This window comes from Achromobacter veterisilvae, assembly GCF_900496975.1.
GTDB classification, from domain to species: domain Bacteria; phylum Pseudomonadota; class Gammaproteobacteria; order Burkholderiales; family Burkholderiaceae_B; genus Achromobacter; species Achromobacter veterisilvae.
On record NZ_UFQC01000006.1, the window covers coordinates 57,672 to 114,052 of the forward strand.

Annotated in this window: 50 protein-coding genes (2 of these 50 cut by a window edge); 32 read left to right on the forward strand and 18 right to left on the reverse strand. The window is 68.3% G+C overall.

Annotated elements, in window-relative coordinates; all coding sequences use genetic code 11:
* Positions 1 to 341: the 5' portion of a TetR/AcrR family transcriptional regulator gene (locus AVE30378_RS06885; protein ID WP_129240035.1), read on the reverse strand. Its footprint begins 307 nt before the window's first position; only the first 341 of its 648 coding nucleotides appear in the window; its start codon is at positions 339 to 341; the stop codon falls past the left edge of the window.
* A 199-nt stretch (positions 342 to 540) separates the two neighbouring features.
* On the opposite strand from AVE30378_RS06885, the gene AVE30378_RS06890 reads away from it, so the two are divergent.
* From AVE30378_RS06890 to AVE30378_RS06945, 12 genes are all read left to right on the forward strand, one after another.
* The gene (locus tag AVE30378_RS06890) at positions 541 to 2,016 is read left to right on the forward strand and encodes an efflux transporter outer membrane subunit (protein WP_129240036.1); all 1,476 of its coding nucleotides are present in this window, start codon (positions 541 to 543) and stop codon (positions 2,014 to 2,016) included.
* A 22-nt stretch (positions 2,017 to 2,038) separates the two neighbouring features.
* Complete coding sequence (locus AVE30378_RS06895; RefSeq protein WP_129240037.1) at positions 2,039 to 3,106, forward strand: HlyD family secretion protein; 1,068 nt, start codon at positions 2,039 to 2,041, stop codon at positions 3,104 to 3,106.
* On the forward strand, positions 3,106 to 5,844 hold the full coding sequence (rbbA, locus tag AVE30378_RS06900) for a ribosome-associated ATPase/putative transporter RbbA (RefSeq protein ID WP_129240038.1): 2,739 nt from the start codon (positions 3,106 to 3,108) through the stop codon (positions 5,842 to 5,844). Before AVE30378_RS06895 ends, rbbA begins: the two co-directional genes overlap by 1 nt.
* Before the next feature lies 1 nt (position 5,845).
* The gene (locus AVE30378_RS06905) at positions 5,846 to 6,970 is read left to right on the forward strand and encodes an ABC transporter permease (RefSeq protein WP_129240039.1); all 1,125 of its coding nucleotides are present in this window, start codon (positions 5,846 to 5,848) and stop codon (positions 6,968 to 6,970) included.
* Positions 6,971 to 7,016: 46 nt separating this feature from the next.
* The gene (locus AVE30378_RS06910; protein ID WP_338879873.1) at positions 7,017 to 7,484 is read left to right on the forward strand and encodes a hypothetical protein; all 468 of its coding nucleotides are present in this window, start codon (positions 7,017 to 7,019) and stop codon (positions 7,482 to 7,484) included.
* 331 nt (positions 7,485 to 7,815) lie between these two features.
* Positions 7,816 to 9,252 carry a cytochrome ubiquinol oxidase subunit I gene (locus AVE30378_RS06915; protein ID WP_129240041.1) on the forward strand — a complete coding sequence of 479 codons (1,437 nt, stop codon included), beginning with the start codon at positions 7,816 to 7,818 and terminating at the stop codon, positions 9,250 to 9,252.
* A 4-nt stretch (positions 9,253 to 9,256) separates the two neighbouring features.
* Entirely contained in the window at positions 9,257 to 10,264 is a 1,008-nt protein-coding gene (cydB, locus tag AVE30378_RS06920) for a cytochrome d ubiquinol oxidase subunit II (protein WP_129240042.1), read from the forward strand.
* A complete protein-coding gene (locus AVE30378_RS06925) occupies positions 10,264 to 10,407 on the forward strand; it encodes a DUF2474 family protein (protein WP_129240043.1) in 144 nt (47 codons plus the stop codon). Before cydB ends, AVE30378_RS06925 begins: the two co-directional genes overlap by 1 nt.
* Positions 10,408 to 10,432: 25 nt before the next feature.
* A complete protein-coding gene (locus AVE30378_RS06930) occupies positions 10,433 to 11,839 on the forward strand; it encodes an aminotransferase-like domain-containing protein (protein WP_129240044.1) in 1,407 nt (468 codons plus the stop codon).
* Positions 11,840 to 11,918: 79 nt separating this feature from the next.
* Positions 11,919 to 12,431, forward strand: coding sequence for a sigma-70 family RNA polymerase sigma factor (locus tag AVE30378_RS06935; RefSeq protein WP_129240045.1), 513 nt, complete (start codon positions 11,919 to 11,921; stop codon positions 12,429 to 12,431).
* Positions 12,428 to 13,387 (forward strand): DUF4880 domain-containing protein, encoded by a 960-nt coding sequence (locus tag AVE30378_RS06940; protein ID WP_129240046.1) that lies wholly within the window; start codon positions 12,428 to 12,430, stop codon positions 13,385 to 13,387. Before AVE30378_RS06935 ends, AVE30378_RS06940 begins: the two co-directional genes overlap by 4 nt.
* A 103-nt stretch (positions 13,388 to 13,490) precedes the next feature.
* Positions 13,491 to 15,941, forward strand: a complete 2,451-nt coding sequence (locus AVE30378_RS06945; RefSeq protein WP_129240047.1) for a TonB-dependent siderophore receptor — start codon at positions 13,491 to 13,493, stop codon at positions 15,939 to 15,941.
* A 27-nt stretch (positions 15,942 to 15,968) separates the two neighbouring features.
* On the opposite strand, the gene AVE30378_RS06950 is transcribed toward AVE30378_RS06945, so the two are convergent.
* The 8 genes from AVE30378_RS06950 to AVE30378_RS06985 form a co-directional block, all read right to left on the reverse strand.
* Positions 15,969 to 16,547 (reverse strand): WG repeat-containing protein, encoded by a 579-nt coding sequence (locus AVE30378_RS06950; RefSeq protein ID WP_129240048.1) that lies wholly within the window; start codon positions 16,545 to 16,547, stop codon positions 15,969 to 15,971.
* Between the two features lie 81 nt (positions 16,548 to 16,628).
* Complete coding sequence (locus AVE30378_RS06955; protein WP_129240049.1) at positions 16,629 to 17,609, reverse strand: Bug family tripartite tricarboxylate transporter substrate binding protein; 981 nt, start codon at positions 17,607 to 17,609, stop codon at positions 16,629 to 16,631.
* Entirely contained in the window at positions 17,606 to 18,823 is a 1,218-nt protein-coding gene (gene tcuB, locus AVE30378_RS06960) for a tricarballylate utilization 4Fe-4S protein TcuB (RefSeq protein ID WP_129240050.1), read from the reverse strand. Before tcuB ends, AVE30378_RS06955 begins: the two co-directional genes overlap by 4 nt.
* The gene (tcuA, locus tag AVE30378_RS06965) at positions 18,810 to 20,225 is read right to left on the reverse strand and encodes an FAD-dependent tricarballylate dehydrogenase TcuA (protein WP_129240051.1); all 1,416 of its coding nucleotides are present in this window, start codon (positions 20,223 to 20,225) and stop codon (positions 18,810 to 18,812) included. Before tcuA ends, tcuB begins: the two co-directional genes overlap by 14 nt.
* 77 nt (positions 20,226 to 20,302) lie before the next feature.
* On the reverse strand, positions 20,303 to 21,229 hold the full coding sequence (locus AVE30378_RS06970; protein ID WP_129240052.1) for a LysR family transcriptional regulator: 927 nt from the start codon (positions 21,227 to 21,229) through the stop codon (positions 20,303 to 20,305).
* A gap of 48 nt (positions 21,230 to 21,277) precedes the next feature.
* A complete protein-coding gene (locus AVE30378_RS06975; RefSeq protein ID WP_129240053.1) occupies positions 21,278 to 22,180 on the reverse strand; it encodes a c-type cytochrome in 903 nt (300 codons plus the stop codon).
* Positions 22,173 to 23,522 (reverse strand): c-type cytochrome, encoded by a 1,350-nt coding sequence (locus AVE30378_RS06980; RefSeq protein ID WP_129240054.1) that lies wholly within the window; start codon positions 23,520 to 23,522, stop codon positions 22,173 to 22,175. The genes AVE30378_RS06975 and AVE30378_RS06980 overlap by 8 nt, the downstream gene beginning before the upstream one ends.
* A gap of 197 nt (positions 23,523 to 23,719) precedes the next feature.
* Complete coding sequence (locus AVE30378_RS06985; protein ID WP_129240055.1) at positions 23,720 to 24,418, reverse strand: glutathione binding-like protein; 699 nt, start codon at positions 24,416 to 24,418, stop codon at positions 23,720 to 23,722.
* 211 nt (positions 24,419 to 24,629) lie between these two features.
* Between AVE30378_RS06985 and AVE30378_RS06990 the strand changes: the two genes are divergently transcribed.
* On the forward strand, positions 24,630 to 25,244 hold the full coding sequence (locus AVE30378_RS06990; RefSeq protein ID WP_129240056.1) for a TetR/AcrR family transcriptional regulator: 615 nt from the start codon (positions 24,630 to 24,632) through the stop codon (positions 25,242 to 25,244).
* Positions 25,245 to 25,251: 7 nt separating this feature from the next.
* Here the strand turns inward: AVE30378_RS06990 and AVE30378_RS06995 are convergent, their stop codons facing one another.
* Entirely contained in the window at positions 25,252 to 26,556 is a 1,305-nt protein-coding gene (locus tag AVE30378_RS06995; protein WP_129240057.1) for an MFS transporter, read from the reverse strand.
* Between the two features lie 185 nt (positions 26,557 to 26,741).
* Here AVE30378_RS06995 and AVE30378_RS07000 point away from each other — a divergent pair, with 185 nt between their 5' ends.
* From AVE30378_RS07000 to AVE30378_RS07040, 9 genes are all read left to right on the forward strand, one after another.
* Complete coding sequence (locus tag AVE30378_RS07000) at positions 26,742 to 27,806, forward strand: phosphotransferase family protein (protein WP_208742359.1); 1,065 nt, start codon at positions 26,742 to 26,744, stop codon at positions 27,804 to 27,806.
* Positions 27,807 to 27,883: 77 nt separating this feature from the next.
* Positions 27,884 to 29,110 (forward strand): acyl-CoA dehydrogenase family protein, encoded by a 1,227-nt coding sequence (locus AVE30378_RS07005; RefSeq protein WP_129240058.1) that lies wholly within the window; start codon positions 27,884 to 27,886, stop codon positions 29,108 to 29,110.
* 3 nt (positions 29,111 to 29,113) lie between these two features.
* Positions 29,114 to 29,914: an enoyl-CoA hydratase/isomerase family protein gene (locus AVE30378_RS07010; RefSeq protein WP_129240059.1), complete on the forward strand. Its 801-nt coding sequence runs from the start codon at positions 29,114 to 29,116 to the stop codon at positions 29,912 to 29,914.
* A gap of 26 nt (positions 29,915 to 29,940) precedes the next feature.
* Complete coding sequence (locus AVE30378_RS07015; RefSeq protein ID WP_129240060.1) at positions 29,941 to 31,584, forward strand: fatty acyl-CoA synthetase; 1,644 nt, start codon at positions 29,941 to 29,943, stop codon at positions 31,582 to 31,584.
* Positions 31,585 to 31,632: 48 nt separating this feature from the next.
* Positions 31,633 to 32,646, forward strand: coding sequence for an NAD(P)H-dependent flavin oxidoreductase (locus AVE30378_RS07020; protein ID WP_244234986.1), 1,014 nt, complete (start codon positions 31,633 to 31,635; stop codon positions 32,644 to 32,646).
* Between the two features lie 16 nt (positions 32,647 to 32,662).
* Positions 32,663 to 33,802 carry a thiolase family protein gene (locus AVE30378_RS07025; RefSeq protein ID WP_129240061.1) on the forward strand — a complete coding sequence of 380 codons (1,140 nt, stop codon included), beginning with the start codon at positions 32,663 to 32,665 and terminating at the stop codon, positions 33,800 to 33,802.
* On the forward strand, positions 33,799 to 36,096 hold the full coding sequence (locus AVE30378_RS07030; RefSeq protein ID WP_129240062.1) for a 3-hydroxyacyl-CoA dehydrogenase/enoyl-CoA hydratase family protein: 2,298 nt from the start codon (positions 33,799 to 33,801) through the stop codon (positions 36,094 to 36,096). Before AVE30378_RS07025 ends, AVE30378_RS07030 begins: the two co-directional genes overlap by 4 nt.
* A 10-nt stretch (positions 36,097 to 36,106) precedes the next feature.
* On the forward strand, positions 36,107 to 37,084 hold the full coding sequence (locus tag AVE30378_RS07035; protein ID WP_129240063.1) for an NADPH:quinone oxidoreductase family protein: 978 nt from the start codon (positions 36,107 to 36,109) through the stop codon (positions 37,082 to 37,084).
* A gap of 309 nt (positions 37,085 to 37,393) precedes the next feature.
* Positions 37,394 to 37,558 (forward strand): hypothetical protein, encoded by a 165-nt coding sequence (locus AVE30378_RS07040; protein WP_129240064.1) that lies wholly within the window; start codon positions 37,394 to 37,396, stop codon positions 37,556 to 37,558.
* On the opposite strand, the gene AVE30378_RS07045 is transcribed toward AVE30378_RS07040, so the two are convergent.
* Both AVE30378_RS07045 and AVE30378_RS07050 read right to left on the reverse strand, forming a co-directional pair.
* Complete coding sequence (locus tag AVE30378_RS07045) at positions 37,555 to 38,082, reverse strand: thioredoxin family protein (protein WP_129240065.1); 528 nt, start codon at positions 38,080 to 38,082, stop codon at positions 37,555 to 37,557. The genes AVE30378_RS07040 and AVE30378_RS07045 overlap by 4 nt on opposite strands.
* Before the next feature lie 30 nt (positions 38,083 to 38,112).
* Complete coding sequence (locus AVE30378_RS07050; RefSeq protein ID WP_129240066.1) at positions 38,113 to 38,802, reverse strand: cytochrome c biogenesis CcdA family protein; 690 nt, start codon at positions 38,800 to 38,802, stop codon at positions 38,113 to 38,115.
* A gap of 173 nt (positions 38,803 to 38,975) precedes the next feature.
* Here AVE30378_RS07050 and AVE30378_RS33005 point away from each other — a divergent pair, with 173 nt between their 5' ends.
* From AVE30378_RS33005 to AVE30378_RS07060, 3 genes are read left to right on the forward strand one after another with little or no spacing between them, the layout of a single operon-like run.
* Positions 38,976 to 39,104 carry a hypothetical protein gene (locus AVE30378_RS33005; protein ID WP_279636183.1) on the forward strand — a complete coding sequence of 43 codons (129 nt, stop codon included), beginning with the start codon at positions 38,976 to 38,978 and terminating at the stop codon, positions 39,102 to 39,104.
* Between the two features lie 36 nt (positions 39,105 to 39,140).
* Complete coding sequence (locus tag AVE30378_RS07055) at positions 39,141 to 39,881, forward strand: response regulator (protein WP_129240067.1); 741 nt, start codon at positions 39,141 to 39,143, stop codon at positions 39,879 to 39,881.
* The gene (locus AVE30378_RS07060) at positions 39,878 to 41,191 is read left to right on the forward strand and encodes a sensor histidine kinase (RefSeq protein ID WP_129240068.1); all 1,314 of its coding nucleotides are present in this window, start codon (positions 39,878 to 39,880) and stop codon (positions 41,189 to 41,191) included. Before AVE30378_RS07055 ends, AVE30378_RS07060 begins: the two co-directional genes overlap by 4 nt.
* Before the next feature lie 22 nt (positions 41,192 to 41,213).
* Here AVE30378_RS07060 and AVE30378_RS07065 read toward each other — a convergent pair whose 3' ends face one another.
* Complete coding sequence (locus AVE30378_RS07065) at positions 41,214 to 41,966, reverse strand: 5'-methylthioadenosine/adenosylhomocysteine nucleosidase (protein WP_129240069.1); 753 nt, start codon at positions 41,964 to 41,966, stop codon at positions 41,214 to 41,216.
* 245 nt (positions 41,967 to 42,211) lie between these two features.
* On the opposite strand from AVE30378_RS07065, the gene AVE30378_RS07070 reads away from it, so the two are divergent.
* Together AVE30378_RS07070 and AVE30378_RS07075 are read left to right on the forward strand one after the other, a co-directional pair.
* Positions 42,212 to 42,637 (forward strand): organic hydroperoxide resistance protein, encoded by a 426-nt coding sequence (locus tag AVE30378_RS07070; RefSeq protein WP_129240070.1) that lies wholly within the window; start codon positions 42,212 to 42,214, stop codon positions 42,635 to 42,637.
* Positions 42,638 to 42,731: 94 nt separating this feature from the next.
* Positions 42,732 to 43,301, forward strand: a complete 570-nt coding sequence (locus tag AVE30378_RS07075) for an RraA family protein (protein ID WP_165360111.1) — start codon at positions 42,732 to 42,734, stop codon at positions 43,299 to 43,301.
* A gap of 1 nt (position 43,302) precedes the next feature.
* Here the strand turns inward: AVE30378_RS07075 and AVE30378_RS07080 are convergent, their stop codons facing one another.
* From AVE30378_RS07080 to AVE30378_RS07095, 4 genes are all read right to left on the reverse strand, one after another.
* Positions 43,303 to 45,276: an aconitase family protein gene (locus tag AVE30378_RS07080; RefSeq protein WP_129240072.1), complete on the reverse strand. Its 1,974-nt coding sequence runs from the start codon at positions 45,274 to 45,276 to the stop codon at positions 43,303 to 43,305.
* Positions 45,277 to 45,287: 11 nt separating this feature from the next.
* Positions 45,288 to 46,265, reverse strand: coding sequence for a Bug family tripartite tricarboxylate transporter substrate binding protein (locus AVE30378_RS07085; RefSeq protein WP_129240073.1), 978 nt, complete (start codon positions 46,263 to 46,265; stop codon positions 45,288 to 45,290).
* Positions 46,266 to 46,397: 132 nt separating this feature from the next.
* Positions 46,398 to 47,300, reverse strand: coding sequence for a LysR substrate-binding domain-containing protein (locus AVE30378_RS07090; protein ID WP_129240074.1), 903 nt, complete (start codon positions 47,298 to 47,300; stop codon positions 46,398 to 46,400).
* A gap of 64 nt (positions 47,301 to 47,364) precedes the next feature.
* Entirely contained in the window at positions 47,365 to 50,907 is a 3,543-nt protein-coding gene (locus AVE30378_RS07095) for an indolepyruvate ferredoxin oxidoreductase family protein (RefSeq protein WP_129240075.1), read from the reverse strand.
* A gap of 101 nt (positions 50,908 to 51,008) precedes the next feature.
* Here AVE30378_RS07095 and AVE30378_RS07100 point away from each other — a divergent pair, with 101 nt between their 5' ends.
* The gene (locus tag AVE30378_RS07100; RefSeq protein WP_129240076.1) at positions 51,009 to 51,917 is read left to right on the forward strand and encodes a LysR family transcriptional regulator; all 909 of its coding nucleotides are present in this window, start codon (positions 51,009 to 51,011) and stop codon (positions 51,915 to 51,917) included.
* Between the two features lie 8 nt (positions 51,918 to 51,925).
* On the opposite strand, the gene AVE30378_RS07105 is transcribed toward AVE30378_RS07100, so the two are convergent.
* Positions 51,926 to 52,834, reverse strand: a complete 909-nt coding sequence (locus tag AVE30378_RS07105) for a LysR family transcriptional regulator (protein ID WP_129240077.1) — start codon at positions 52,832 to 52,834, stop codon at positions 51,926 to 51,928.
* Positions 52,835 to 52,958: 124 nt separating this feature from the next.
* Between AVE30378_RS07105 and AVE30378_RS07110 the strand changes: the two genes are divergently transcribed.
* The 4 genes from AVE30378_RS07110 to AVE30378_RS07125 form a co-directional block, all read left to right on the forward strand.
* Positions 52,959 to 53,552 carry an amino acid synthesis family protein gene (locus tag AVE30378_RS07110; RefSeq protein WP_129240078.1) on the forward strand — a complete coding sequence of 198 codons (594 nt, stop codon included), beginning with the start codon at positions 52,959 to 52,961 and terminating at the stop codon, positions 53,550 to 53,552.
* On the forward strand, positions 53,549 to 54,337 hold the full coding sequence (locus AVE30378_RS07115; protein ID WP_129240079.1) for an alpha/beta fold hydrolase: 789 nt from the start codon (positions 53,549 to 53,551) through the stop codon (positions 54,335 to 54,337). Before AVE30378_RS07110 ends, AVE30378_RS07115 begins: the two co-directional genes overlap by 4 nt.
* 44 nt (positions 54,338 to 54,381) lie before the next feature.
* On the forward strand, positions 54,382 to 55,356 hold the full coding sequence (locus AVE30378_RS07120) for a Bug family tripartite tricarboxylate transporter substrate binding protein (protein WP_244234987.1): 975 nt from the start codon (positions 54,382 to 54,384) through the stop codon (positions 55,354 to 55,356).
* 114 nt (positions 55,357 to 55,470) lie between these two features.
* Positions 55,471 to 56,381, forward strand: partial view of a sigma-54-dependent Fis family transcriptional regulator gene (locus AVE30378_RS07125; protein WP_129240080.1) — the 5' end (the start) only. 955 nt of this gene lie beyond the right edge of the window; only the first 911 of its 1,866 coding nucleotides appear in the window; it begins with the start codon at positions 55,471 to 55,473; the stop codon falls past the right edge of the window.

The window sequence follows — 56,381 nt, forward strand, 5'->3', positions numbered from 1 at the left end:
GCCAGCAGCAGGCGCAGGGTGCTGACCATGGCGGGGTTGCCCAGGCTGACGTAGAGATGATTGACGATGCGCTCGGCCAGATGGCGTGGCGTCGCGGCGCCGTCCACCACGGCGTCGACGTCCAGCCGCGAGGGGCTCAGGTGCCGCGCCAGCAGGGCTTCGAAGACGGCCTCCTTGCTGTCGAAATGCGCGTATAGCCCCCCCTTGGACAGCCCCGCGCGCAGCGCGATGTCATCCATCCTGGCGCCGGCGTAGCCGGCCTGCGAGAATTCCTGCAGCGCGGCGTCGAGAATCTGCCCGACCCGCACGGCCTGCGGAAGACGACGGCGCTGCGTGTTCATCCTGCTGCTCCCTCCATGCATACAATGCATTAAAAACCGACCGGTCAGTCGCTAACTTGATCCAGGTCAAGGAATGCGCAGGCGCGGTTAGGCACAATACGGACATGACCTTGGTGCCGGGTGGTCCGTCCCGAAGGCGGCGCCACAAGCCTGCCTACCCGGGGCGGCCCCCGGCGCCCTCGCGCTGGAGAAACCTCGCATGACACGTCGCCCGTTTCCGGCCTCGATCGCCGCGCGTCTCGCGCCCGCCGCCCTGCTGGTGCTGCTGGCCGGCGGCTGCGTCTCGCTGGCGCCCGACTACCACCGCCCCGCCCTGCCCGTGCCCGCCACCTACGCGGCCGGCGATTCCGGCGCCGCGGCGGCCACGGCGGCGGCCGACATCGGCTGGCAAACCTACTTCCCCGACCCCGTGCTTCAAGGGCTGATCGCCACCGCCCTGGACAACAACCGCGACCTGCGCAATGCGCTGCTGCGCGTCGAAGAGGCGCGCGCGCTGTACGGCATCCAGCGCGCGGACCAGTTCCCCACCATCGGCGCGCAGGCCGACGGGTCCCGCTCCCGCGTGCCAGGCGACCTGAACCTCACCGGGCAACCGCAGGTGACCAGCCAATACCAGGTGGGACTTGGAATGGCCAGTTGGGAACTCGATTTCTGGGGCCGGGTGCGCAACCTGAAGGATGCCGCGCTGCAGAACTACCTGGCATCCGACGCGGCCGCCCGGGCCGCCACGCTGAGTCTCGTCGCCGAAGTGGCGGACAGCTACCTCTCGCTGCGCGAACTGGACGAACGCCTGGCGCTGACCCGCGAAACCATCGCCTCGCGCGAAGAGTCGCTGCGCATCTTCCGCCGCCGCTACGAAGTGGGCGCCATCTCGAAGCTGGACCTCACCCAGGTCGAAACGCTGTGGCAGCAGGCCAAGGCGCTGGGCGCCGACCTGGAACAGGCCCGCGCCGAACAGGCCCATGCGCTGGAACTGCTGCTGGGCGCGCCGCTGGACCTGCCCGGGATGCCTCCCCGCCTGGACGACGGCACGGTCATGCTCGATCTGCCGCCCGGACTGCCGTCGGAGCTGCTGGTCAACCGCCCCGACATCGTCGCCGCCGAACACCGCCTGCGGGCCTCGAATGCCAATATCGGCGCGGCCCGCGCCGCCTTCCTGCCCAGCATCACCCTGACCGGCGCGTTCGGCACCGCCAGCGCCGAACTGGACGGCCTGTTCGCGGGCGGCAGCCGCGCCTGGAATTTCGCGCCCAGCATCAGCCTGCCGCTCTTCGACGCCGGCCGCCGCAGCGCTACCGTGGACCTGGCCGAAGCGCGGCGCGACCAGGCCGTGGCCAGTTACGAACAGACCATACAGACGGCGTTCAAGGACGTGTCCGACGCCCTGTCCGCCCGCCGCTGGCTGGCGGAGCAAGTGGACGTGCTGCGCGCCACCGTGGCGGCGCAAAGCGAGCGCGCCCGCCTGGCGCAACTGCGCTATGACCACGGCGCGTCGCCGTACCTGGAAGTGCTGGACGCCCAGCGCGACCTGCTCGCGGCCCAGCAGAAGCTCGCGCAGACGCGCCGCGCCCTGCTGTCCAGCCGGGTCAGGCTGTACGCCGCGCTGGGCGGCGGCACGCAAGCCCCCGCCCCGGCCCAGGCCGCCGCGGTCCCGCAAGACGCCAGCCCCCGATAACTGAGAACCAAGGATCCTTCCGATGCGCCTGCCCACCCGAAAACTGGTCCCCGTCCTGGTTGTCCTGGCCGTCGCCGCTGCCGGTTATTACGGCTGGCGGATGCTTTCCGACAGCGGCCCGGGCGCCGGCTTCGTCAGCGGCAACGGCCGCATCGAAGCCACCGAGATCGACGTGGCGGCCAAGCTGGCGGGCCGCGTGCAGGAAGTGTTGGCCTCCGAAGGCGATTTCGTCACCGCGGGCCAGCCGCTGGCGCGCATGCAGATCGACACGCTGCAGGCCCAGCGCGAAGAGGCCCGCGCCCAGCACCAGCAGGCCGTCAACGCCGCGGCCAGCGCCCGCGCGCAGGTCGTCCAGCGCGAAAGCGACAAGCTGGCGGCCGAGGCCGTGGTGGTGCAGCGGGAAAGCGAACTGGACGCCGCCCGGCGCCGCCTCGCGCGCTCCGAGGCCCTGTCCAAGGAAGGCGCGTCCTCGATCCAGGAACTGGACGACGACCGCGCCCGCATGCGCAGCGCGCAGGCCGCCGTGCATGCCTCCCGCGCGCAGGTGAACGCGGCCCAGGCGGCCATCGACGCCGCGCGCGCCGCGCAGGTCGGCGCGGAATCCGCCGTCACGGCGGCGCAGGCCACCATCGCGCGCATCGAGGCCGACATCGCCGACAGCGAATTGCGCGCCCCGCGCGACGGCCGGGTGCAGTATCGGGTGGCGCAGCCGGGCGAAGTCCTGGGCGCCGGCGGCAAGGTGCTGAACATGGTGGACCTGGCCGACGTCTACATGACGTTCTTCCTGCCCGAGCAGGCGGCGGGCCGCGTGGCCATGGGCCAGGACGTGCGCATCATCCTGGACGCCGCGCCCCAGTACGTCATCCCCGCCAAGGTGTCCTTCGTGGCGAGCACCGCGCAGTTCACGCCCAAGACCGTGGAAACGGCCAGCGAACGGCAGAAGCTGATGTTCCGGGTCAAGGCCCAGATCAGCCCCGACCTGCTGCAGCGGCATCTTCAGCAGGTCAAGACCGGCCTGCCGGGCGTGGCCTGGCTCAAGCTGGACGCCGACGCCCAATGGCCCGCCAACCTTGAAGCCAAGGTGCCCTGATGGCGCCCGAGCAGACCGCCCCCGTCGTCACGCTGTCCGGCGTCAGCCTGCGCTACGGCAAGACGGTCGCGCTGGACGGCATCACGCTCGACATCCCCGCGGGCCGCATGGTGGGGCTGATCGGCCCCGACGGCGTGGGCAAGTCCAGCCTGCTGGCGCTGGCGGCCGGCGCCCGCAAGATACAGGAAGGCAAGGTCGAAGTGCTGGGCGGCGACATGGCCGGCAGCCGCCACCGCGATGCCGTGTGCCCGCGCATCGCCTACATGCCGCAGGGCCTGGGCAAGAACCTGTATCCCACCCTGTCGGTCGAAGAGAACCTGCAATTCTTCGGGCGCCTGTTCGGCCACGACGAGGCCGAGCGCCGCCGCCGCATCGACAGCCTGACCCGCAGCACGGGCATGTCGGCCTTCCTGTCGCGGCCCGCCGGCAAGCTGTCCGGCGGCATGAAGCAGAAGCTGGGGCTGTGCTGCGCGCTGATCCACGACCCCGACCTGCTGATCCTGGACGAACCCACCACCGGCGTGGATCCGCTGGCGCGCGCGCAGTTCTGGGACCTGATCAACCAGATCCGCAGCGAACGCAGCGGCATGAGCGTCATCGTCGCCACGGCCTATATGGACGAAGCGCAGCGCTTCGACTGGCTGATCGCCATGGACGAAGGCCGGGTGCTGGCCACCGGCACGCCCGCCGAACTGGAACGGCGCACCGGCGCGGATTCCCTGGAAGCCGCCTTCATCGCGCTGCTGCCCGAGGCGAAACGGCGCGGCCACAAACCCGTGGAAATCGTGCCGCTGGCGGTCGGCGACGATGCCGAGATCGCCATCGAAGCGCGCGACCTCACCATGAAGTTCGGCGATTTCGTCGCGGTGGACCACGTCAATTTCCGCATCCGGAAAGGCGAAATATTCGGGTTCCTGGGCTCCAACGGCTGCGGCAAGTCCACCACCATGAAAATGCTGACGGGCCTCTTGCCCGCCAGCGAGGGGCAGGCCTGGCTGTTCGGCGCGGAAGTCGACCCCAGGAACATCGATACCCGCCGCCGGGTGGGCTATATGTCGCAGGCGTTTTCGCTGTACGGCGAACTGACGGTCAGGCAGAACCTGGTGCTGCACGCTCGCCTGTTCCACGTGCCCGAGGCCGATATCCCGGCCCGCGTGGACGAGATGGTGGCGCGCTTCGACCTGGGCGAGGTGCTGGACGCCTTGCCCGAGAACCTGCCGATGGGGGTGCGCCAGCGCCTGTCGCTGGCGGTGGCCATGGTGCACCGGCCCGAACTGCTGATCCTGGACGAACCCACCTCGGGCGTGGACCCCGTCGCGCGCGATGGATTCTGGCGCCTGCTCATCGCGCTGGCGCGGCAGGACCAGGTCACTATCTTCATCTCCACGCATTTCATGAACGAGGCGCAGCGCTGCGACCGCATGTCGCTGATGCACGCCGGCAAGGTGCTGGTCAGCGCCTCGCCCGACGAGATCACCCGGATGCGCGGCGCGAAGACGCTGGAAGAGGCCTTCATCGCCTATCTGATCGATGCCGGCGCGGGCACCCAGGCGGAAGCGGCCACGCCCGAAGACACCGCCGCGCCCGAATCCGCCCCCGAGCCCGAGCGCCGCGGATTCAGCCTGCAGCGCATGCTGAGCTATATGTGGCGCGAATCGCTGGAACTGCGCCGCGACCCCGTGCGCGCGACGCTGGCCCTGGCCGGGTCGCTCCTGCTGATGTTCGTGATGGGGTTCGGCATCAGCCTGGACGTGGAGGACCTGCGCTATGCGGTCATGGACCGCGACCAGACCGGGCTGAGCCAGAACTACAGCCTGAACCTGGCCGGCTCGCGCTACTTCATCGAACATCCGCCCATCTCGGATTACGCCGACATGGACGCGCGCATGCGCAGCGGCGAGCTGTCGCTGGCCATCGAGATTCCGCAAGGATTCGCCCGCGACGTGCAGCGCGGCGCCAGCGCGCAGATCGGCGTCTGGATCGACGGCGCGATGCCGCAGCGAGCCGAAACCATCCGCGGCTACGTCATGGGCATGCACCAGGGCTGGCTGATGCAGCAGGCGCGCGAGCGGCTGGGCGCCAGCGCCGCGCTGCCCGTGGACATCGAAACGCGCTTCCGCTACAACCCGGACGTGCGCAGCCTGCCCGCCATGGTGCCCGCCGTGATTCCCCTGCTGCTGCTGATGATGCCCGCGATGCTGACCGCGCTGGCGGTGGTGCGCGAAAAGGAACTGGGTTCCATCATCAACCTCTACGTCACCCCGGTGACGCGGCTGGAATTCCTGCTGGGCAAACAGGCGCCCTACGTGGCGCTGGCCATGCTGAACTTCCTGCTGATGACCTTGCTGGCCGTGACGCTGTTCGGCGTCCCCATCACCGGGAGCTTTCCTACGCTGTTGCTGGCCGCGCTGATCTACAACGTGGTCGCCACCGCCATCGGCCTGCTGGCCTCCACCTTCACCCGCAGCCAGATCGCGGCGCTGTTCTTCACCATGATCGGAACGCTGGTGCCCGCGGTGCAGTTCGCGGGGCTGCTCAACCCCGTCTCTTCGCTGGAAGGCGCCGGCCGGCTGATCGGCCAGGTCTACCCCGCCACGCACATGCTCACCATCAGCCGCGGCGTGTTCAGCAAGGCCCTGGACTTCTCGAACCTGCAAAGCTCGTTCTGGCCCTTGCTGGCGGCGATTCCCATCGTCCTCGGCGCCTCGGCGCTCCTGCTGAAGAAACAGGAGACCTGACATGAGGCACCTGGCCAATATCTACCGCCTGGGCGTGAAGGAGCTGTGGAGCCTGGCGCGCGACCCGATGATGCTGATCCTGATCTTCGTGTCGTTCACGCTGATGATCTATACGGCGGCCACCGCGGTGCCCGAAACCCTGCACAACGCCCCCATCGCCGTGGTGGACGAAGACGTCTCGCCCCTGTCCGGGCGCATCGTCTCGGCCTTCTATCCGCCGCACTTCACGCCGCCGGATCTGATCACGTCGGCCGAGGCCGACGCCGGCATGGACGCGGGGCGCTACACCTTCTCGGTCGGCATCCCGCCCAATTTCCAGCGCGACGTGCTGGCGGGCAGGCCGGCGGAGATCCAGTTGAACGTGGACGCGACGCGGATGAGCCAGGCGTTCACCGGCAGCAGCTACATCCAGCAGATCATCACCGACGAGGTCAACGAATTCGTCAAGCGCTACCGAGCGCCCACCGAGCTGCCGGTCGAACTGGCCGTGCGCATGCGCTTCAACCCCAACCTGACGCAGGCCTGGTTCGGCGCGCTGATGGAGATCATCAACAACGTCACGATGCTGTCCATCATCCTGACGGGCGCCGCGCTGATCCGCGAACGCGAGCACGGCACGATCGAGCACCTGCTGGTGATGCCGGTGACGCCGACCGAGATCATGGTCGCCAAGGTCTGGTCGATGGGGCTGGTGGTCCTGGCGTCCGCCGGGCTATCGTTGACTTTCGTGGTGCGCGGCCTGCTGCAAGTCCCGATCGAAGGATCGGTGGCGCTGTTCCTGGCCGGCGCGGCGCTGCACCTGTTCGCGACGACGTCCATGGGCATTTTCATGGCCACCCTCGCGCGCAGCATGCCCCAGTTCGGCATGCTGCTGGTGCTCGTGCTGCTGCCGCTGCAGATGCTGTCGGGCGGCACCACCCCGCGTGAAAGCATGCCGCAGTTCGTGCAGGACATCATGCTGGCCGCCCCCACCACCCATTTCGTGGAGCTCGGCCAGGCCATTCTCTACCGCGGCGCGGGCATCGGCGTCGTATGGCAGCCGTTCCTGGCGCTGGCGCTGATCGGCGCGGTCCTGTTCGCGTTCTCGCTGGCGCGCTTTCGCAAGACCCTCAGCCAGATGGCGTGAGGCCGTGTATTCGTTGCCCCTTACCACTCTTTTAAAAGGACGGATGATGAAGAAAACAACTGCCTCCACGCCCCTGGGCCTCGCCGGCGCCAACGCCGCCTATTGCCAGCGCATGGCCGAACTTGCGCAGGAAAGCCAGCAACGCTGGGCCGAGCTGGGCCGCCGCCTGGCCGACGAGAACGCCGCGCGATACCTGTCCACGCTGGCGCCGCTGAAACAGTCCGGAAACTGGCAGGACATCGCCCCCGCGCTGGGCGAAGCCACCCGCAAGCAGTGGCAAAGCCAGCTCGAAGCCAGCCAGGCCATCACCCACGCGCTGCTGGAAGAACAGGCCGCGCTGGCCGCGGGCATCAGCGAAGCCATGACCGGCTGGCTGAAGCAGGCCGCCGCCGGCGGCGGCGGCCTGGATGCCACTCCCATGGCGCAGATCTGGACGACCCTGTCCAACCAGATGGCGTCCGCCTGCTCCGCGATGCGAGAGGCCAGCCAGTCCGGCACCCGCCGCGAGGGCTGAGCCCATGGGTCCGCCGCGGATCAAGCCCGCGGCGGACCCAGTTCCTCCAGCAGCGCAGACCTGTTCCTCACCGCCCTGGCGGCGCCCCCTCGGCCGCTCCAGCCAAACCGCCGGAGCAGGCGGCGCAGCCTGTCCTTCTGCGCTGCTTTTTTTGTAACGCGGCGGCGCCCGCGCAAGCTGGAACGCTGCCGGCTTCCCTATGAAGCATGCGGAAAATGCGGATTCCCTCCCAAAACTGATCCGCTTTTTTATTAGCTCTCTGAATCTGTACTGATAACAGCGGAAGTCCTACCGTCATGGCGTAGGACAAACATCCGTCAGGAATACCGCCATGGATAGCGACGCGCTATTGCTAGCCCGAATACAGTTCGGCTTCACGATTTCGTTTCACATCATCTTCCCCGCCATCACCATCGGACTGGCCAGCTATCTCGCGGTGCTGGAAGGCCTGTGGCTGCGCACGCGGGACACCGTCTACCGCGATCTCTACCATTTCTGGACCAAGATCTTCGCCGTCAACTTCGGCATGGGCGTCGTGTCCGGCCTGGTGATGGCCTACCAGTTCGGCACCAACTGGAGCTTCTTCTCCGATTTCGCGGGCAGCGTGACCGGCCCCTTGCTGGCCTACGAAGTGCTCACCGCCTTTTTCCTGGAAGCCGGATTCCTGGGCGTGATGCTGTTCGGCTGGTCGCGCGTGGGGCCCGGCCTGCATTTCTTCTCGACCGTGATGGTGGCGCTGGGCACGCTGGTGTCGGCCACCTGGATCCTGGCCTCCAATAGCTGGATGCAGACGCCCGCCGGCTACGAAATCCTGGACGGGCGCGTGGTGCCCACCGACTGGCTTGCCGTCATCTTCAACCCCTCGTTCCCCTACCGGCTGGCGCACATGGGCATCGCGGCCTTCCTGGCCACCGCCCTCATGGTGGGCGCGTCCGGGGCCTGGCACCTGCTGCGCGGCGACCGCAGCCCCGCCGTGAAGAAGATGTTCGCGATGGCGATGGGCATGCTGCTGCTGGTGGCGCCGCTGCAAGCCGTGGTGGGCGACTTCCATGGCCTGAACACGCTCAAGCACCAGCCCGCCAAGATCGCGGCCATCGAGGGCCATTGGGAAAACGAACCCGGCGCCGGCGTGCCGCTGACGCTGTTCGGCATCCCCGACATGGCGCGCGAGGAAACGCGCTACGCGCTGAACGTGCCGCGCCTGGGCAGCCTGATCCTCACGCATAGCTGGGACGGCCAGTTCCCCGGCCTCAAGTCGTATCCGCCCGAAGACCGGCCCAACGCGGCGGCCGTGTTCTGGTCGTTCCGGGTCATGGCCGGGCTGGGCATGCTGATGATCGCGCTGGCCGCCTGGGCGCTGTGGGCGCGCTGGCGCGGCCGCCTGTTCGAGTCGCGCCGGCTGCACCGCTACGCGCTATGGATGGGGCCGTCCGGGCTGATCGCCATCCTGGCCGGCTGGTACGTCACGGAGATCGGCCGCCAGCCCTGGGTGGTGTACGGCGTGATGCGCACCGCCGACGCGGCCACGCCGCACGGGCTGGGCGAACTGACCTTGACCCTGGCGCTGTTCGTGGCGGTGTACCTGCTGGTGTTCGGCGCCGGCGTGTCGTACATGCTGCGGCTGATCCGCATGGGCCCGAGCCCCGCCCCCGGCCACTCGCCGCTGTCGGGCGGCCCCGGAGAGCCGCGCCAGCCGTCCCGGCCGCTGTCGGCCGCCTCCACCCTGGCGGGCCTCGAGCCCGCGCAACGCAAGCATTCGGGAGTCTGACGCCATGGGCATCGACCTTGCACTGGCATGGGCCGTCATCATCCTCTTCGGCGTGATGATGTACGTAATCATGGATGGCTTCGATCTGGGCATCGGCATCCTCTTCCCGCTGATCGCCGACCCCGACGAGCGCGACGTCATGGTCAACACGGTAGCCCCCGTGTGGGACGGCAACGAGACCTGGCTGGTGCTGGGCGGGGCCGGCCTGATGGCGGCGTTTCCGCTGGCCTATTCGGTGATCCTGAGCGCGCTGCACCTGCCGCTCGTCTTCATGCTGCTGGGCCTGATCTTCCGCGGCGTGGCCTTCGAATTCCGCTTCAAGGCGGACGAGCGCCACCGGCCCCTGTGGGACCGCGCCTTCGTGCTGGGCTCCGTGTGCGCCACCTTCTTCCAGGGCGTCACGCTGGGCGCGTACATCGAAGGCATCCCGGTCGTGGACCGCGCCTACCACGGCGGCCCCTGGGACTGGGTCAGCCCCTTCGCCCTGTTCACCGGCGCCGGGCTGGTGGCGGCCTACGCCCTGCTGGGCTGCACCTGGCTCATCATGAAGACCGAAGGACGCCTGCACCGCCACATGTGCGCCCTCGCCCGCCCGCTCACGCTGGCGCTGCTGGCGGTGATCGCGGCGCTCAGCATCTGGACCCCGCTTGCGCAGCCGCAGATCGCGCAGCGCTGGTTCAGCCTGCCGAACATGTTCTGGTTCCTGCCCGTGCCCGTGTTGGTGGCGGCCGCCGGATTCGAGCTGGTCCGCCGCGTGCGGGGCATGCCCGGCGCCGGCCCCTTCGTGCTGTCGCTGGCCCTGGTATTCCTGGGCTACAGCGGCCTGGGAATCAGCATCTGGCCCGCCATCATTCCGCCCGACGTGTCCATCTGGGCGGCGTCCGCGCCGCCGCAGAGCCAGGGCTTCGCGCTGGTGGGCGCGCTGGCGATCATTCCGGTCATTCTCATGTACACCGCATGGTCTTACTACGTGTTCCGTGGCAAGGTACGCACCGGAGAGGAGTTTCACTGATGGACGGCCCGCATTCCCCGCTGCCCTCGTGGCGCGGCCGCCTGCTCTGGCTGGCGATAATCTGGGCATGCAGCGTCGCCGCGCTGGGCGCGGCCGCCTATGCGCTGCGCCTGGTCATGAGAACCATCGGCATGTCGACCTGAACCCGCCCACGCGTACGGACCCGCCATGAAGCGCTATGAACGGCTGACAGAAGAAATCACCGCCTCGATCCGCTCGGGACTACTGCGGGCGGGCGACCGCCTGCCTTCGGTACGGCAGACCAGCGCCAGCCGCGGCGTGAGCCCGTCGACGGTGTTCAAGGCCTATTACCTGCTGGAGGCCCGCGGGCTGATCCGCGCCCGCGACCGTTCCGGCTACTACGTGCTGCGCGCGCCGCAAGCCGAGCTGCCCGAACCGGACGGCCTGTCCAGCGCCAGCGCCGGCCGCCATCCGGTGGACGTCAGCGACAACGTGCTGCAGGTGCTCAACGCCACCTTGCGGCGCGATATGCTGCCGTTCGGCTCCGCGTTCCCCAGCCCCTCGCTGCTGCCCTACGGCCGGCTGGCGAAGTTCATGGCGGCCACGGTCCAGCGCCTGGACCCCTGGGGCTCCATCGACGACCTGAGCCCGGGCGACGCCGCGCTGCGCCGGGCCATCGCGCTGCGCTACCTGGCCGACGGCCTGTCCGTGCCGGTCGACGACATCATCATCACCAACGGCGCGCTGGACGCGCTGAACCTCAGCCTGGCGGCCGTGACCCAGCCCGGCGACGCGGTGATCGTGGAATCCCCCACTTTCTACGCCGCGCTGCAATCGCTGGAGCGCAACCACCTGCACGCCATCGAAGTGGCCACGCACCCGCGCGAAGGCATCGACCTGCAGGCGCTGGAAGAAGCCATCCTGCGGCATCGGCCGCGCGCCTGCTGGCTCATGACCACCTTCCAGAATCCCCTGGGCAGCCTGATGCCGGACGACAAAAAGGAAGCGCTCGTGCGCCTCCTGGCGCGGCACGGCGTGGCGCTGATCGAGGACGACGTCTACGGCGAACTGTATTTCGGCGAGAACCGGCCGCGGCCCGCCAAGGCCTTCGACCGCGACGGCATCGTGATGCACTGTTCGTCGTTCTCCAAGACCCTGGCGCCGGGCTATCGCGTGGGCTGGGTGGCCGCGGGCCGCTACACGCGCCAGATCATGCGCAACAAGCTCACCACCAGCCTGGCCACCGCCGCGCCCACGCAGGCCGCCATCGCCGCCTACCTGGAGAAAGGCGGCTTCGACCGCCACCTGCGGCAATTCCGTCAGGCGCTGGCCTTGCAGCAAGGCGAACTGCTGCAGGCCATCGCCCGCTACTTTCCGAAGGGCACGCGGGCCACGCGGCCGGCGGGCGGCTATTTCGTGTGGGTGGAACTGCCGGCGCACATCGACACCCTGAAAGTGCACCGCGCCGCGCTGGGGCACGGCATCAGCATCGCGCCAGGCCCGCTCTTCTCGTCCTCGGGCGCGTTCGGCAACTTCCTGCGGCTGAACGGCGGACATCCCTGGAGCCCGGAAATGGAACAAGGCATGGCGACGCTGGGCAAACTGCTGGCCTAGCCATTCGTTGTCTTGGCCGGCGATTCACGCTATAAATGAGTGTTATTCTTATTAATACCTCATCGCCGCGCCGCCATCCATGGATTCCCCCGCGTACAAGAATGTCCACCAGCTTTACGCGGAACACCACGACTGGCTGCTGGGCTGGCTGAACCGGCGCGTCAACAACCGCGCCGACGCCGCGGACCTGACGCAGGACACGTTCTGCCGCATCCTCACCTCCCCCGGCGCCGCCCCCATCTCCGAGCCGCGGGCGTACCTGTTGACGCTGGCGCGCCGGCTCACCATCGACCTGTGGCGCGCGCGCGACGTCGAGGCGCGCTATCTGCAAGCGCTGTCGCTGGAGCAGGAGCCGGTCGCCGCGTCGCCTGAAACGCTGATCATGCTGAAGCAGGCGGTCATGGAGATCGACAGCCTGCTGAACGGCTTGCCCGTGCCGGTCAAGCACGCCTTTCTGCTGAACCGGCTGGACGGCATGACCCATCCAGCCATTGCGCAAAACCTGGGCCTGTCGCTGGCGACCGTGGAACGGCACATCAAGCGCGCCTTTCTGCACTGCATCGCATCGCGCCGCGCGGCGGACGCCGCATGAGCGCCGCCAGCGACGCGCTGACGGAACGCGCGGTCGACTGGATCGTGCTGCTGACGTCCGGCCAGGCCTCCGACCAGGACCGCCAGCGCTTTGAGCACTGGCTGGCCAGCCATCCTGACCACGCCCTCGCCTGGGCCGAGGTCGACGGCCTGATGCAACAGCCGCTATCGCGCCTGCGCAGCGCTGCCGGTGCCGCGCCAGGCGCGGCGCACGCCGCCCGCGCCACCCTGTTGCGAAGCAGCAAACTCGACCGCCGCCGCCTGCTGAAGCTGGCCATGGCGATGTCCGGCGTCACCATCGGCGGACTGATCGCCGACCGCTACATCCCGCTTGCCGGACTGTCCGCGACCTACTCCACCCGCACGGGCGAACGCCAGACCTATGCGCTGGAAGACGGCTCCATGCTGACCTTGAACGCGCGCTCGGCCGCCGACGTGCGCTATGACGGCGCCCGCCGCACCGTCGTGCTGCGCCAGGGCGGACTGTATGCCGAGGCCCGGCCCGACAGCCGGCCTTTCGTGGTGCGCACCCGATACGGCGCCGTCGTCGGCGGCGAATCGCATCTGGCCGTGGACCAGTTCGACACCTACGCCGTGGCCAGCGCCATCGAGGGCGCCCTGACCCTGCAACCGCAACGCGGCCGGCCGCTGGCCCTGCCGCAAGCCGGCACGGCCGCGTTCGATTTCGACCGCGCATGGCAACGGGACGACACCGCCCAGGCCAGTTGGCGCGACGGCATCCTCAACGTGCGCGACGCCCGGCTGGCCGAAGTGGTGGAGCAACTGCGCGCCTACCAGCCCGGCGTGATCCGCGTATCGCCGCAAGCCGGCGCGCTGCGCGTGTTCGGCGTATTCCCGTTGGACGATCCTGCCCGAGCCTTGCTGGCCCTGGGCGAAACGCTGCCGATCCAGGTCAGGCGCTATGGCCCCTGGCTGACGCTGGTGGATGCGGCATAAGGACGCGGCAAAAAAAATGCGCGGGCGATGAGGGGATTCAAGGACGGTCGCCGTCATGACTAATGACGCAACCGAAATCCCTTTTTGCCGGACCCCTTGAATCATGACTTTCCTCTTGAACCGTGGCGCGGCGCTCGTCGCCGGCGCCCTCGGCGCCTGCGCGCTGACGCAGCCCGCGATCGCACAGGATGCGGCCGCAGTCCCCGCCCAGCGGGCCGCCCAGTCCTACGACCTGCCCGCCGCGCCTTTGGCCGACACCCTGAGCCGGATCTCGCGGCACAGCGGCCGCACCATCTCGGCCAGCGCGGAACTCGTGTCGGGCAAGCAAGCGGCGCCGGTACGCGGCGCGCTCAGCGCCGAAGCCGCGGCGCGGCAGGCCCTGACGGGCACGGGACTGGAGCTGGTCGTGACGCCCGGCGGCGTGCTCAGCGTGCGGCCGCAGCCCGCCGCCGGCGCGGTGACCTCGCTGGAACCCGTGCTGGTGACGGCCAGCAACGCCATTCCCCCCAGCGAAGGCACCGGTTCCTATACCGTGCCGGAATCCAGCTCGGCCACACGCATGCGCCTGTCGCTGCGGGAAACGCCCCAGTCGGTCAGCGTCATCACCCGGCAGCAGATGGACGACCAGGGCATCACCACCGTCGCCGGCGCGCTGGAGCAGACACCGGGGATCGCAGTCTCGCGCGCCAACTCGGAAGGCTACAGTTTCTATTCGCGCGGGTTCCAACTGCAGAATTTCCAGTTCGACGGCCTGCCCAGTCTGTCGAGCGACGGCGGCAACGTGCGCGACAACTACAGCATCACCAGTTCGGTCATCTATGACCGGGTGGAAATCCTGAAAGGCGCGACAGGCCTGGTCAATGGGGCCGGATACCCCTCGGGCGTCATCAACCTGATCCGCAAGCGCCCCACCCGCGAATTCCAGGGCAGCATCACCGCCGGCGCGGGCTCGTGGGACCAGTATCGCGGCGAACTCGATCTGGGCGGCTCGCTGGCCGAGAACGGCAGAATACGCGGAAGAATGGTGGCGGCGGTCAACGACGCCAACAGCTTCATCGACTACACCAAAACGCGCGAAGACGTGCTCTATGGCATTGTCGAGGCCGACATCACCGCCCGCACAACGGCATCGTTCGGCATCGAATACCAGAAGAACAAAAACCACGCCTCGTCCAACATCCATCTACCGGCGTTCTACACCGACGGCACGCAAGCCAGCTTCCCGCGTTCGACCAATCCCGCCGATAAATGGACCTGGCGCACGCAGGAAACCACACGCTATTTCGCGGACGTCACGCACGACTTCGGCAATGACTGGCGATTGAAACTGGCGGCCGGCCACCGCGGCTATCTGTCGCGCGAACTCATCGCGGGCATGGGCAGCTCATTCATCGACGTGGACACGCACGGCATCAGCCACAGCCTGGGCCAGGCCAGCCTGTTCGACACGGATTCGCGCGAGAACAGCATCGACGTGCAGGTGTCGGGCATGTTCTCGCTGCTGGGCCGCAAGCACGATCTGGTCTTCGGCTACAACGCCGCCCGCACACATTCGACCTCGTCACGGGATGATGGCCTGACCGACCTGCGGATACCCGACGCCTTCAACTGGGACAACAATGCGTTCAAGCCCTCGGTCTACACGCATGTGCTGGATTTCGACGTCGAGGTGTCCCAGAAAATCCTGTATGGCGCCACGGTGTTGCGCCCCACCGACCGCTTCGCGGTCATTCTGGGCGGCCGGCTAACCGACTACGGATGGACGCAGAAATCCGTCTTCAGCAGCGGATCGCGCGCCAGCTATGACACCGACGTGGACAACAAATTCATTCCCTATGCGGGCGTCACGTTTGACGTGGACGCCAACCATACGGTCTACGCCAGCTATACCGACGTATTCAAGCCCCAGGCCTTCAATTTCGACGCCAGCAACCGCCAACTGGATCCGCTGACGGGTAAAAGCTACGAGATCGGCGGCAAGGGCGAATACCTGGACGGCAAGCTGAACACCAGCATCGCCTTTTTCCAGCTCAAGCAGAACAATGTGGCCGAGCTGGATCCCAGCGGGGCAACACTGCCCAACGGCAGCGTGGCTTACGTGGCGGTGCCCGGCGTGACCACGCGGGGGATCGAACTGGAGATTTCGGGCGAACTGCTGCCCAATTGGCAGCTCCACGCCGGCTATACCTACAGCCGGTCGCGAAACCGCGCCGACGAACGGGTCAGCACCACCCAGCCCGAGCAGATGTTCAAACTGGCCACCACGTACCGCCTGCCCGGCGATTGGCATCGCTTGACGGTGGGCGGCAGTATGCTCTGGCAGAGCGGCACCTACTTCGCGCAAAGCGTCGACGGCGCAAGCCGCCGGTTCAGCCAGGACGGCTACGGCGTGCTGGGCCTGATGGCCGCCTATGACTTCAACAAGGACCTGCGGCTGACGGTGAACCTGAACAACGTGCTGGACAAGACCTACTACGCCGGCATGGGCAATTACAACTCCGTCTACTATGGCGCGCCGCGCAATGTGCTGGCGCAGTTGCGGTACAAGTTCTAGCAGGCGGCGGCCGGTATCGCGCCCCGGTCAGCGGCGCTGCCTGGCCGCGTCCGCCTCGCGGCGCAGCGAAGCGGCGTCGCCCCGCAAGGGCAGCACCAGCCTGCCCTGCCGGTCGATGGCGCCCCAGTCGCCGCCCACCACCATGGTGTGTTCGCCATCGGCGGTAGGTTGTATCCCGCATCGGGAACAGACCACGGCGATACCGTCGATGAAGGGTTCCGCCCACTGGTAGGGCGTCGCGAGCGCCACGTTGAGCTGCTTGTCGTAGTAGGCCATCGTGCCGTCGGCCAGCCTGCCCCGGGCCAGGCCGGCCTCGAATTCGTCCGGGCCGTTGTCATAGGTGAGCACGGACGCGGAAGCGCCGTCGGCGCGCACCCAATGCCAGCCGCCGTCTGTCGCCACGGCAGACAGGCCGTCCTCGTAGAACGCCATTTTGCGCAGCACATCGGGATTGAACGCCAGCCCGCCGGCCTCGCGCCTGGCGCAATGCGGCGCGCGCTCCAGCATCCCGCCCGCGCCTTTCTGGTTGTAGAAGCAAGGCAGATCGAAACCCGCCGGGCCGGTCACGGCAAGCAACAGCGCGGAGAAAAGTGTCGTCAGCGGCATGAGGACGATCCTAGCATGCGCTATTCGCGGGCCCGGCGCCTGGCAAATGGCAAGCAGCCCCGCCGGGCCGCTTTTTTTTCCTCAGTTCGCCGTGGCGCCCGAGTCCTTGACGGCCTTGGCCCAGGCCGCGATCTCGCTCTGGATGAAGGCGCCGAACGCGGCGGTGTTCAGGCTGGAGGCCTGCGCGCCCTCTTCCATCAACCGCTGCTTGACGGCCGGCGCCGCCAGCGCGCCGCTCAGGGCCTCGTTCAACCTGGCCACGACGGCCTCCGGCGTGCCCGCGGGCGCGACGATGCCGTGCCAAGACACCGCCTGGAAGCCTGGCAGGCCGGATTCCGCCATGGTCGGGATCTCGGGCATCGCGGGCGAGCGCTGCGGCGACGTCACCGCCAGCGCGCGCAGCGTGCCGGCCTTCACGTGCGGCAGCACGCCGGGAATCGTGGTGAACATGAAGTCGATCTGGCCGCCGATGAGGTCCGTGATGGCGGGGCTGCCGCCCTTGTACGGCACGTGCGTGAATTCCAGTTTGGCGGCGCTCTTGAACATCTCGCCGGCCAGGTGGCCGGGCGTGCCCGCGCCCGCCGAACCCATGTTGGTCCGGTCGCCCTGCGATCGGATGTACGCGATCAGCTCCTGCACGTTCGCGGCCTGCACCGGCTTGCCCACCACCAGCACGTTGGGCACCGTGGCCAGCAGCGTGACGGGGGTGAAGTCCTTCACCGCGTCGTACGAAATGCGCGAGTACAAGGACGGGTTGATGCCGTGCGTGCTGGCGGTGGCCAGCAGCAGCGTGTAGCCGTCGGGCGCGGACGTGGCCACCTGCTTGGCCGCGATGGTGCCGTTGGCGCCGCCCTTGTTGTCGATGACGATGGTCTGGCCCAGGGTCTTGGCGGCCTCGGCCGCCACCGTGCGCGCCAGGATGTCCGACGTGCCGCCGGCCGAATGCGGCACGACCAGCGTAATGGGCTTCGCGGGAAAGGACTGCGCCTGGGCCGCCGGCAGCGCCGGCAGCAGACAGGCGGCCAGTGCGGCGCCGCCTCGGGGCGGCGTCCGGCCGGTCAATCCGAGCCCAATTGCAGCTTGTTGGGCTGGCGTTTCTCTATCGACCACTTCAATAGCGCGGCGGACCGGTAGATGCCGTGGGCGAACTTTCCATAGGGCAAGGTCAGGAACAGCGCCATGACCACGCCCAGGTGGATCGCCAGCAGCAGCGCCATCGCGCCGCCGTCGCGGCCGGCCAGCAGGGCCAGGCCCGTGGCGCTGGTCAGGAACAGCAGCACGATGAAACCGCGGTCCATCGGCTTCTGCGCGGCGTCGCCCTGCAGCGGATGGCGCCTGAGGTTCAGCCACAGCAGGCCGGCCGGCCCGATCAGCAGCCCGATGCCGCCCGCGGTGCCCAGCAGGACCGGCGCGCTCAGGAACGGATACGGCGCCTGCTGCCCCAGCAGGTAGTGGTACAGCGTCGCCACGCTGGTGGCCGCGAAACACAGCATGAAGCCGTAGAACGTGAAGTGGTGGAAGCGCCGGCGCCAGAGCGTGAACGCGTCGTCCGCGTTGTTGCAGCCCTTGCCGTGGCCGCCGTCCAGGTAGCGCAGGCGCAGGGCGTCGTGCGCAGCTTCGGCGACCGCCGCGCCGGACGCCGCCCCCGGGCTGACGTTGCGCCAGAAGCGCGTCACGCCGACGCCCAGCGCCAGCACGGCGAAACCGAACACCGCCCCGAACATCAGCGCCAGCGTGTTGTGCGGGAACACCGCGTAGAAATTGCCCGCCATCGGCGCATGGAACAGCCCGCCGGCCATCAGCACCGCCAGGACCAGGAACAGCGCCAGGCCCGCGGCCGTGGCCAGGGACAGGGCCAGGCCGTTGCGCTTGTACAGCGTGCCCAGGGCGGCCGGCCAGGCGTAGTCGGTGTAGGTCTGCACGCGGACGCGGGCCATGGCCTGCGGCACGTTCACCGCGAACTCGTGCGGCGGCGCGTACTGACAGGCATGCAGACAGGCGCCGCAGTTGTGGCACAGGTTGGCCAGGTAGTTGATGTCGGCCTTGCCGAATTCCAGCCGGCGGGTCATGGCGGGAAACACCGCGCAGAATCCTTCGCAGTACCGGCAGGCATTGCAGATCTGCATGACGCGCGCGACTTCCGCTTCGCCGTCCGTCAGCGCGGCGGACTGCGGCTTGGCGTTTCTGCCGTGCCAGTGAATGGTCTGCTCGGCCATGGCCGGCGCCGATTCCGAAAACGACTGCGCCTCGCGGGCCAGGGCTTCAAGCTGCTTCATGGAGTGCTCCGGCGGAGTGCTGGCGGCGCGCGGCGGCGGCGGCCCGGGTGCCGGCGATGCGGCCGAAGGCCGTGCCGATGGACATGCCCACGCCGGCGGTGTAGCCCTTGCCCAGCACGTTGCCCGCCATCATTTCGCCGGCGACGAACAGGTTGTCGCTCGGCATATCGTTGAAACGGACCGCGGCGGTGTCGTCCACCTTCAGGCCCAGATAGGTGAACGTGATGCCGGGACGCAAGGCGTAGCCGTAGAAGGGCGCGGTGTCTATCGGGCGAGCCCAGTGCGTCTTGGCCGGCGTCACGCCTTCGGTGTGGCAGTCATCCAGCGCGGTGTGGTCGAACGTGCCGACCCGACAGGACGCGTTGTAGCCGCCGATGGTGCGTTCGAAGGCGGCGGGGTCCAGGCCCAGCTTCTGCGCCAGTTCGGGCAGCGTGTCGGCCTGCACGCCCGGGAACACCGGCGGCATGAACCGGCCGACCGCCTTGGCGTCGATGATGGAATAGGCGATCTGGCCCGGCTGCATGGCGGTCAGGCGCCCCCAGATGGCGTAGCGCTTGGGCCAGAAATCCTCGCCCTCGTCGTAGAAGCGCTCGGCGTCCCGGTTGACCACCACGCCCAGCGACACGCAGTCGATGCGCGTGCAGATGCCGCCGTCGTAGAGCGGAGCGCGGGCGTCGATGGCCACGCAATGGGACTGGGAGGGATCGCCGATGCCGTCCGCGCCGGCGTCCAGCATGAACTTCAGCAGGACGCCCATGTTGTACCGGGTGCCCCGGATCAGGAAATTGTCGGCCGGCCATTCGCCGCGCTCGTTCTGGCCCCAGGCCTCTCGCAGCCATTCGCGGTTGGATTCGAAGCCGCCAGCGGCCAGCACACAGGCCCGCGCCTCGATGCGTTCGCCGCCGATGCGCGCCGCCACGAAGCGGCTGCCGTCCAGTTCCAGCGAGTCGACCGGAGCGTTGTAGCGGACCCGCACGCCCAGCGCTTCGGCGCTGCGGTAGTAGGCGTTCACCAGCGCCTTGCCCCCGCCCATGAAAAAGGCGTTGGTGCGGGCCACGTGCAGCGCGCCGGACAGCGGCGGCTGGAAGTTCACGCCATGGCGGCGCATCCAGTCGCGGCAGGTGGAGGATTCGCGGATGACCAGGCGCGCCAGGTGCTCGTTGGTCAGCCCGCCCGTCACCTTCAGCAGGTCCTGCCAGTATTCCTCTTCGGGGTAGGCGTCGACCAGCACGTCCTGCGGCGCATCGTGCATGCAGCGCAGATTGCGCGTGTGCTGCGAATTGCCGCCGCGCCATTCGCGCGGCGCCGCTTCCAGCAGCAGCACGCTGGCGCCCGCTTCGCGCGCCATCAGGGCCGCGCACAGCGCCGCGTTGCCCCCTCCTATCACCAAGACGTCGACCATGCCATTGTTCCCAATTCAAGGAACGGACTGTATCGGGCGGGGCGCCGTCCCGATATCAGCCAGGCGTCAACAGGTCTTCATGAATCGTGAAGGGTCACGACCGCCCACTTGCCCTCGCGCACCAGCGCGCGCGAGACGTCGGCCAGCACCAGGCGGGCCGCCAGCGCGGCGGGCGACAGTTCGTCCTCGGACAGGCTGGCCAGCAGATTGGGACGGAACAGGTGCGCGTCGTCGATGCGCGCCATGTGCAACTGGCCGGGCGCGATGCGCGCCATGGCCGAACTGGGCTGGATGGTGGCGACCTGGCCCGATTGCACCACGTCCATCAGCACCGGCAGGCCGTCCACCTCCACCGCCACCACGGGCGCCCGGCCCGACTGCAGGAAAGCGTTGTTCACCAGCGCGCGCAGCCCGTGCCGCCCGCTGGGCAGCACCAGGGGCAGATGCGCGATGGCGTCGATCCGCGTCGTGTCTCCGGCCGGCAGGCCCGGCATGTCCGGGCGGGCCAGCAGGAACAAGGGCTCGTCCAGCAGTGGCATCACGCTCCAGCGGCGCGCGGATTCCGCCTGGAACACGATCGCCAGGTCCAGTTGGCGGCCGTTGAGCATGTCGCTCAGGTGGCCGGACAGCGCCTCCACCAGGTGCAGGCGGATGTCCGGATAGCGCTCGTTCATGGCGCGCACGAACGGCGCGCCCAGGATCGCGGCCGTGGTGGACGGCAGGCCCACGCTGACGTGCCCGGCCAGGCGCGCCTGCTGCGCGGCCTGGACGGCGTCGTCGGCGTGGCGCAGCGCCAACTGCGCCTGCCGGAAGAAAGCCAGGCCCGCGTCGGTCGGCACCACGCCGCTGGCGCTGCGCTGCAGGAGCCGCGTCGAAAGCTCGCCCTCCAGCCGGCTGATCTGCTGGCTGAGCGCGGACGTCACCATGCCGATGGACTGCGCCGCGCGCCCGATGCTGCCGGCCTCGACGACGCGGACGAAATAGCGGAGCTGGCGGAGTTCCATGAGGGGCCCTGGCTTTCCTGAAGGAATGACAAGGCCGATTGTAGAGGCTCAGTAGCGCGCGTCCTTCGGCTTCTTGCCCTGCGGCCAGTCCTTGTCCTTGCCGGCGAAGTCCGGGCGCGGCATGTGGGTGAAGTACTCGGCCACGTCCACCGCGTCCTGGTCCGACAGCACGCCGCCCTCGCCCCAACTACCGTGCGTATTCACGCCCATCGGCATGCTGTTGCGGATGAAGGCCGCGGCCTTGTAGGTGCGCGCCAGGCCCGCGCCGATATTGAAGGACTCGTCGCCCCACAAGGGCGGAAACGCGATATCGCCCGAGCGGTCCTTCTTGCCTTCGCCATTGGCGCCGTGGCAGGACGCGCATTGCGCGGCATACAGGCTCTTGCCGCGCACCGGATCGGGCACCAGCTTGGCGTCGATGGGCCAGGCGTTCTCGATCTGTACGCGGGCGCCGTGCGGCACGTCCTGGGCCAGCCACTTCATATAGGCGATCATCGCCTTCATCTCGGCCGAATCCTTCTCCAGCGGCTTGCCGTTCATCGAACGCATGAAGCAGCCATTGATGCGGTCTTCCAGCGTCACCACGCGGTTGGCGCGCGGATTGAACTGCGGGAACGAGTTGACCGTATTGATGTACGGCGCGCCCATGGGCTTCTTGCCGCCCTGCACGTGACAGCTATTGCAATTCATGCTGGCGCCCGTGTTCTGCGGCAGCAGGCGGCGCGTCTCGGTCAGCAGGCGCTTGCCGTAGTCGATCTGGGCGGCGTTGGGCTCCTTGGCGATCAGGGTGTCCGACGGAATCGTGTAGTCGGGCAGGCGCTTGCCGTCCTTGTCCAGCACCTGAAACGTCTTGCCGGCCGCCGGCGCGCCCTGCGCCGCCAACACGGCCGCGCCGCCGCCGAGGGATGCCGCCACGGCCAGCACTGCCGCAATCTTGAATCTTTTATTCATGCTTGCCTCCCGCCACGATGTTCGGCTTCTTGCCTGCCAGGAATCCGCGGATATGCGCGACGTCCTCGCCGCCGATGGGCGGCGCCTGGTTGGTCCAGGCCGTCCTGATGAAATTGATGACGTCGGTGATGTCCTGGTCGCTCAGGTGCCTGAAGCCCGGCATCGCGAACGCCATGGCGTCCGTGTCGTTGGACGGCATCCTGCCGCCTTCCAGCGTGATCTGGATGATGGATTGCGGGTTCTTGGCAAACACCGCCGAATTGCCGGCCAGCGCCGGGAAAATGCGCGGCATGCCCTGCCCGTCGGCGCGATGGCACACGACGCACTGCTCCACATAGATGACGGCGCCGCGCGAGTCGTAGCGGCCGTCGCGCAAGGCGGCGGTGGTGCTGTCGGCCTTGGGCGGGAAGGCGGCGAGCTTGCCGCCCGCGGCGGGCAACTGCTTCAGGTAGGCGGCGATGCTGGCGATGTCGCCGTCCGTGAAGTGGCGGGTGCTGTGCTCGACCACGTCGGCCATTGCGCCGAACGCCGCCACCTTGTCGGTGCGGCCCGTCTTCAAGAACATCTCGATGTCTTGCGCGCTCCAGGACTGCAGGCCCTGGGCTTCGCCGCGCAGGCTCTTGGCCCGCCAGCCGTCAATGACAGCGCCGGACAGGAAGGCGTCGCCGTCGGCCAGGGACAGCGCCCGCTCCTGGTAGGCCAGGCCGCGCGGCGTATGGCAGGCGCCGCAGTGGCCGGGGCCCTCAACCAGGTACGCGCCGCGCACCAGCTTTTCGTCGGCGCCGGGGGAGGCCGCGAACTCGCGCTTGCCCGCGAACAGCAACTGCCACCACGCCATGGGCCAGCGCATGTTCAGCGGCCACGGAATGGTGGAGTCCGCGCTGGGCTGGCTCACCGGCTCGACCCGCGACATGAAGTAGGCGTACAGCGCCTGGATATCCGCGTCCGGCATGATGGCGTAAGAGGGATACGGCATGGCCGGATACAGCGCCGCGCCGTCCTTGCGGATGCCGTACTGGACCGCGTTCTTGAAATCCGCGTAGCTGTAGCCGCCGATGCCCGTCTGCTTGTCGGGCGTGATGTTCGACGAATAAATGGTGCCGACCGGCGTCTGCATCGCCAGCCCGCCCGCGAAGGGCTGGCCATTGGGCACGCTGTGACAGGCCACGCAGTCGCCCGTGCGCGCGATATAGGCGCCGGCTTCGGCCAGCCGCCTGTCGTTGACGTCGACGGACGCCGCCGCGTCGACCTTGCGGTTTGCGGTCAGTAGCTGCGCGCCGCCGATCGCCAGGCCCGCCGCCGCCAGCAGGCCGGCTGCCGCCTTGATCCCGAACCTCTTCATTACTGCCCTCCGTAGCACGCTGGGCAGCGTGCACGTCGGGGAGTTCGTACAGCCGGTCCAGCTTATGGAGGAAGCTTACGCCTTGAGGTAATAAGTTAATTACCACAAGGCATATAACTTGCGGGCTTGTTTGATTTCCCGCAAGCCTGGGGCCGGTCCGCAACGGGCGGGCCGCGGCCGCGCGGCCCGTTCGCGCCTCAAGCGGGTATCGTCAGGCCCTTCGCCACGGCCGGCCGGGCGATGAACGCGTCCAGCACGCGGGCGACGTTCTTGAACTGCGAAAACTCCACCAATTCGCCCGCGCCGTAGAAGCCCACCAGGTTGCGCACCCAGGGCAGGATGGCGATGTCGGCGATGGTGTATTGGTCGCCCATCACCCAGTCGCGCCCCGCCAGCCGCTGGTCCAGCACGCCCAGCAGGCGCTTGGACTCGGCCGCGTAGCGGTCGCGCGGACGCTTGTCCTCGTAGTCCTTGCCGGCGAATTTGTGGAAAAAGCCCAGTTGGCCGAACATCGGGCCGATGCCCCCCATCTGGAACATCACCCATTGCAGCGTCTCGTAGCGCCCGGCCGTGTCCGCCGGGATGAATTGCCCGGACTTGCCGGCCAGGTAGATCAGGATGGCGCCGGACTCGAACAGGCCCAGCGGCTTGCCGTCGGGTCCGTTGGGATCCAGGATGGCCGGGATCTTGTTGTTCGGGCTGAGCGACAGGAATTCCGGCGAGAACTGGTCCTTGGAATCGAAGCTGACGCGATGGGCCTCATAGGGCAGGCCCGTCTCTTCCAGCATGATGGATACCTTCACGCCGTTGGGCGTGGGCAGCGAATATAGCTGGATGCGGTCGGGATGCCGGGCGGGCCATTTCTTGGTGACGGCAAAGGAACTGAGGTCGGCCATGCGGGATTTCTCCAGAGGGAGCGGAGGGGAAAATGCTGCGGCTAATCCTAGCGCAAAACCCGATGCTTGGACGAGGCGGTTGTCGGCGCCGGAACATGCAGAGGCCGTTTGGGTGGCCGGCCGCGCCCGCAGCAGCGTTTACAATTGCCGATCGATATCGCGCCACGCGGCGTCAGCGCGCTGGCGCCGCAGCCAGAATCAAAGGACATACATGGCCTCTGTGGAACGAAAGGCCGCCAAGAGCCGAGGTGGCAAGAGCGTCATACTCGCATCGGCCATCAAGAATTTCGAAACGCTCGGCTACCACGGCACCTCTATGCGCGACATCGCCGACGGCGCGGGCGTGACGGTCGCCGCGATCTACCACCACTTCACGTCCAAACAGGAAATCCTGCAGGACATCATGGTACGCGTGCTGACCGACGTGATCAGCAAGACGCGCACCGCCCTGATCGAAGCCGGCCCGACACCCGCCGACCAACTGGTCGCGCTGGTCGGTGCCTGGATCCAGTTCCACACAGAACGCCAGTCCGAAGCGCTGATCGGCGCATCCGAGATACGCAGCCTGGATACCGCGGGCAAACGCCTGGTCACCGCCTTGCGCGACGAGCAGGAAGAGATGTTTCAGGGCGTGATCAAGCGCGGCGTGGACATGGGCGTGTTCAACACCCGTTATCCGCGCGAGGGCGGCCGCGCCATCATCGAAATGGGGTATTCGATTTCACGCTGGTATCGGCAGGACGGGCCTTTGCGCCCGTCGGAACTGGCCGAACGCTATGCGTACCTGGCGCTGGGCGTGGTCCGCGCCACGCCCGCCCAGGATTGACGACAAGTCAGGCCGCCAGGCGGTAGCTGGCCCGCAGACGGCGGCTGACCGTTGCAATCGCCACCAGGCCGATCGCGGCCGACACGATGACAAAGTACGCCGGCGCAAGAATGTTGCCCGTCTTCTCCACCATCCACATCGCCACGAAGGGCGCCGTGCCGCCCGCCAGGATCACGCCCAGGTTGAACCCCGTGGCGACGCCGGTATAGCGGTGTTCCTGCTCGAACAACATGGGCAAGAGCGTATAGCAGCTAACCTGCGTGGCCACCGTATTCAGCATGATCACCAGATAGGCGACGCCGGCAATCGCCAGGCCATTGCCCATCAGGCTCATCATGGGATAGGTCAGCAGCACATAGCCCATCAAGCCCAGCACCATCAGCCGGTGCAGGCCGATGCGGTCGCCGATGTAGCCGCCCAGCGGCATCAGCAGGGCGGAAACACCGATGGCCATCGTCGCTACCCAATACACCGACCCTGCCGGATAGCCCAGGCGATGGATCAGGTGGATGCTCATGTAGGTCAGGCCGATGTAGGCCGTACCGTTGGTGGCCGCGCTAATGGCGGTAGCTTGCAACAGCGCGCGCGGCTGGCGGCGGAATACCTGCCCCACCGGAGACATCTCTTTTCTGGCCTTCGGATTCACCACATGGGTTTCCTTGACGCGGGTCCGCGCCCACAGGCACAGCAGCGTCAACGGAAATGCCAGCAGAAAGGGCACGCGCCAGCCCCACGCGCTCATCTGTTCGGGCGTCGTCAGTGCGGTCACCGCGCCGGCCACTGCCGCGGCCAGCGCAAATCCGCCGGTAGACCCCAGGGGAGTAAAGGCGCCGTAGGTGGCCTTCAGATGCGGCGGCGTCGATTCAGCGATGAAGGTGGCCGACCCGCCCACTTCACCCCCTGCCGAAAATCCCTGGAACAACCGCACGAGCACCAGCAGCGCTGGCGCCACGACGCCCAGCGTGGCATAGGTGGGCAACAGCCCCATCAGCGTGCTGCCTATGCCCATGCACACCAGCGTAGACAGCAGTGCCTTCTTGCGCCCGTACCGATCGCCGATATAGCCGAAAACGATGCCGCCGAGCGGCCGGATCACATAGGCCGTGCCGAACACCGCCAGCGTAGACAACAGCGACACCGCCAGGTTGCCGCCAGGAAAAAATAGCGGCGCAATCACCACCGCCATGTAGCCGTACAGACTGAAATCGTAATACTCGATCAGGGTGCCTACGCAGCCGGCAAACGCCGACCGGCGAGTCCGGTCGTGCTCTGCCTTGGTCCATGCCGCCGGGGCGGATCGCGTTTCGCTCATGGGAAATCTCCTTTGGATTTGTCTAAATTTAACTGAACGCTTAGTTTTTAAATGACTAGCGTCCGGATCTTCGTCTTTGCGAAAATTCTTTGAATCACAAGTAAAAATCTAGTTGACTTGATTGTCAATAGGATTTCATAATCCAATTAACTTACTGATCGATCAGTTAAATATTGGAGGCCGCGTTGACGGAATTCGTAGAGATTCAGCCCCGTCTGGCAGAAATCCCACCCCCCGCTTCGGACCTGCACCTGCCGCGGCTCAGGCGCTTCCTGGACACTCGCCTGCCAGGCGGGGTCGGTGCCACGCTTGCCGCCCGCCTGATCGCCGGCGGCCGCTCCAACCCCACGTATGAAATCGACGACGGCCGCAACACCTGGATCTTGCGCCGCCCCCCTTTCGGCCTGGTGCTGCCCACCGCGCACGACATGAAACGCGAATACCGTGTGCTGTCGGCCCTGGCCGCCCAGGGCTACCCTGTGCCGACGCCGCTGGCGTATTGCGAAGACCTGTCGATTGCCGGCTGCGCCTTCTATGTGATGGAAAAGGTGGACGGCATCACCTTGCGCACGCAGCAACAGGCCGCGGCCTTGACGCCCGCGCAGCGCACAGGTCTGTCCGGCGCCTTGATCCGCACGCTCGCGGAACTGCACCAGATCGATGCGGCGGCCGCCCAATTGGACGATTTCGGTCGCCCCCGGGGCTATCTGAACCGCCAATTGGAACGCTGGAAAAAACAATGGGACGCCTCGTGCACCCGGCCGCGCGACAGCATTTCCAAAGTGCTGGAGAAGCTGGGCGCGGCGGTTCCCCCCTTGCGCTATCCCGGCATCGTGCACGGCGACTACAAGGTCGACAACCTAATGCTCGACCGCCAGGACCCGACCCGCATCCTGGGCGTTCTGGACTGGGAAATGTCCACCCATGGCGACACCCTGGCCGATCTGGGCATCCTGCTCAGCTTCTGGGACGAGCCGGACCGCCCCTTCAATCCCATCACGGCGGGCACCACGGCGCTGGCAGGTTTCCTCAGCACGGCCGACCTGCTCGAACGCTATGCCGCCTGCCGCCGCATCGATCCGCCCGAAATCGACTGGTACATCGCCTTTGCCGATTTCAAGATCGCCGTGATCCTGGAGGGCATCCACGCCCGCCATCTGAAAGGCCACACCCGGGGCGCCGATTTCGACAATGTGGGCGAAATGGTCGACCCGCTGCTGGCACGCGCATTGCGCCGGCTGAGCCCCTAGACCGGAAAACCCCTCGGTCCGCACGGCAACAAGCCGGCCCGGCAGCGCGCCGCCCGGCATTCCAAGGAGAGTTGGAGATGGATTTCGAGTACAGCGAAAAGGTGCAAACCCTGCAGGCCCGCCTGCGCTCCTACCTGCAAGAGGTCGTCCTGCCCTCGGAAGCAGCCATCGATCAGTATTACGAGGATCATCACGACCACTGGGGCCCTGCGCCGCACATGGCCGGACTGAAGGCGCAGGCCAAAGAACGCGGGCTGTGGAATCTGTTCCTGCCGTCGTCCGACCTGGGCGCGGGCCTGTCCAATCTGGAATATGCACCGCTTGCCGAACTTACCGGCTGGAGCCCGCAGATTGCGCCCGAGGCGCTGAACTGCTCGCCTCCCGACACCGGCAACATGGAACTGCTGCACCACTACGGCACGCCCGAGCAGCGCGAACAATGGCTAAAGCCTTTGCTGGCAGGCGACATCCGGTCCTGCTTCTCGATGACCGAGCCCGCCGTGGCCAGTTCAGATGCCAATAACATCGAACTGCGCATCGCCCGGGAAGGCGATCACTGGGTGCTGGACGGACGCAAATGGTGGTCCACGGCCGCGCTTCGGCCCGACACCAAGGTCGCCATGGTGATGGGCGTGACGGACCCGGATGCGCCCACGGGTTCGCGTCACAGCATTGTGCTGGTGCCGATGGGCACGCCCGGCATGACCGTGTTGCGATCCACCAAGGTATTGGGCTTTGACGACCGCCACGAAGGCGGGCACGGCGTCATCGACTTCAAGAACGTCCGCGTTCCGGTAGAGAACCTGCTGGGCCCCCGCGGCAAGGGCTTTGCCGTGGCGCAGGCCCGCCTGGGCCCGGGCCGGATTCATCACTGCATGCGTCTGGTCGGCATGGCCGAACGCGCCATCGCGGCGATGACGTCGCGGGCCAAATCGCGCGTGGCCTTCGGCAAGCCGCTGGCCGAACAGGGTGTGGTGCAGCAACAGATCGGCGATGCTCGCGTCCGCCTGAACGCCGCTCGCCTGCTGGTGCTGCGCGCCGCCTGGCGCATGGACACGGCCGGCAACAAGGAGGCGCGGCACGACATCGCCGCGGCCAAAATCCTGGTGCCGCAAGTAGTGAAAAAGATCGTGGACGACGCGATCCAGATCCATGGCGGCGGCGGCCTGTCGCAGGACACCCCGCTTGCCGCCCTTTACGCCCAGGCCCGTTTCCTGCAGATCGCGGACGGCCCCGACGAGGTCCATTACCGGTCGGTGGCGCTGGCCGAGCTGAAGACCGCCCCCGCACTGAAAGCGGAGTAGGCCATGACGACCTTCAACACCCTGACCCTGTCCCATCCATCCCCCGGCGTGCTGATGGCCGAGCTGAACCGGCCCCACCGGCTCAATGCCATCACTTTCGAAATGTTCGATGAGTTCCATGCGCTGCAACGCGTCGCGGAGGCGGACGATACGGTGCGCGTGCTGGTGCTGACCGGCGCCGGGCGGGCATTCTGCGCCGGGCTGGACCTGGACCAGGCCGCCCTCCTGCCCGAAATGCCCGCCGCCCAGATGCTGCGCGGCCAGACGTCCTGGGCCGATGCCGTGGCGGGCTTTCGGCGCCTGGGAAAGCCTGTCATTGCGGCCGTCAACGGCGCCGCAGCCGGCGCGGGCATGGGGCTGGCGCTGGCGGCCGACATCCGCATCGCGTCGACCGCCGCCAAATTCAATGCCGCCTTTGTCCGCATCGGCCTGTCCGGCGGCGATGTGGGCACGTCCTGGCTGCTGCCGCGCCTGGTGGGACTGGGACGCGCCTACGAGATCCTGCTGACGGGCCGTTTCGTGCTGGCCGACGAGGCTGCCGCCATCGGCCTGGTCACCGATGTGACAACCTCTGAAAATCTGCTGCCGCGAGCGCTGGAAATCGCTACGATGATTTGCCAGAACAGTCCGGTCGGCATGGCGCTGACCAAGCAGATCGTGCAGCAGAACGTGGATGCGCCATCGCTGGAAGCTGCCATTGCGCTGGAGAACCGGACCCAGGTACTCGCCACCCGCACCCACGACATGGTCGAAGCGCTTCAGGCATTCAGAGAAAAAAGAGCGCCGGAGTTCCGCGGGTACTGAAAAACCGAGACGGAGGAGACAAACTCGTGCTCACGTACCAAGACTACGCCGACCCGGACGGCGCGGCCACGCGCGGCCCGGTCGCATCCGCCCGCCGCCAGACCCTGGGCGACCTGCCGCGCCGCTCCGCCGTCCGCTATCCGGACAAGGAGGCGATCATCGACGGCCCGACGCGTCTGACGTTCGCGCAATTCGACGCGCAAATCGACCTGGCCGCGGCCGCGCTACACGCTGCCGGCTTGCGCCAGGGCGACAGGCTGCTGCTGTTTTCGCATAACTGCTGGCAGTTTCCGGTAATGATTTTTGCCGCGGCCCGCCGCGGCATCATCGCCGTGCCGGTCAACTACATGCTGGGCCCGGCCGAGATCGCCTATCTGATCGACCACAGCGAAGCGGCGGCCATCGTGGCCGAAGACGCGCTGGCCGCGACGGCGGATGCCGCGCTGGCGCAGGCAACCGCCGCCATGCGCCTGAAGGTCGCGATCAGCTTCGAGCTTGACGCCGCGCCTGACGGGTGGACGGGTTTCGACGAGTGGATCGCGTCCGACCACCCGGCCCCGCCCGAGGTGGTTGTCGGCGATGAAGACCCCGTGCGCATTATGTACACCAGCGGCACGGAATCGCGGCCCAAAGGCGTGCTGCTGAGCAGCCGTAGCCTGCTCTGGCAATACACAAGCTGCATCGTCAGCGGCGGCATGGAGGCGCGCGACCGCGAGGTGCATGCGCTGCCGCTGTATCACTGCGCGCAACTGGACAACTTTCTCAGCACCGACATCTTCCTGGGCGCGACCAGCGTGATCCTGCGCCGCCCAGACCCGGAACAGATCCTGCGCGCGATCGAACGCGAGCGCATCAGCAACCTGTTCTGCCCGCCGACCATCTGGACGGCGCTGCTGCAATCCCCCACGTTCGGCACGACGGACCTCAGCACCCTGCGCAAGGCGTACTACGGCGCATCCGCCATGCCGGTCGAAGTATTGAATACGCTACAGGCCAGACTGCCCGACATCCGCTTCTGGAACTTCTATGGCCAGACCGAGATGGCGTCGCTCGCCACCGCGCTGGACCCGGAAGACCAGCGCCTGTACCCCGGCTCCGCCGGCCTCCCCGTACTCAACGTCGAGACCCGTATCGTCGACGCCGACGACCGGCCCGCCCCCGTCGGCCAGGTAGGCGAGATCGTGCATCGCAGCCCGCACGCCGCGCTGGGCTATTACCGCGACCCCGCCAAGACTGCCGAAGCCTTTCGCGGCGGCTGGTTCCATTCCGGCGACCTGGGCTACTTCGCGCCCAGCGGCCACCTGTACGTGGTGGACCGCATCAAGGACATGATCAAGACCGGCGGCGAGAACGTCGCAAGCCGAGAGGTCGAGGAAGTGCTCTACAGCCACCCCCGCGTGTCCGAGGCCGCGGTGTTCGGCGTCGACCATCCCGACTGGATCGAGATGGTGGTCGCGGTCGTGGTGGCGCGGCCCGGCGACGAACTGGATCCGCGGGAAGTCATCCGCTATTGCCGCGCGCGCCTGGCGGGATACAAAACGCCAAAGCAGATCGTCATCGCCGATGAACTGCCCAAGACGGCCAGCGGCAAGATCCTGAAGCGCGAACTGCGCCGCCTTTACGCCGACGCCGGCCAGAACGCAGCGCACGGCCGCCTGGCCACGAGCTGACGGGCGGCCAGCCCGCCCCAACCTCTTCACTAGAAAGGTGATGTACGCATGGATACCCCGTCCCTCTCCGCAGCAAGCGCCCCGGTCGCCGCTATCCGCACCCGTGTCAGCAATATGCTGGGCATCCGCTACCCCATCGTACAAGGCGGCATGATGTGGGTCGGCCGCGCCGAACTGGCGGCGGCTGTCTCCAATGCCGGAGGCCTGGGCGTGCTGACCGCCTTGACCCAGCCCTCGCCGCAGGCACTGCGCGACGAGATCGCACGCTGCCGCGCCATGACCGACCGGCCCTTCGGCGTGAACCTGACGATCCTGCCCAGCGCAAACCCGCCGCCGTACGAAGCCTATCTGGACGCCATCATCGAGAGCGGCGTGAAGATCCTGGAAACCGCGGGCAACAATCCCAAAGAGTTCATCCAGAAAGCGAAGGCGGCAGGCGTGACGATCCTGCACAAATGCACCTCGGTCCGGCATGCCCTATCGGCCCAGCGCAACGGCGTGGACATCGTTTCCATCGACGGCTTCGAATGCGCCGGCCATCCGGGCGAAGACGACGTGCCAGGCCTGGTACTGATCCCCATCGCCGTCGCGGCGCTGAATATCCCCGTGATCGCCTCTGGCGGCATCGGAGACGGACGCGGCATGGCCGCCGCCCTGGCCTTGGGCGCCGAGGGGGTGAACATGGGCACCCGCTTTTGCGCCACCCAGGAAGCGCCCATCCACGACAACGTCAAACAGATGATGGTGCAACTGACCGAACGCGACACCAACCTGATCTTCCGCACCTTGAAGAACACTGGCCGGGTGCTGCGCAACAAGGTCTCCAACGAAGTGGTCGCCAAAGAGCGCCGGCCCGGCGGCGTGGAGTTCGCCGAGATCCATCCCCTGGTCATGGGTGCCCGCGGACGCCGGGCACTGGAGACCGGCAACATCGATGACGGCCTGATCTGGGGCGGACAAGTCGTGGGGCTCATCCACGACATCCCCAGTTGCGCCGAATTGCTGCAACGCATGGCTCGCGAGTGCCGGGACAGCCTCGCCGCCGCCAACACCTGCTTCTAACCCGATAAAGGAATCCATGATGCGACGCGATGCATACATCGCGGGCTACGCCCGCTCGCCCTTCACCTTTGCCCGCAAGGGCGGTTTGGCGCGGACGCGGCCGGATGAACTGGGAGCCGCGGTGGTCCGGGCCCTGCTGGAACGCGCCGGCGTGGACGGCGCCGCAATAGAAGACGTGGTCTGGGGCTGCGCCTTTCCCGAAGGAGAGCAAGGCATCAACCTGGGCCGTGTCGTGGGCCTGCAGGCCGGCCTGCCGCAAACCTGCGGCGGCGTCACGGTGAACCGCTGGTGCGGCTCGGCCATTCAGGCCGTGCAGATGGCCGCCGGCATGATCGCCATGAACGCGGGCGACGCCTTTGTCGCGGGCGGCACGGAATGCATGTCGCGCGTGCCGATGATGGGATTCAACCTGGCGCCCAATCCGGCCTGGACGCCGCAGCAGGTCGCCGACTACTGCAACGTCGGCCTTACCGCCGAACGGGTGGCCGATATGTACGGCTTGTCGCGCGAAGACCAGGACCGCTACGGACTGCATAGCCAGCAAAAGGCGTGGGCCGCGCAGCAGGGAGGCCGTTTCGACGAAGAAATCGTGGCAATCGAGACAACGCAAGGCGCGATCGATCGAGACGGCTGCGTGCGCGACACCTCGCTGGAACAACTAGCCAGGCTCAAGCCTGCCTTCAAGCAGGACGGCAGCGTCACGGCCGGAACATCGAGCCCCATGACGGACGGCGCCGCGGCGCTGCTGGTCTGCTCCGAGGACTTCCTGGTCCGCAATGGCCTGACGCCCTATGCGCGCGTCGCGAGCTTTGCCGTATCGGGCTGCGAGCCCGGCCTGATGGGGCTGGGTCCCATCGAATCCACCCGCAAGGCGCTGGCACGCGCCGGCGTAGGCATGGATCGCGTGGGCGTGGTCGAGATGAACGAGGCCTTTGCCTCGCAGGCGGAGGCCTGCCGCCGCGACCTGAGTATCGATCCCGAAATCCTCAACCGGGATGGCGGCGCCATTGCGCTGGGCCATCCGCTGGGCGCCACCGGCGCGCGGCTGGTCGGCAAGGCGGCTCAGTTGCTGCGCCGCCATCGAGAACGCTACGCAGTGGCCACTCAGTGCATCGGCGGCGGCATGGGCACCGCGATGGTCCTGGAGGCAGTATGACCGCATCCCTCAATAAGGTCGCCATCTTTGGCGCGGGGTCCATGGGCGCCGGCATTGCCGCCCAGTTCGCCAACGCCGGCATTCCGGTGGTGCTGCTGGACCGGCCGGGCGCGGGCTCGCAGGACGGCGCGGCCGTCGCGCGCGCCGGCATCGAACGGCAACTGAAGATCGGCGGCTTCATGCACCCGGACGCCGCCCGCCTGGTGACCCCGGCCCGCGCCGAGGAAGACATCGCGTTGGTGTCCGATGCCGACTGGATCATCGAGGCTATCGTCGAAGACCGCGCCGCCAAGCAGGCGCTCTACCGGCGCCTGCAACCGCTGCGCCGCGCCGGCGCCATCGTGTCGTCCAACACCTCCACGCTGGCGCGGGAAGCGCTGGCTGACGGCCTGGACCCGGACTTCCGCCGCCACTTCCTGATCACCCATTTCTTCAACCCGCCGCGCCACATGCCGCTGATGGAACTGGTCAGCGCTGCCGAAGTGTCGCCCACCGCCGTCGATCTGGCCGTGCGGGGCGGCGAGACCGCGCTGGGCAAGACGGTGATCCGCGCCAAGGACACGCCGGGCTTCATCGCCAATCGCCTGGGCTGCTACTGGATCGGCGCCGCCGTGCTCGAAGCGATGCGCTGCGGCCTGGACGTCGATGTCGCGGACGCCACTATCGCGCGAGCTTTCGGCGCGCCTCGCACCGGCGTATTCGGACTGTTGGACCTGATCGGGCTGGATCTGGTGCCATTGGTGTGGGGCAGCCTGGCGCAGGCACTGCCCGCAGACGACGGCTGCCATCGGTACGACATTTCACGCAACTCCCTGTTCACGCGCATGATCGAGGCTGGCAGGCTGGGCCGCAAGACGCGCGCAGGCTTTTACCAGCAGGCGGCCTCAGGCGGCTTGCTGGCGATGGACCTGGAATCTCTCGACTATCGCCCGGTGCAGTCCGGCGAGTTGCCGGCGCCAGGCCTCACAGGCGCCGTCGACAGCACGCTGGACCGCTATGTCTGGACCGTGTTCAAGCACTTCATCCGCTACGCTTGCGACGTGGCCGCGGAAATCGCCGACGACGTCGCCGCCATCGACGCGGGCATAGCACTGGGCTATTCGTGGAAGCAAGGGCCCTTTGCGCTGGCCGACCAGATCGGCGTGGCCGCCATCGTCGCCCGCTTCGAACGCGACGGCGATCCCGTGCCCGCGTTGCTGCGGCACGCCTTGGCCCACGGCGGCTTCTACAGCAATGACGGCATGTCCCGGATGCACGTCGCAGGCACGATGACGCCCATACAAGCGTCGTCTGGCCAACTGTCGTTGCGGCAAGCGCGCGGCCGCAGCCCAGCCGTGCTGCGCAATGGCTCGGCGGCGCTGTGGGATCTGGGCGGCGGCATAGCCGGCCTGGAACTGACCACCAAAATGAATGTCCTGGACGAGCCGGCCTTCGACCTGATCCGCGAGGCCATCGCCCGCGTACCCGAGGGCTTCGCAGGCCTGGTGGTTGGCAACGACCACCCGCGCGCCTTCTCCGCCGGCGCGGACCTGCGCTTTATCCTGCAATGCATGGACCGCAATGATGAAGCCGCCCTGCGCCGCTTCGTCGCCGCCGGCCAAGACGCATTGCGCGCGCTGCGATTCGCCCCCTTCCCCGTGGTCGCCGCCCTGCACGGACTGGCGCTGGGCGGCGGATGTGAACTGGCCCTGCACTGCGACGCCATCGTCGCGGCCGCCGAGACCTCCGCCGGTCTGCCTGAAAGCAAGGTGGGACTGATCCCCGCCTGGGGCGGTTGCGCCCAGTTGCTCATCCGCGCCCTGCAAACGTCCGGCGTCCCCAAAGGCCCGGTAGCCATTGCGCGTCAGGCATACGCCGTCATCGCCGGCGGACAAACCTCGGGGTCGGCGGCACTGGCCCGTGACATGGGGATTCTGCGCGCCGATGACCGCATCGTGATGAACCGCGGCCAGGTACTGGCGCAGGCGCATGCGCGCTGCCTGGAGCTGGCCGCCGGCTATCGCGCGCCAGAACCCGTGCTGCTGCCGCTGGCGGGCCCCAGCGGCAGCCTGGCTCTGCGAGACCACATCGACGGCGAAGTCGCCGCGGGACGCAAGAGCGCCGCCTCGGCGTCGGTCGAACACGTATTGGCGGACGTCTTGACCGGCGGCCCCGATGCCGACGCTGTCATCGGCCTGGAGGAAAGCGCCGTCTACGCGCTGGAACGCGACGCCATGCTGGCGCTGACACGCAGCCCCGTGGCACGCGCGCGCATCGAGCACATGCTGCGCACAGGCAAACCCTTGAACTCCTAAAGGACAACGCATGCATGCCTGGCTATGCAAGACGCCCACCGGCGCGCAGGACCTGGCCTGGACCGAACTGCCGGCGCCAGCGCCGGGCCCCGGCGAACTGCTGATCGAGATCGAGGCCGCCAGCCTGAATTTTCCCGATCTGCTGATCGTGCAGAACAAGTACCAGTTCAAGCCCGAGTTGCCCTTCGTTCCCGGTTGCGAGTACGCCGGCATCGTGCGCGCCGTCGGCAATGGCGTGAGCGGCTATTCGCCCGGAGATCGGGCCGCCTGTTACGCGGGCACCGGCGGGTTCGCCACGCACGCGGTCGCGCCCGTCGAAAAATGCCTGCGCATGCCCTCGGATTGCGATCCTGCCGAGGCAGCCGCCTTCGTCATGGCGTACGCCACCTCGCACCACGCGCTGATGGACCGCGCCGCGCTCAAGGCCGGTGAAACCGTGCTCGTGCTGGGCGGGGCGGGCGGTGTGGGTTCATCCGCCATCCAGATCGCGCGGGCGGCCGGCGCACGGGTCATCGCCGCCGCTTCCACCAGCGCCAAGTGCGCCTACTGCGTGGAGCTGGGCGCACAGGCCGCGATCAACTACGCCACCCAGGATCTGCGCGCCGAACTGAAGGCATTGACCGACGGCCGCGGCCCCGACGTCATCTATGACCCCGTCGGCGGCCCCTACGCCGAGCCCGCTTTCCGCTCCATCGCGTGGCGCGGGCGCTATCTGGTTGTAGGGTTCGCGGCAGGCGCCATCGGCGCGCTGCCGATGAACCTGCCGCTGCTCAAGGGCGCCTCTGTCGTGGGCGTGTTCTGGGGAGACTACGCGCGGCGCGAGCCCGCGGCGAATGCCCGCATGCTGGATGAACTCGTCGACATGCTTCGGGCCGGCGCACTCAAACCTCCGATCGATCGGATCATGCCGATGTCGGAACTAAAGGCGGCGTATGCGCGGATGAACGACCGAAAGGTGATGGGAAAACTGATCGTGCGCAATGGATAACGGCCCGGGGCCAGCCTCTACCCGTTGCCGCCAGCCAGCGCCCTGCTGTTGGCCCAGGCCGCGGCGCTTGCCCGCGGTCCGGATTCCGGCCCCGCCTGGCAGCCAAGCATGCGTGCCGAGCCCGCAGCGCCCCCGAAAAGGGCATGCCGCAATACGGCAAAGGCGAACGCGGCCGCTACGTGACTTTGAATCTGGAGAGCGGTCAGGGCAGTCTGGACGCAGGAAGCGCACTTCCCGGACGCCGCTCTATAATTCCTCCATACGCTACAAGCTACGCGCCTGCCGAAGGGGCAGACGCAGGAGATCGCCATGACACTCGCACTGACCCGCCTGCTTTCCGTGCTCGCCGCGGCGCTGTTCCTTGCGGGCTGCGCGCCGGGACAAGGCGGACCTCCCCATCCCGGCGCCGTGAATCCCTACAGCACCGACGGCTTCCACGACGCCGGACCGAACTACCCGGATACGGGGCGCTAGCCCGGCTGCGCCAGCAAGCGCTGGATTTCCGCTTCGGTCTCGGCGTAATTGCCCTCGCCGAAATGGCGGTAGACGATCCTGCCCTGCTTGTCGATCAGGTAGACCGCCGGCCAGTATTGGTTGCGGTAGGCGTCCCAGGTTGCGTAGCGGTTGTCCTGCGCCACGGGATAGGCGATGCCGAAACGCTCCAGCGCCTTCTGGACGTTGGGCGTCGAACGCTCGAATGGAAACTCCGGCGTATGCACGCCCACCACGGTCAGGCCCTGGTCCTTGTACTTTTGGTGCCAGGCCGCGACATATGGCAGCGTGCGGATGCAGTTGATGCAGGTGTAGGTCCAGAAATCCACCAGCACGACCTTGCCGCGCTGCGACGCCAGGGTCAGCGGCGGGCTGTTGAGCCAGTTTTCGATGCCGGCGAATTCCGGCGCGGGAACGGGGCCGGCGGCGGCCTGCGCGGAACCGGCGGCGGCCGCGGAGACGGCAAACAAGGCGCCCAGCGCGATCTTCTTGAGTGAGGCAAACATGGTCGAACTCCTTGGGGTCGGTGGCGTGAGTCAATTGAACAGGTTGCTGATCCAGGCGTAGGCCAGGATGTCGTACTGGAAATGGATGGCGGCCGCGGTCAGGATGAGCACTGCGCCGAAACCCTGTTGCAGGCGGTGCGTGTAGCGGGACAGCCCGCGCACCCGGGCCGCGATGGCCTGCCCGCCGTAGGCGATCGCCAGCATGGGAATGCCGGCGCCGATGGCGAACACCAGCAGCAGGGTGCTGGACTGGGCCAGGTCCTGCGCCTTGGCGGCCAGCACCAGGATCGACGCCAGGACCGGGCCGGCGCAGGGCGTCCACACGGCGCCCAGCGACAGGCCCAGCAGCAGGCCGCCGGCGTTCCCGCTGCCGGAGCCGCCGGCGCTGGACGCCAGCCGCTGCAACGGCCCGCCGAAGCGGGCGATCAGGCGGTCATACGGTTGCGGCCAGATGCGCGCCAGGCCGAACAGCGCCAACAACGCGATCGAAGCGGAGCGCACCGCGTCATGCACCGACGCATTCAGGTTGGACAGCAGGCTCAGCGCGATGCCCAGCCCGGCGAATGCCAGCACGAAGCCGGACACGACGAACAAGGGACGCATCCGGCCGGGGCGCTCCAGCGAGGTGCCGAGCAGCACGGGCAGCAAAGGCAGCACGCATGGCGACGCGATGGTCAGCATGCCGGCCAGCAGGGCGATGGGGGTGTCGATCAGGTCCATGGGGTGTCCTCGGGAAAGAGGCCCCATTGCACCCTGGGCAGGTATCCGGCTTGTGCCGGATCGGCGCCGTTTTTCGTGCTTATGTATCCGCCGCCGCCGCGTATACAGTACGACACACATGCCGGAGCCCGCCGCGCTATAAACCGGCCATCCCCTCTGCCCGGAGACCTCCGATGAAACGCATTCTTGCCGTGCTGCTGCTGATGTTCGGCGGCTTCAGCGCGGAAGCCGCCAAGCCGTTCCAGTGCCAGCTCATCGTCAACACGCGTCCGCGCCGAGACCCCCAGCCGCCGGTATCATGAACGGCACGCCCCCCTACCCCAGAAAGGCATCCGCAGATGGATCACGTTGATCACGTCATGATCGTCGACGACGACCGGGAAATACGCGAACTGGCCGGCAACTTCCTGAAGAAGAACGGCATGACCGTCACGCTGGCGGCCGACGGCCGGCAGATGCGATCCCTGCTGGAAAGCCTGGCCGTCGACCTGATCGTGCTGGACATCATGATGCCCGGCGACGACGGCCTGGTGCTATGCCGCGAATTGCGCGGCGGCAAGCACCGCCGCATCCCCATCCTGCTGCTGACGGCGCGCAGCGACGACATGGACCGCGTCATCGGCCTGGAAATGGGCGCCGACGACTATCTGGTCAAGCCCTTCGTGGCGCGCGAACTGCTGGCCCGCATCAAGGCGATCCTGCGCCGCGCGCGCATGCTGCCGCCCAACTTCCAGGTGACCGAACCCGGCCGCGAGATCGCCTTCGGCGAGTGGCGCCTGGACACCACCGCGCGCCATTTGCTCGACGCCGACGGCACCGTCGTGTCGCTCAGCGGCGCCGAGTACCGGCTGCTGCGCGTCTTCCTGGACCATCCGCAACGCGTGCTGAACCGCGATCAACTGCTGAGCCTGACGCAGGGCCGCGACGCCGATTTCTTCGGCCGCTCCATCGACCTGCTGGTCAGCCGCCTGCGCCAGCGGCTGCGGGAAGACGCCCGCGAGCCCCTGTACATCAAGACCGTGCGCAGCGAAGGCTACGTATTCTCGGCCGCCGTCGACGTCTCGGAATCCGATCGGTGACCGCCTCCGTCCTTCGCCGCCACGCCTGGCCCCGCACGCTGGTCGCCCGGCTGTTCCTGATCTTCCTGGCGGGCCTGTTGCTGGCCTACGGCCTGTCGTTCGCCTCGCTGTTCTATGAACGCTACAGCGCCACCAAGAGCATGATGCTGGGCGACCTGGAACGAGACGTCGCCATCGCCATGGACATCCTGGACCGCCTGCCCGCGGACGAACGCCCCGCCTGGCTGGCGCGCCTGTCCAGCGGCAGCCGCGAGTACCGGCTGGGCAACGGCGAGGCCGACCAGCCGCTGCGGCTGGATGCCGCCCGCGGCGTTGCCCAATCCATCCAGGCCGCGCTGGGCAGCCGCCCGGTCTCCATACGCGCCATGGCCGGCGACCCTCGCCATATCCAGGCGCGGGCCGTGCTGTCCGATGGCCAGCCCGCGGTGCTGGACATCCACCTGTCGGCGATGCGTCCCGCGCCGTGGCTGATCGTCGTGCTGGCGGTGCAGTTGATTCTGCTGGTCGGATGCGCCTGGCTTGCCGTCCGCCTGGCCGTGCGCCCGCTGACGCGGCTGGCCCGCGCCGCCGAAGAGCTGGACCCGAACGCCAAGAGCCCGCTGCTCAGCGAGCGCGGGCCCGCCGAAGTGGCGCGCGCCGCCGCCGCGTTCAACGCCATGCAGGAGCGCATTGCCGCTCACGTCGCGGAACGGATGCAGATGCTGGGCGCCATCTCCCACGACCTGCAAACGCCGCTCACCCGCATGAAGCTGCGCACGGAATTCATGGAAGAATCCGCCGACCGGGACAAGTTCGCGCAGGACTTGAACGAGGTGGAGCGGCTGGTGCGCGAGGGCATCGATTACGCGCGCAGCGCCCACGGCAACGTCGAAACGCCCGTTCGCGTGGAACTCCACGCGTTTCTGGAGAGCCTAGTCTACGACTACCAGGACACGGGCAAGGCGGTCACGCTGTCAGGCGCCGCCGCGGGGCCGCTCTTGACGCGTCCGCATGCGCTGCGCCGGGTTCTGGGCAACCTGGTCGACAACGCCCTGAAATTCGCGGGCGCGGCCGAGATACGCGTCGATGTTCAAGAAGGCGCGCCGCTATCGGTCTTCGTGCTGGACCGGGGGCCCGGTATCCCGGAGCATGAACTGGACGCCGTGCTGCAACCCTTCTACCGCCTGGAAAGCTCGCGCAACCGTGACACCGGCGGCACCGGCCTGGGCCTGGCGATCGCGCAGCAGCTTGCGGTGGTGGTCGGCGCCAAGCTGATCCTGAGCAACCGCGACGGCGGCGGTCTGTCCGCGGAACTTCGCCTCGCCCGCTAGCGCCGGGCCTTTCCGTGCGGCATCAGGCGCCCGACAGCGCGCCCGACTTCAGCAAGGGCGCCAGGATGCCCGCCGTGTAGACCCGCGCCACATTCTCCAGAAACGCCGTGAAGTCGGCCTTCGCGGCATGGTCGGCGCGGTCTGAAATCACGCGCATCACCGCGAACGGAATGCCGAATTCATAGCAGATCTGCGCCATGGCCGCGCCTTCCATCTCAACGCAAAGCGCGTCCGGCAGGCGCTCGCGCAATGCCTGGGCCTCCTCGGCGCGGCTCACGAACACGTCGCCGGTGGCGATCAGGCCGGCATGGACCCTGGGCTGGACGCGCGGGGCGCCGTCCGCCACGCCCCGGTCGCGGACAAAGTCCGCCGCGCTGTCCTGCAACAGCTTGCTCAATCCGGCATCCGCCTCGAAGCGCACCCGGCCCAGCAGCGGGATCTCATGCTGTCCGAACAGGGGCCGCGCGTCCATATCGTGCTGCATCAAGGTATGGGCAACCACTACGTCGCCCACCTCCACATCCGCATGCAGGCCGCCCGCCAGGCCGGTGAAGATTACCCGGGAAACCCCGAATTCCCGGATGACGATGGACGCCGTGGCGGCGGCGGCCACCTTGCCGATGCGGCTCAGCGCGATCACGCACGGCGTGCCCCATAGCGTGCCCACATGGAAATCGCGCATCGCGATGCGATGAACGGCCGCGCCGGAATCCATCGCCGCAAGCAGATCGGCGATTTCTTCGTGCAGCGCGCCCAGGATGGCCAGACGTCCCATCTTGTCTTTTTCCGTTGAATAGCATTGAAGGCGCAACATACTCGATTGCGGCGATTTCCCGAAATGGCCCGGACCCGCCGGGCCGCCCTGTATCGCAACGTATCGGCGCCGGCAGCGGATACAGCAGCACGCGAACCGCCGATCCGGCCGACACATGACGGATACACCGGCTTGCTGCAATGCAGGCTCCAAACGCAGTTCGTTCCAACGCCGCGGCCTCGCCGCAACCCAAATCAGGAGCCATCATGGCAAAGCAACTCGAGCAAGTGCTGTACACCGCCCACACCCACACCACCAGCGGCCGCGACGGCGCCGGCCGCAGCAGCGACGGTGCCCTGGACGTGCAACTGAGCCCGCCCGGATCGGGCAGGCCCGGCACCAATCCCGAGCAACTGTTCGCGGTGGGGTATTCCGCCTGCTTCATGGGCGCGATGAGGCGCGCCGGCGCCACGCACGGCATCGCGCTTCCACAGGACGTGGCGATCGACGCCAGCGTGTCGCTGGGCAAGGTCGACAACGGCGAGCACTTCGCGTTGGGGGTGGTGCTGGCGGTATCGCTGCCAGGGCTTGAAGAAGAGCAGAAGCGCCTGCTGGTGGAAGGCGCGCATGGGATGTGCCCGTACTCGCGCGCGATACGGGACAACGTGGACGTGCGGATCGAGATCGCCTGAAGGGCGATCGGCCGCCGGGGTCAACCCTGCACACAGCACCGCCGGTGCATGGCAATATGGACGTTTCCCCCGTCCCCGAACCCGCCGCCTACCGATGACCCAGACCTTCACCCCGCCCAGCTACCGCAATGCGCCCGACGTCACCTGGAGCACCGCCGATCTGTGCGACAGCCGCATGGACGATCCCGCCTGGGGGCTGCGCGTGCTGCCGCCCGTGTTCCGCCCGTATGGCGGCAGGCCCTGGTATTTCGGCCAGGTGGTGGCGGTGCCCTCGCCGGACGCGGACGGCGCGTTGTCGCTGGCGGGCTTGCTGGCGGAACCCGGACAGGGCCGGGTGCTGGCTGTGGACGCGCTGGGCAACGCCGCGCATGCCGTGCTGGGCGACCGCATGGCCGCCATGGGCGTGCAGAACGGCTGGAGCGGCGTGCTGCTCAATGGCTACGCGCGCGACACCCAGGCGCTGGCGCGCATGCCGCTGGGAATCCACGCCCTGGGCACGATGCCCAACCGGCCGCGCAACATGGCGCAGGCGGCTGCGGGAACGCGCGTGCTGATCCACGGCGTCGAAATCCACAGCGGGGACTGGCTGTACGCCGACACCGATGGCGTCGTGCTGCTGTCCCGCCGCCACACCGACGCGCCGGGCGGGCCGGCGGCGGGCTGACTCAGGGCGCGTGGCGCGCCTGCAACTCCGCGAACGAGGTCAACTCGCCCGCCAGGGCGCTGGCCATGACGGTGGGCGGACTGGCCAGCCAGACGCTGCCGGGGCCCGAGCGCCCGGGGAAATTCCGGTTGATGGCGCTGACCGTCACCTGCCCGGCATCGACGGACGATCCCGGCCCGCAATTGGCGCAGGCGCCGCAGGAAGGTTGCAGGATGCGCGCGCCGGCCGCCGCGAAGGTCCGGTCGTAGCCTCGCGCCACGCAGTAGTCCCGGACGGCGGTAGTGCCGTATTGCAGGTACAGGGCGACGCCAGGCGGAATGCTCAGCCCGCGCTCCACCGCCCAGGCCAGCACCTCGTGATAATGGTCGAAGTCTTCGCGCTTGCCGGCGGTGCAGGATCCGCCGTACGCGATGTCGACCCGGGGACGTTCCCGCAGCGTGGCCAGGGGCACGCCGTTGCCCGGATCGCCCGGCGCCGCGACCAACGGCGACAAGGCACCGCAGTCCACCCGCAGCGTCGCGGCGTAGGCCGCGCCGGGGTCGCTGCGCATCCACGGTTCGATCGCCGCGTCCACGCCGCGCCGTTCGCGCAGGAAGCGCGCGGTCTCGGCGTCCGGCGCCACGATTCCGGTCAGGCCGCCCAGCTCGGCGGTCATGTTGGTCAGCGTCGCGCGTTCATCGATGGACAGGGCCGCCACCGCCTCCCCCGTGAACTCGAAGACCTTGCCCACGCCCGCGCCCGACCGGATTTCCGGCAGCGCCAGCAAATGCAGCACGACGTCCTTGGCCGTCACGCCCGGCGGCAGCACCCCCGCCAGTTCGACCCGCAACGACGCGGGCACCGTCAAGCGCACCGCGCCGGTGACGAAGGCATTGGCCATGTCGGTCGTGCCCACGCCGAACGCCACGCAGCCCAGCGCGCCGCTGTGCGGGGTATGCGAATCCGTCCCCACCACCACCTGGCCCGGCAGCGCGTAGCGCTCCGCCATCATGGCGTGGGAAATACCGGCGACGTTGCCGCCGGCATCCCGGGCGGCCTCGGTCTCGGTCAGCGTGCGGTGCTGACGCAAGCCGTAGGCTTCGACGAAGCCGCGCTGCGCCCGGCACATGGCGAGCACGTTGGGAACGATGCCGGCCCGCACGTGATTGGGGCTTTCATCCACGTAGGAGGTATGGTCCTCGAAGACCACGATGCGCTCGCGGTCGACCAGGCGCAGCGGCTTGCCAAAGCGGGCATGCAGCATATGGGCCGCCATGCCGGTGTAGTACTCATGGATGAAGCGCCAGTCCGCGCGGATGAAGACGCCGTCTCCCGGCTCGGGCGCGGCCGGCGTCACGGCCGTGCGCAGCAGGTGGCGCAGGATTATTTTCTCGAACAGGGTGCGTGGCGCGGCGTCTTCGGCGGCGGGCTGCGGCTCGACGCCGCCGAGCCGCGCCTGGCCGAAGGCCAGCAGCCCCCCCGCCCTGACGATGGCGGCGGCAAGGGCGTCGCGGTCCGCGACGATCTCGTCCACCGTGATGGCGGCGCCCTGCCGCAGGCGTTCCGCCAGGCCCATATCGGTGCTGGTGTACAGGCCGATGTTGTCGGCGTTCTGCCGATAGATGCGCTCGAAGCTTTCCGCGATGACCAGGCGGACCCCGGCGGACTTCTCCGCCATGGGGCTGTGCTCGCGCGAAGAGCCCTTGCCATAGCGCTTTCCGCCCACGACGACGTTCACGCCCGCCCGCTTGATCGCATCCATGCCGATCGGCAGTACATCGCCGGCCCGCAGGCCGGTGTAGGGATAGCGGCCCAACTGCTCGTCGAAATGGGTCAGGATCGGAACCGGCGTGATTTCGTCGGTGGAAATGTCGTCGCGCAGCGGTCCCGCCTGCTCCGGCGCCAGGGCCGTCCCCGCCAGTTGCGCCGTCACCCGCGCCGGATCGCGCGACAGGAACAGCAGCCGGGCCGGCCCGTCGAGTACATAGGTAGCCATATCGCCCGGCGCTATTCAGGAGTGACCGCCGCGGCCTTGACCAGGGCCTGGCTCTTGGAGATTTCGTCGGCCAGCGTCCGGACCGCGACCTCGGTGCTGCTGCCCTGCGCCACGAAGCCCTGCGGGGCCAGCGTCTTCAGGACGGCCGGATCCCGCATGGTCTGCTGTGTGGCCGCCTGCAGCCGCTGGACGACGCCCGTCGGCAGCCCCGCCGGCCCGATCAGCGCGATCCAGGCGTCATACGAATAGCCTTTCACCCCGGACTCGTCCAGGGTCGGAACGCCGGGCAGCGCGGCGACGCGTTCGGGCGTGCTGACGGCCAGCGCGCGCAGCTTTCCCGCCTGCACCTGCGCAAGCACGGAAGGCACCGCCAGGAACGCCACCTGGATCTGGCCGGACATGACGTCCGTTATCAGGGCGTTGCCGCCCCGGTAGGGGATGTGCATCATGTCGACGCCGGCCCTGGATTTCAGCAGTTCGCCCGCCAGGTGCAGCACGCTGCCGCTGCCCGACGAACCGTAGTTGATCTTGCCCGGTTGCGCCCGCGCGGCTGCCAGCAGCTCGCCGATGCTGCGGTACGGCGAATCCTCCGCCGCCACCATCGCCAGCGGCGTCGTGCCGATGACCGAAATGGGCGTGACGTCCTTCACCGAATCGTACGGCATGCTCTTGTACAGACTGGGATTGATGGCGTGATTGGATGACACGATGGCCAGCGTGTAGCCGTCGGGTCTGGCCGCCACCAGTTGCCGGGTGCCGGGAATGCCCGCCGCGCCGGCCAGGTTCTCCACGATGAGCGGCTGGGCCAGCGTCTTGCCCAGGTTCTCGGCCACCACGCGCGCCACCACGTCCGCGGTGGAGCCGGGCGAGGTCGGCACGATCAGGCGGATCGGACGGTCCGGGTAGTCCGCCGCGAGCGCCTGGCCGCCGGGGCCCAGGATGCTGAGCGCGAGCATACAGCCCGCGAGGAATCGATTGGGGGGATTCATGTTGTCTCCTTGTGAAGCGCAGCGGGGTCTCGTTGCCCCGTCCCGTCGCATGACGCGCTTCGACTATAAGGAGATGCCGCCGATCGCCGAAGTGTCCTCTTGGCACGGCGGCCATCGCGAACCGAGATGGCGTCAGCCTTGCTGCGCCAGGAACTTGACCAGCGTGGCGGCCGTGGCGGACAACTGGCTCTGGTCCTGGAAGACGATGCAGAGCTGGCGCTGCGCCCACTCGTCGGACAAGGGCCGCACGACCACGTCCAGCGATTGCAGGTACAGCTCGGCCACCTGTTGCGGCATGACCGCGATGCCCAGGCCCGCGTGGGTCATGCGGCATAGCGCATCCAGGCTCGCCACGCGGATCTTGACCGACAGCGTGGCGCCCAGCGCAGCCGCCTGCGCCGCCAGCAACTGCGTCAGCGCGCTGTTCTCGCGCAGGCCCACGAAGGTCTCGCCCGCGATGTCATGCAGGCTCAGTTGCCGGGCCGCCGCCTTGGGATGCCGGGCCGGCAGCATGACCGCCAGCCGGTCGCGGCGGTAGGGAAGCTGCTCCACGCCCTGCGCGCCGGGGATGCGATTGCAGATCCCGAAATCCGCGGCGCGTTCTCGGACCAGGCGCAGCACGTCCGGGCTGTGCTGCTCTTCCAGGTCGATGTCCACTTCGGGAAACAGGCGCTGGAACGCCGCGACGTCCTCGGGCAGGAACTGCACGATGGCCGACAGGTTCGCCACCAGCCGCACGTGGCCCTTCACGCCGGCGTACAGCCGCGAGAGTTCCGCCCCCATGGCCTCGACGTCGCCGATGATGCGCCGCGCATGGCGCAGCACTGTCTGCCCCGCCGGCGTCACGCTCACGCCGCGGGTATGGCGTTCGATCAGCGCCAGGCCCACCAGCGATTCCATCTCGGCGATCCGCCGGCTGACGGCGGAGGGCGCGATGAATTCGCGCTCGGCGGCCCGCGCGATGCTGTTCTCCTGGCACACCGCGACGAACAGCCGCAGCGAAGTCAGATCGAGTTTGCGTAGGAGGTTTTCCATGGTCGGGCAGGACGGGGCGCGGCGGCGCCCCCTAACGCCGGGGATCGTACACCACGCCCGCGCCTCAGGCCGCCAGGGACTCCCGCGCCCGCTTCCGGTAGCGTTCCCACAGCGCGGCTTCGCGCGAGCGCGCCCGTTCCACGCCCTGTTCCTTGACGTGGCCATAGCCGCGGATGTCGTCCGGCAGCGCCGCCAGCGCCAGCGCCGCGTCGCGGTTGCCGGCATCCAGTGTCCGCGAGAATTCCTCCGCCAGTGCGAGGTAATCGGAGGCCAACTGCCTTTCCATACGGCGCTCGGCGGTCTTTCCGAAGACGTCCAGCCAGGTCCCGCGCACCCGCTTCATCGGCGCAAGCAGGTGGAATACCCGCGCCATCCACGGGCCGAAGGCGCGCTTGAGCGGGCGGCCCTGGGCGTCGCGCCGCGCGATCGCGGGCGGCGCCAGGTAATAGCGCAAGCGGTAGTCGCGCCCGGGCTCGCCTTCGAATTGCTCGCGCAGCCGGGCCTTGAATGCCGGATCCACGTACAGGCGGGCCACTTCGTATTCGTCCTTGTAGGCCATGAGCCTGGCCAGGTTTCGAGCGACCGAGAGCGTCACCTCGAAGCCGCCCGGGTCGGCCAGCAGGGCCTCGCGGGCGCGCACGGCCTGCACGGCGGCCACGAACCTCGCCGCGTAGGCCTCGTCCTGATAGGCCCGCAGGTGCTCGGCCAAACGCCCGATCCTGCCGTCCAGGGATTCGGGCAGCGCCAGCACCTGGGCCCTGGGCGCCGGCCTGAGCGCGTCGGCGCCCAGGTGCGCCGCCCGGCGGCCGAGTTCGAAGGCGGCCAGGTTCTTTTCCACCGCCACGCCGTTCAATTCGATCGCGCGCCGCAGGCTGTCCCGCGATAGCGGCAGCCCGCCCTGCTGCCAGGCATAGCCCAGCAGCAGCGGATTGGCGTAGATGCTGTCGCCCAGCAGCGCCTCGGCCAGGGGCCCGGCTTCGATGAAGCCGCAATTGCCGCCCGTGCTCCGCGCCAGCGCGGCCTCGGCCTGGGCGCCGGGAAAGCGCCAGCCCGGCTGCGACAGGAACGCCGCGGTCGGCGCCGCCGTGCTGTTCACCACGGCCCGGCCTCGGTCCGGCCGCAGCCGCGAGAGGACCTCCGGCGACGCCGACACCAGCGCGTCGCAGCCGATGACCAGGTCCGCCTCGCCCAGCGCCACGCGCGTGGCGTGCAGGTCTTCGGGACGATTGGCCAACTGCACGTGGCTGAGCACGGCGCCGCCCTTCTGCGCCAGGCCCGCCATGTCCAGCACGGTCACCCCCTTGCCTTCGATATGCGCGGCCGCGCCCAGCAGCGCGCCGACGGTCACGACGCCCGTTCCTCCCACGCCCGCGATCACCACGCGGTACGCCGCGCCGGCAGGAATATCCGCGCGGGCGGGCAGCGGCGCCTCGGGCAGCGCCGGCGCCCCCGCCGCCGCGCCGGGCTTGCGCAGGACGGCGCCTTCGGCCGTCACGAAGCTGGGACAGAAGCCCTCGACACAGGAAAAATCCTTGTTGCAGGACGACTGGTTGATGCGGCGCTTGGTGCCCATCGGCGTATCCAGCGGCTCGACGGACAGGCAGTTGGACTTCACGGAGCAATCGCCGCAGCCCTCGCAGACGGCTTCGTTGATGAACGCCCGGCGTGGCGGATCCGGATAGTCGCCGCGCTTGCGGCGGCGGCGCTTCTCGGTGGCGCAGGTCTGGTCGTAGATCAGCACCGTCGTGCCCGCGATGTCGCGCAGCGCGCGCTGCACCTCGTCCAGCGCCGCGCGGTGATGCACCTCGACCGCCCCCGGCAAGGCGCCCGCGCCGGCGTACTTCTCCGGCTCGTCGGTCACCACCACGGTCTTCGCCACGCCCTCCGCCTGCATCTGCGCGGCGATCTGCGGCACGGTCAGCACGCCGTCCACCGGCTGCCCGCCGGTCATCGCGACCGCATCGTTGTAGAGGATCTTGTAGGTGATGGACGCGCGCGCCGCGACCGCCGCGCGGATCGCCAGCAGCCCCGAATGGAAATAGGTGCCGTCTCCCAGGTTGGCGAAAATGTGCCGTTCGGACGTGAAATCCTTCTGGCCCAGCCAGGCGACGCCTTCCCCGCCCATCTGGCTGAAGGTGTCGGTCTTGCGGTCCATCCACATCGCCATGTAGTGGCAGCCGATGCCGGCCACCGCGCGCGACCCCTCGGGCACGCGCGTGGACGTATTGTGCGGACAGCCCGAGCAGAACCAGGGCTTGCGCTCTTCCACCAGCGTGGGCCGGGCGGCCTCGCGCTCCTTGGCGTCGATGACCGCGAGCCGCGCCGCGATGCGCGCGCGCAGCACCTCGGACAGGCCAGCCTTGTCCAGGCGCGCGGCGATCGCCCGCGCGATCAGCGCCGGCGACAGTTCATGGCGCGCCGGCAACAGCCAGCCGCCGCGCGGCGTGGACCATTCCCCGCCGCCGTGCTCGCGCTCGTCGAACTTGCCGTAGACGCGCGGCCGCACGTCGTCGCGCCAGTTGTAGAGTTCCTCCTTCAGCGCGTATTCCAGGATCTGGCGCTTTTCCTCGACCACCAGGATTTCCTTCAACCCCGTCGCGAATTCGCGCGCGTCCTGGGCATCCAGCGGCCAGATGCAGCCCACCTTCAGCACGCGTATGCCCGCCTCGCGGCAGGCGGCCTCGTCCAGTCCCAGGTCGTTCAAGGCCTGGCGCACGTCGAGATAGGCCTTGCCGGCCGTCATGATGCCGAAGTGCGCGCGCGGCGAATCCAGCACGACCCGGTTCAGTTTGTTGGCCCGCACGTAGGCCAGCGCCGCGTACCATTTGTGGTCCAGCAGCCGCGCCTCCTGCGCCAGCGGCGAATCCGGCCAGCGGATGTTCAGGCCGCCTTCGGGTAGCGGATCCTGCGGCAGCACGATGCGCAGCCGCTCCGGATCCACGTCCACCGACGCGCTGGATTCCACCACGTCGGTCACGCATTTCATGGCCACCCACAGACCGGTGTAGCGGCTCATGGCCCAGCCGTGCAGCCCGTAGTCCAGGTATTCCTGCACGTTGGACGGGTACAGCACCGGGATGCCGCTGGCGATCAGCACGTGTTCGGACTGGTGCGCCACCGACGAGGACTTCGCGGCGTGGTCGTCGCCCGCCAGCATCAGCACGCCGCCGTGCGCGGAAGTGCCGGCGGAATTGGCGTGCTTGAGCACGTCCACCGAGCGGTCCACGCCGGGCCCCTTGCCGTACCACATGCCGAACACGCCGTCGCGCGTCGCCCCCGGAAACAGGTTCAGTTGCTGCGAGCCCCACACGGCCGTGGCCGCCAGGTCCTCGTTCACTCCCGGCTGGAACACGACGTCGTGCGATTGCAGATGCCGCTTGGCCTTCCACAGCGCCTGGTCCAGCCCGCCCAGCGGCGATCCGCGGTAGCCCGAGATGTAGCCGCCGGTATTCAGGCCCGCCTCGCGGTCGCGCTGTTTTTGCATCAGGGGCAGCCGCACCAGAGCCTGCGTGCCGCTCAGGTAGATGCGCCCGTGGGTCCGGGTGTACTTGTCGTCCAGCGTCAGGCCATGGGTATCGGCCGCGCCGGTAGAGAGTGAGGCGTTCACGCTTGTCTCCTGCGTTCCAGGTTTTGATGTTTTCCGCAGTGTAGGAATGGCGCTGGTTATCGTATATTCATATATTCATGTATCTGGTATTCGATAAACAGATGGCTAACGATGTCACCCTGCGCCAGCTCCGCTACTTCGCGGCCGCCGCCCGCACGGGCCGGTTCTCCATGGCCGCCGCCGACGAGCACGTCTCGCAATCCGCCATCACCAATGCCGTGCTGGCGCTGGAAGCCCAGTTGGGCGTGCGCCTGTTCGACCGCCATCCGCACGGCGTCACGCTGACACCCGAAGGGCACAATTTCCATCAGCGCACCCGCGACGTGCTCGACTCCCTGGAAGATGCCCTGCGCGAGCCCGGCTTCCAGCGCTATGCGCTGCGCGGATCGGTGCGGATCGCGGCGTCCTACACGGTGCTGGGCTACTTCCTGCCCGACCTGCTGGCGCGCTTCCGCCGGCGCTATCCCGACGTGGTGCTGGACCTGGTCGACCTGGACCGCCCCGACATCGAGGCGGCCGTGGCCAGCGGCGACGTCGAACTGGGAGTCGCGCTGCTGTCCAACGTGGAGCATCGCGAACGCTTCGGGCACCACGTGCTGGTGCGGTCCCGGCGCCAGCTATGGACGGCGTCCGGCCATCCGCTGCTGCAGGCGTCCTCTCCCCCGTCGCTGGCCGACGTCGCGCGGTATCCCTACATCCTGCTGGAAATGGACGAAGGGGAACGCTCCGCGCTGGCCTACTGGCAGGCCCACGGCCTGCGGCCCGACATCGCGTTCCGGACGCGTTCGATGGAGGCGCTGCGCGGGCTGGTGGCGCACGGCTTCGGCGTCACGATGCTGTCGGACATGGTCTACCGCCCCTGGTCGCTGGAAGGCCGGAAGATCGAAGCCGTGCCCATCGTCGACGCCGTTCCGCCCATGGAGGCGGGCCTGCTCTGGCATCCCCGCGCGGCCATCGCGAAACCGGCCGAGGCGTTCCGCCAGTTCATGATGTATGCCTGCGGCGTCTGACGCGGCCGCTACACCAGTTCCGCGCCCTTGCGGCGCGTGAACTGGGCCAGCGACCGCAGCGCCAGCGCATGCATGGCCGCCACCGACGGCAGCAGCGTTTCCTCCTTGCGGCTCAGGACGCCGACGATGCGCTCCACCGTGGGTCCGGCCAGGGGCACGAAGGCCAGGCCGGTGCTGGCCGCCGGCCGCGCCAGCACCGGCAGCACGGTCACGCCCAGGCCGCTCACCACGCTGGCCAGCAGCGACGCGCGGTTGGACACCACCATGAACGGATCGTCGATAGCGCTGCCCAATTGCCGGTTCCGCAGCGTGTCGAAGGTGGCGTTGCCGATCAGGCGCTCGCCGGCCAGCGCCGACCAGGGCACCGGCCCCCGCCGCCGCGCCAGCGGATGGCTCTTGCGGCACACCAGGCCGAAGGCGTCGCGCGCCACGGGCGCGAAGGCGACCTCCGCCGTGCGCGGCACCTGCCCGGCCACGCCCACCTGCACTTCGCCGCTCAGCACCAGCCGGTGCACGTCCTGCGAGGGCTCGTCGATGGCGCGGATGCGGATCGCGGGATGGCTGCGCGCGTAGCGTTCCAGCAGCCGCGGCAGCCACTCGTCGGCAAGCGACGGCATGACCGCCAGCGACACCGGCCCCTGGCTGCCCAGGCCGAACTGGCGCGCCGCGTCCAGCACCCGGTCGTGGGTGGCCAGCAGTTCGCGGAACAGGGGCGCCACGGAGGCGCCCAGCGGCGTGAGCTGCGCCCGCTTGCCGGGTTCGAAGAGCGGCGCTCCAAGCTGCTGCTCCAGGTCCTGCATGGCGGCCGACACGGCCGCCTGCGAACGGAAAGTGCCTTCGGCCGCCAGCCGGAAACTGCCGTGGTCGGCGGCTAGCAGGAACTGGCGCAGGTGCTGGATCTTCAGGGGTGGCGGCATGGCAGGGGCGGCATTTAAATTCGGATTTCCTGAAATTAACTTGCGTTAATTTGGATTGTCAAAATTACACCGCGCATCCAACAATGGCCCCGTCTTTCATCCAACAGGTCGTGGAGCCGCGAAAATGTCCCTGCAAGTGCGCAAGGTAGTCAGTTATGTCGAGAAAACCCTGATCGAGGGAGGCCGCGCGGCCGAGCGGCCGCTGGAGATGATCGTGGCCGCCGCCGTGATCCGCAATCCGTGGGCCGGCCTGCCTTTCCAGGAAGACCTGCGGCCGCGGATCCTGGAGGCCGCGCCCCCGCTGGGCGCGCTGCTGGTCGAGGAGATCCTGCGCCAGGCGGGGTCCGCCGACCGGATCGAAGCCTACGGCAAGGCCGCGGTGGTGGGCACGGCCGGCGAGGTGGAGCACGCGTCCGCGCTGATCCACACGCTGCGCTTCGGTAACGCCTACCGCAACGCCGTCGGCGGCACCAGCTACCTCAGTTTCACCAATATGCGCGGCGGACCGGGCTGCGTGATTTCGGTGCCCCTGATGCACAAGCACGACGAAGGCCTGCGTTCCCACTACCTGACCGTGCAGACGACCATCAACGACGCGCCCGCGCCGGACGAAATCGTGGTCGCGCTGGGCGCCGCCACCTCCGGGCGTCCGCATCACCGCATCGGCAACCGCTATTCCGACCTGAAGGAACTCGAGCGCGAGGCCCAGGCGAAATGAGCGCGAACTTCCGCCGATCCGGCCGCGGCGAGCCGCTGGTGCTGTTGCACGGCGTCGGCCTGGACCACACCTTGTGGGACGACCTGGCGCCGCTGCTGGAACCGCATTTCGACGTGCTGCGCTACGACCTGCTGGGCCACGGCAACGCCCCCGGCATAGACGAAACCGTCACGATGCAGGACTTCATCGGCCAATTGGACGCCGAGCTGGCCCGCGCCGGCTGGCACAGCGCCAACGTGCTGGGCTATTCCATGGGCGGCCTGATCGCGGGGGCCTACGCCGCCGCCCGGCCGCAGCGGGTCACCCGGCTGGCGCTGCTCAGCACGGTGTTCCGGCGCAGCCTCGACGAAGCGCGCGCCGTGCTGGCGCGCCTGGACGCCGCCGCGACCCAGGATCCCGAGGCCGCCGCCCAGGTATCGCTCGCGCGCTGGTTCACGCCCGGCTTCCAGGCGCGGCGCCCGGAGCGGGTCGCCAGCATCGGACAGCGCCTGCTGCGCAACAACCCGCCTCACTTCCTGGCCGCCTACCGCATCTTCGCGCTGGGCGACCCGGTCCTGGCGCAGGCCGCCCCCGGCATCACCTGCCCCGCGCTGGTGATGACGGGCGAAGAAGACGTCGGATCGACCCCGCGCATGACGCGCGAGCTGGCCGCGGCCCTGCCCCGCGGCCAGGCGCGCGTGGTGCCCGGCCAGCGGCATATGCTGCCGGTGGAGGCGCCCGCGGTCGTGGCATCGGCCCTGCACGGATTTTTTCTGCCGGGGACCGCCGGATCGTCCATTTCCTAGGGACGACCGGCGGCACAGGCAACGTGGAAACGGAGACATACAACATGATGAATCGCAGAACCCTCCTGAAGCACCTGGCGGCCCTGGCCGTCGCGCCGGCCGGCGCCACGCTGGGCCGCGCCGCCGGCGCGCGCGAAGCCCCCTTGCGCGTCATCGTGCCGTTCCCGCCGGGCGGCGGCACGGACGTGCTGGGCCGGGTCATCGCGGCGACGCTGGAAGGCGCGCTGGAACGTCCGGTCGTCGTCGAGAACAAGCCCGGCGCCAGCGGCATGCTGGGCGCCGACTACACCGCCAACGGCCCCAAGGACGGCAGCCTGCTGCTGTTCGCGGGCCTGGTGCCTTCGGTGCGCTACTACGCCCGTCCGCCCGAAGACGTGCTGAAGCAACTGGCGCCGGTCTGCCCGATCGCGCGTTCGCCCTACATGGTGGCGGTCAATGCCGACCTGCCGGCCCGGACCCTGGGCGAACTCGTCGCCCAGGCCAAGCGCGACCCCAAGGGCCTGACCTTCGGCACCCCCGGCAACGCCACCCCGCAGCATCTGGCCACCGAGCAGCTCCAGGCGGCTTGCGGCGTCGAGCTGCTGCACGTGCCGTATCGCGGCACGGGGCCGATGATGACGGACCTGCTGGGCGGACAGATCCAGTTGGTGCTCGCCACCGTGGCGGCGGTCGAGCCCTATTTACAGGGCGGACGGCTGCGCGTGCTGGCCGTGACCAGCCCGGAACGCCTGCCCAAGTACCCGGACCTCCCCACGGTGGCCGAAAGCGGCTACCCCGGCTTCTCCGCGCAGATCCAGTTCGGCACCTACTGCGCCGCGGGCACCCCGGAGGCGGCCATCGCGGCGCTGAACCGGGGCGTCAACCTCGCGCTGCAGACCGAAACCGTCCGCGCCAAGCTGGCCGAACAGGGATTCCAGCCCACGGGCGGCACTCCGGCGCAATTGCAACAGGCGCTCCTGGCCGAAATACGCAACGTGGCCGGGCTGGTGCAGGCCGGCAAGGTGAAGGTCGACCTGTAGCGCCCCGTCCCGCCGGTTCTGCTGGATAACCAGCATTTACAGGCGTGTCGTCTCCTGTGCATGCTGCTTTGGGACTCGGCGCAGATCGGGCGCACCCTGGCGAATGGAGACGACATGCCGAATTCCCTGCACTCCGCCCATATCCGCGAGATCGAACAGGTCGGCCTGGGCCGCCCCACCCAGCGCGACGCGCACGTGGTGAGCAGTTGGCTGCGCTGCCTGGACCAGTACCGCCTGGATCCCGCGCATGCCTGCGAGGCCTATATCGTGCCGGACGGGCGGCTGCGGGAACACCGCCAGCAATCCGAAGCGCTGATCGCCATTGCGCGCTCCGGCCTGGACAGCCTGTTCCGCCACGTCGCCGGGCAGAACTACGTGCTGCTGCTGGCCGACCGGCAGGGCGTCACCGTGGAATTCCTGGGCGACGCGCAACAGACCGCCAGCCTGCGCAAGGCCGGGCTGTACCTGGGATCGGAATGGTCGGAACGGCGCGCCGGCACCTGCGCCGTGGGCGCCTGCCTGGAAAGCGGCGAAGCGCTCACCATCCACCAGACCGACCACTTCGACAACACCCACACGCCGCTGTCCTGCACCGCCGCGCCCATCTACAGCGCCGACGGCGAATTGGTGGCCGTTCTGGACCTCTCGCTGCTCAGTTCCCCCATCCTGAAAACCAGCCAGAACCTGGCGCTGCACCTGGTCACCAGCACCGCGCGGCGCATCGAAATGGCCAACCTGATGGCGCGCACCCGCAACGAATGGGTGCTGCGCTTTGCGCGTTCGCCGGAATTCCTGGACGTGGACCCCGAGGCCGCCATTTCGCTGGACGGGTCCGGCCGCATCCTGGGCATGACGCACACGGGCGCCAAGCTGCTGGCCAGCGCCGCCGGCCTGGACTGGCGCCATCCCGCCGGCCTGATCGGCCAACCCGTCACCCGTTTCTTCGACGTGGAGCTGGACGACCTGCCCCGCTACACCCGCGCCCACGCGCCGCAGCAGCGCCTGATCGCCGCGCGCGACGGCAA

What these genes read in the sequence shown, in the direction of transcription:
- AVE30378_RS06890 (WP_129240036.1), top strand. Translation starts at nt 541, where the DNA reads ATGACACGTCGCCCGTTTCCGGCCTCGATCGCCGCGCGTCTCGCGCCC.
- AVE30378_RS06895 (WP_129240037.1), top strand. Translation starts at nt 2,039, where the DNA reads ATGCGCCTGCCCACCCGAAAACTGGTCCCCGTCCTGGTTGTCCTGGCC.
- rbbA (WP_129240038.1), top strand. Translation starts at nt 3,106, where the DNA reads ATGGCGCCCGAGCAGACCGCCCCCGTCGTCACGCTGTCCGGCGTCAGC.
- AVE30378_RS06905 (WP_129240039.1), top strand. Translation starts at nt 5,846, where the DNA reads ATGAGGCACCTGGCCAATATCTACCGCCTGGGCGTGAAGGAGCTGTGG.
- AVE30378_RS06910 (WP_338879873.1), top strand. Translation starts at nt 7,017, where the DNA reads ATGAAGAAAACAACTGCCTCCACGCCCCTGGGCCTCGCCGGCGCCAAC.
- AVE30378_RS06915 (WP_129240041.1), top strand. Translation starts at nt 7,816, where the DNA reads ATGGATAGCGACGCGCTATTGCTAGCCCGAATACAGTTCGGCTTCACG.
- cydB (WP_129240042.1), top strand. Translation starts at nt 9,257, where the DNA reads ATGGGCATCGACCTTGCACTGGCATGGGCCGTCATCATCCTCTTCGGC.
- AVE30378_RS06925 (WP_129240043.1), top strand. Translation starts at nt 10,264, where the DNA reads ATGGACGGCCCGCATTCCCCGCTGCCCTCGTGGCGCGGCCGCCTGCTC.
- AVE30378_RS06930 (WP_129240044.1), top strand. Translation starts at nt 10,433, where the DNA reads ATGAAGCGCTATGAACGGCTGACAGAAGAAATCACCGCCTCGATCCGC.
- AVE30378_RS06935 (WP_129240045.1), top strand. Translation starts at nt 11,919, where the DNA reads ATGGATTCCCCCGCGTACAAGAATGTCCACCAGCTTTACGCGGAACAC.
- AVE30378_RS06940 (WP_129240046.1), top strand. Translation starts at nt 12,428, where the DNA reads ATGAGCGCCGCCAGCGACGCGCTGACGGAACGCGCGGTCGACTGGATC.
- AVE30378_RS06945 (WP_129240047.1), top strand. Translation starts at nt 13,491, where the DNA reads ATGACTTTCCTCTTGAACCGTGGCGCGGCGCTCGTCGCCGGCGCCCTC.
- AVE30378_RS06950 (WP_129240048.1), bottom strand. Translation starts at nt 16,547, where the DNA reads ATGCCGCTGACGACACTTTTCTCCGCGCTGTTGCTTGCCGTGACCGGC.
- tcuB (WP_129240050.1), bottom strand. Translation starts at nt 18,823, where the DNA reads ATGAAGCAGCTTGAAGCCCTGGCCCGCGAGGCGCAGTCGTTTTCGGAA.
- tcuA (WP_129240051.1), bottom strand. Translation starts at nt 20,225, where the DNA reads ATGGTCGACGTCTTGGTGATAGGAGGGGGCAACGCGGCGCTGTGCGCG.
- AVE30378_RS06970 (WP_129240052.1), bottom strand. Translation starts at nt 21,229, where the DNA reads ATGGAACTCCGCCAGCTCCGCTATTTCGTCCGCGTCGTCGAGGCCGGC.
- AVE30378_RS06975 (WP_129240053.1), bottom strand. Translation starts at nt 22,180, where the DNA reads ATGAATAAAAGATTCAAGATTGCGGCAGTGCTGGCCGTGGCGGCATCC.
- AVE30378_RS06980 (WP_129240054.1), bottom strand. Translation starts at nt 23,522, where the DNA reads ATGAAGAGGTTCGGGATCAAGGCGGCAGCCGGCCTGCTGGCGGCGGCG.
- AVE30378_RS06985 (WP_129240055.1), bottom strand. Translation starts at nt 24,418, where the DNA reads ATGGCCGACCTCAGTTCCTTTGCCGTCACCAAGAAATGGCCCGCCCGG.
- AVE30378_RS06990 (WP_129240056.1), top strand. Translation starts at nt 24,630, where the DNA reads ATGGCCTCTGTGGAACGAAAGGCCGCCAAGAGCCGAGGTGGCAAGAGC.
- AVE30378_RS06995 (WP_129240057.1), bottom strand. Translation starts at nt 26,556, where the DNA reads ATGAGCGAAACGCGATCCGCCCCGGCGGCATGGACCAAGGCAGAGCAC.
- AVE30378_RS07005 (WP_129240058.1), top strand. Translation starts at nt 27,884, where the DNA reads ATGGATTTCGAGTACAGCGAAAAGGTGCAAACCCTGCAGGCCCGCCTG.
- AVE30378_RS07010 (WP_129240059.1), top strand. Translation starts at nt 29,114, where the DNA reads ATGACGACCTTCAACACCCTGACCCTGTCCCATCCATCCCCCGGCGTG.
- AVE30378_RS07020 (WP_244234986.1), top strand. Translation starts at nt 31,633, where the DNA reads ATGGATACCCCGTCCCTCTCCGCAGCAAGCGCCCCGGTCGCCGCTATC.
- AVE30378_RS07025 (WP_129240061.1), top strand. Translation starts at nt 32,663, where the DNA reads ATGATGCGACGCGATGCATACATCGCGGGCTACGCCCGCTCGCCCTTC.
- AVE30378_RS07030 (WP_129240062.1), top strand. Translation starts at nt 33,799, where the DNA reads ATGACCGCATCCCTCAATAAGGTCGCCATCTTTGGCGCGGGGTCCATG.
- AVE30378_RS07035 (WP_129240063.1), top strand. Translation starts at nt 36,107, where the DNA reads ATGCATGCCTGGCTATGCAAGACGCCCACCGGCGCGCAGGACCTGGCC.
- AVE30378_RS07040 (WP_129240064.1), top strand. Translation starts at nt 37,394, where the DNA reads ATGACACTCGCACTGACCCGCCTGCTTTCCGTGCTCGCCGCGGCGCTG.
- AVE30378_RS07045 (WP_129240065.1), bottom strand. Translation starts at nt 38,082, where the DNA reads ATGTTTGCCTCACTCAAGAAGATCGCGCTGGGCGCCTTGTTTGCCGTC.
- AVE30378_RS07050 (WP_129240066.1), bottom strand. Translation starts at nt 38,802, where the DNA reads ATGGACCTGATCGACACCCCCATCGCCCTGCTGGCCGGCATGCTGACC.
- AVE30378_RS33005 (WP_279636183.1), top strand. Translation starts at nt 38,976, where the DNA reads ATGAAACGCATTCTTGCCGTGCTGCTGCTGATGTTCGGCGGCTTCAGC.
- AVE30378_RS07055 (WP_129240067.1), top strand. Translation starts at nt 39,141, where the DNA reads ATGGATCACGTTGATCACGTCATGATCGTCGACGACGACCGGGAAATA.
- AVE30378_RS07065 (WP_129240069.1), bottom strand. Translation starts at nt 41,966, where the DNA reads ATGGGACGTCTGGCCATCCTGGGCGCGCTGCACGAAGAAATCGCCGAT.
- AVE30378_RS07070 (WP_129240070.1), top strand. Translation starts at nt 42,212, where the DNA reads ATGGCAAAGCAACTCGAGCAAGTGCTGTACACCGCCCACACCCACACC.
- AVE30378_RS07075 (WP_165360111.1), top strand. Translation starts at nt 42,732, where the DNA reads ATGACCCAGACCTTCACCCCGCCCAGCTACCGCAATGCGCCCGACGTC.
- AVE30378_RS07080 (WP_129240072.1), bottom strand. Translation starts at nt 45,276, where the DNA reads ATGGCTACCTATGTACTCGACGGGCCGGCCCGGCTGCTGTTCCTGTCG.
- AVE30378_RS07085 (WP_129240073.1), bottom strand. Translation starts at nt 46,265, where the DNA reads ATGAATCCCCCCAATCGATTCCTCGCGGGCTGTATGCTCGCGCTCAGC.
- AVE30378_RS07090 (WP_129240074.1), bottom strand. Translation starts at nt 47,300, where the DNA reads ATGGAAAACCTCCTACGCAAACTCGATCTGACTTCGCTGCGGCTGTTC.
- AVE30378_RS07100 (WP_129240076.1), top strand. Translation starts at nt 51,009, where the DNA reads ATGGCTAACGATGTCACCCTGCGCCAGCTCCGCTACTTCGCGGCCGCC.
- AVE30378_RS07105 (WP_129240077.1), bottom strand. Translation starts at nt 52,834, where the DNA reads ATGCCGCCACCCCTGAAGATCCAGCACCTGCGCCAGTTCCTGCTAGCC.
- AVE30378_RS07110 (WP_129240078.1), top strand. Translation starts at nt 52,959, where the DNA reads ATGTCCCTGCAAGTGCGCAAGGTAGTCAGTTATGTCGAGAAAACCCTG.
- AVE30378_RS07115 (WP_129240079.1), top strand. Translation starts at nt 53,549, where the DNA reads ATGAGCGCGAACTTCCGCCGATCCGGCCGCGGCGAGCCGCTGGTGCTG.
- AVE30378_RS07120 (WP_244234987.1), top strand. Translation starts at nt 54,382, where the DNA reads ATGATGAATCGCAGAACCCTCCTGAAGCACCTGGCGGCCCTGGCCGTC.